At 56.0% G+C, this 56,182-nt stretch carries 54 protein-coding genes and 1 pseudogene (1 of these 55 cut by a window edge); 24 read left to right on the forward strand and 31 right to left on the reverse strand.

Features of this window, described 5'->3' with window-relative positions:
- Positions 1-212 precede the first annotated feature (212 nt).
- The 7 genes and pseudogenes from HLUCCO03_RS07230 to cysQ all read right to left on the reverse strand — a co-directional run bounded on the left by HLUCCO03_RS07230 (position 213) and on the right by cysQ (position 6,066).
- Positions 213-1,499, reverse strand: coding sequence for a lipopolysaccharide biosynthesis protein (locus HLUCCO03_RS07230; protein ID WP_036197611.1), 1,287 nt, complete (start codon positions 1,497-1,499; stop codon positions 213-215).
- 114 nt (positions 1,500-1,613) lie between these two features.
- Positions 1,614-2,433: pseudogene (locus HLUCCO03_RS07235) on the reverse strand (nucleotide sugar dehydrogenase); the annotation flags it as partial.
- Between the two features lie 386 nt (positions 2,434-2,819).
- Positions 2,820-3,587, reverse strand: a complete 768-nt coding sequence (locus HLUCCO03_RS07240) for a Wzz/FepE/Etk N-terminal domain-containing protein (RefSeq protein ID WP_027832639.1) — start codon at positions 3,585-3,587, stop codon at positions 2,820-2,822.
- Positions 3,588-3,899: 312 nt separating this feature from the next.
- A complete protein-coding gene (rfaH, locus tag HLUCCO03_RS07245) occupies positions 3,900-4,391 on the reverse strand; it encodes a transcription/translation regulatory transformer protein RfaH (protein WP_027832640.1) in 492 nt (163 codons plus the stop codon).
- Positions 4,392-4,468: 77 nt separating this feature from the next.
- Positions 4,469-4,900: a putative toxin-antitoxin system toxin component, PIN family gene (locus HLUCCO03_RS07250; protein WP_027832641.1), complete on the reverse strand. Its 432-nt coding sequence runs from the start codon at positions 4,898-4,900 to the stop codon at positions 4,469-4,471.
- A 14-nt stretch (positions 4,901-4,914) separates the two neighbouring features.
- Positions 4,915-5,190, reverse strand: coding sequence for a type II toxin-antitoxin system prevent-host-death family antitoxin (locus HLUCCO03_RS07255; protein WP_027832642.1), 276 nt, complete (start codon positions 5,188-5,190; stop codon positions 4,915-4,917).
- Positions 5,191-5,301: 111 nt separating this feature from the next.
- Positions 5,302-6,066 carry a 3'(2'),5'-bisphosphate nucleotidase CysQ gene (gene cysQ, locus HLUCCO03_RS07260; protein ID WP_027832643.1) on the reverse strand — a complete coding sequence of 255 codons (765 nt, stop codon included), beginning with the start codon at positions 6,064-6,066 and terminating at the stop codon, positions 5,302-5,304.
- Between the two features lie 297 nt (positions 6,067-6,363).
- On the opposite strand from cysQ, the gene HLUCCO03_RS07265 reads away from it, so the two are divergent.
- Positions 6,364-7,059, forward strand: a complete 696-nt coding sequence (locus HLUCCO03_RS07265) for a transposase (RefSeq protein ID WP_292016649.1) — start codon at positions 6,364-6,366, stop codon at positions 7,057-7,059.
- Between the two features lie 24 nt (positions 7,060-7,083).
- On the opposite strand, the gene HLUCCO03_RS07270 is transcribed toward HLUCCO03_RS07265, so the two are convergent.
- The 5 genes from HLUCCO03_RS07270 to HLUCCO03_RS07290 all read right to left on the reverse strand — a co-directional run bounded on the left by HLUCCO03_RS07270 (position 7,084) and on the right by HLUCCO03_RS07290 (position 11,722).
- Positions 7,084-7,368 (reverse strand): type II toxin-antitoxin system RelE/ParE family toxin, encoded by a 285-nt coding sequence (locus HLUCCO03_RS07270; RefSeq protein WP_027832644.1) that lies wholly within the window; start codon positions 7,366-7,368, stop codon positions 7,084-7,086.
- Positions 7,369-7,376: 8 nt separating this feature from the next.
- Positions 7,377-7,616, reverse strand: coding sequence for a type II toxin-antitoxin system ParD family antitoxin (locus HLUCCO03_RS07275; RefSeq protein ID WP_027832645.1), 240 nt, complete (start codon positions 7,614-7,616; stop codon positions 7,377-7,379).
- A 145-nt stretch (positions 7,617-7,761) separates the two neighbouring features.
- Positions 7,762-8,958, reverse strand: a complete 1,197-nt coding sequence (locus HLUCCO03_RS07280) for a WD40 repeat domain-containing protein (RefSeq protein WP_027832646.1) — start codon at positions 8,956-8,958, stop codon at positions 7,762-7,764.
- On the reverse strand, positions 8,927-10,861 hold the full coding sequence (locus HLUCCO03_RS07285; RefSeq protein WP_027832647.1) for an alpha/beta hydrolase: 1,935 nt from the start codon (positions 10,859-10,861) through the stop codon (positions 8,927-8,929). The genes HLUCCO03_RS07280 and HLUCCO03_RS07285 overlap by 32 nt, the downstream gene beginning before the upstream one ends.
- Positions 10,862-11,722, reverse strand: coding sequence for a DUF4123 domain-containing protein (locus tag HLUCCO03_RS07290; protein ID WP_081813576.1), 861 nt, complete (start codon positions 11,720-11,722; stop codon positions 10,862-10,864).
- 201 nt (positions 11,723-11,923) lie between these two features.
- Here HLUCCO03_RS07290 and HLUCCO03_RS07295 point away from each other — a divergent pair, with 201 nt between their 5' ends.
- Complete coding sequence (locus HLUCCO03_RS07295; protein WP_027832650.1) at positions 11,924-13,285, forward strand: MBL fold metallo-hydrolase; 1,362 nt, start codon at positions 11,924-11,926, stop codon at positions 13,283-13,285.
- Between the two features lie 12 nt (positions 13,286-13,297).
- Here the strand turns inward: HLUCCO03_RS07295 and HLUCCO03_RS07300 are convergent, their stop codons facing one another.
- From HLUCCO03_RS07300 to HLUCCO03_RS07310, 3 genes are all read right to left on the reverse strand, one after another.
- Positions 13,298-13,741 carry a pilin gene (locus HLUCCO03_RS07300; protein WP_027832651.1) on the reverse strand — a complete coding sequence of 148 codons (444 nt, stop codon included), beginning with the start codon at positions 13,739-13,741 and terminating at the stop codon, positions 13,298-13,300.
- 78 nt (positions 13,742-13,819) lie between these two features.
- A complete protein-coding gene (locus HLUCCO03_RS07305; protein WP_036197616.1) occupies positions 13,820-15,334 on the reverse strand; it encodes an O-antigen ligase family protein in 1,515 nt (504 codons plus the stop codon).
- A gap of 192 nt (positions 15,335-15,526) precedes the next feature.
- Positions 15,527-15,994, reverse strand: a complete 468-nt coding sequence (locus tag HLUCCO03_RS07310) for a pilin (RefSeq protein WP_027832653.1) — start codon at positions 15,992-15,994, stop codon at positions 15,527-15,529.
- 414 nt (positions 15,995-16,408) lie between these two features.
- Between HLUCCO03_RS07310 and pilB the strand changes: the two genes are divergently transcribed.
- From pilB to HLUCCO03_RS07370, 12 genes are all read left to right on the forward strand, one after another.
- Entirely contained in the window at positions 16,409-18,124 is a 1,716-nt protein-coding gene (gene pilB, locus HLUCCO03_RS07315; RefSeq protein ID WP_027832654.1) for a type IV-A pilus assembly ATPase PilB, read from the forward strand.
- A gap of 6 nt (positions 18,125-18,130) precedes the next feature.
- Entirely contained in the window at positions 18,131-19,351 is a 1,221-nt protein-coding gene (locus HLUCCO03_RS07320; RefSeq protein WP_027832655.1) for a type II secretion system F family protein, read from the forward strand.
- A 102-nt stretch (positions 19,352-19,453) separates the two neighbouring features.
- A complete protein-coding gene (locus tag HLUCCO03_RS07325; RefSeq protein ID WP_027832656.1) occupies positions 19,454-20,329 on the forward strand; it encodes an A24 family peptidase in 876 nt (291 codons plus the stop codon).
- Positions 20,330-20,458: 129 nt separating this feature from the next.
- The gene (coaE, locus tag HLUCCO03_RS07330) at positions 20,459-21,061 is read left to right on the forward strand and encodes a dephospho-CoA kinase (protein ID WP_027832657.1); all 603 of its coding nucleotides are present in this window, start codon (positions 20,459-20,461) and stop codon (positions 21,059-21,061) included.
- The gene (locus HLUCCO03_RS07335) at positions 21,051-22,145 is read left to right on the forward strand and encodes a hypothetical protein (protein WP_292016650.1); all 1,095 of its coding nucleotides are present in this window, start codon (positions 21,051-21,053) and stop codon (positions 22,143-22,145) included. Before coaE ends, HLUCCO03_RS07335 begins: the two co-directional genes overlap by 11 nt.
- A 180-nt stretch (positions 22,146-22,325) precedes the next feature.
- Positions 22,326-23,072 (forward strand): tRNA (N6-threonylcarbamoyladenosine(37)-N6)-methyltransferase TrmO, encoded by a 747-nt coding sequence (gene tsaA / locus HLUCCO03_RS07340; RefSeq protein ID WP_027832659.1) that lies wholly within the window; start codon positions 22,326-22,328, stop codon positions 23,070-23,072.
- A 41-nt stretch (positions 23,073-23,113) separates the two neighbouring features.
- Entirely contained in the window at positions 23,114-25,465 is a 2,352-nt protein-coding gene (locus HLUCCO03_RS07345; RefSeq protein ID WP_027832660.1) for a response regulator, read from the forward strand.
- Positions 25,466-25,524: 59 nt separating this feature from the next.
- Positions 25,525-25,713 (forward strand): DNA gyrase inhibitor YacG, encoded by a 189-nt coding sequence (gene yacG / locus HLUCCO03_RS07350; RefSeq protein WP_027832661.1) that lies wholly within the window; start codon positions 25,525-25,527, stop codon positions 25,711-25,713.
- A gap of 138 nt (positions 25,714-25,851) precedes the next feature.
- Positions 25,852-26,406 (forward strand): YfaZ family outer membrane protein, encoded by a 555-nt coding sequence (locus tag HLUCCO03_RS07355; protein ID WP_027832662.1) that lies wholly within the window; start codon positions 25,852-25,854, stop codon positions 26,404-26,406.
- A 144-nt stretch (positions 26,407-26,550) separates the two neighbouring features.
- Positions 26,551-28,755, forward strand: coding sequence for a hypothetical protein (locus HLUCCO03_RS07360; RefSeq protein ID WP_051603899.1), 2,205 nt, complete (start codon positions 26,551-26,553; stop codon positions 28,753-28,755).
- Between the two features lie 78 nt (positions 28,756-28,833).
- Positions 28,834-29,769, forward strand: a complete 936-nt coding sequence (locus HLUCCO03_RS07365) for a glucosaminidase domain-containing protein (protein WP_036197619.1) — start codon at positions 28,834-28,836, stop codon at positions 29,767-29,769.
- Between the two features lie 49 nt (positions 29,770-29,818).
- Positions 29,819-30,715 carry an acyltransferase gene (locus tag HLUCCO03_RS07370; RefSeq protein WP_027832664.1) on the forward strand — a complete coding sequence of 299 codons (897 nt, stop codon included), beginning with the start codon at positions 29,819-29,821 and terminating at the stop codon, positions 30,713-30,715.
- A 3-nt stretch (positions 30,716-30,718) separates the two neighbouring features.
- Here HLUCCO03_RS07370 and HLUCCO03_RS07375 read toward each other — a convergent pair whose 3' ends face one another.
- From HLUCCO03_RS07375 to zapE, 5 genes are all read right to left on the reverse strand, one after another.
- Positions 30,719-33,415, reverse strand: a complete 2,697-nt coding sequence (locus HLUCCO03_RS07375) for a LuxR C-terminal-related transcriptional regulator (RefSeq protein ID WP_027832665.1) — start codon at positions 33,413-33,415, stop codon at positions 30,719-30,721.
- 225 nt (positions 33,416-33,640) lie between these two features.
- On the reverse strand, positions 33,641-35,002 hold the full coding sequence (locus HLUCCO03_RS07380) for a DUF1329 domain-containing protein (protein WP_027832666.1): 1,362 nt from the start codon (positions 35,000-35,002) through the stop codon (positions 33,641-33,643).
- A 33-nt stretch (positions 35,003-35,035) separates the two neighbouring features.
- Entirely contained in the window at positions 35,036-36,937 is a 1,902-nt protein-coding gene (locus tag HLUCCO03_RS07385) for a DUF1302 domain-containing protein (RefSeq protein WP_292016651.1), read from the reverse strand.
- 428 nt (positions 36,938-37,365) lie between these two features.
- Positions 37,366-38,550 (reverse strand): thiolase family protein, encoded by a 1,185-nt coding sequence (locus tag HLUCCO03_RS07390; RefSeq protein WP_027832667.1) that lies wholly within the window; start codon positions 38,548-38,550, stop codon positions 37,366-37,368.
- Between the two features lie 140 nt (positions 38,551-38,690).
- Entirely contained in the window at positions 38,691-39,788 is a 1,098-nt protein-coding gene (gene zapE / locus HLUCCO03_RS07395; RefSeq protein WP_197025727.1) for a cell division protein ZapE, read from the reverse strand.
- Positions 39,789-40,112: 324 nt separating this feature from the next.
- Here zapE and HLUCCO03_RS07400 point away from each other — a divergent pair, with 324 nt between their 5' ends.
- Positions 40,113-40,553: a YhcB family protein gene (locus tag HLUCCO03_RS07400; protein ID WP_027832669.1), complete on the forward strand. Its 441-nt coding sequence runs from the start codon at positions 40,113-40,115 to the stop codon at positions 40,551-40,553.
- Positions 40,554-40,566: 13 nt separating this feature from the next.
- Here the strand turns inward: HLUCCO03_RS07400 and HLUCCO03_RS07405 are convergent, their stop codons facing one another.
- The 11 genes from HLUCCO03_RS07405 to HLUCCO03_RS07455 all read right to left on the reverse strand — a co-directional run bounded on the left by HLUCCO03_RS07405 (position 40,567) and on the right by HLUCCO03_RS07455 (position 49,551).
- On the reverse strand, positions 40,567-41,310 hold the full coding sequence (locus HLUCCO03_RS07405) for a Nif3-like dinuclear metal center hexameric protein (protein WP_027832670.1): 744 nt from the start codon (positions 41,308-41,310) through the stop codon (positions 40,567-40,569).
- 9 nt (positions 41,311-41,319) lie between these two features.
- Positions 41,320-42,375 carry a histidinol-phosphate transaminase gene (gene hisC, locus HLUCCO03_RS07410; protein WP_027832671.1) on the reverse strand — a complete coding sequence of 352 codons (1,056 nt, stop codon included), beginning with the start codon at positions 42,373-42,375 and terminating at the stop codon, positions 41,320-41,322.
- Between the two features lie 288 nt (positions 42,376-42,663).
- The gene (gene hisD / locus HLUCCO03_RS07415; protein WP_027832672.1) at positions 42,664-43,971 is read right to left on the reverse strand and encodes a histidinol dehydrogenase; all 1,308 of its coding nucleotides are present in this window, start codon (positions 43,969-43,971) and stop codon (positions 42,664-42,666) included.
- A 192-nt stretch (positions 43,972-44,163) separates the two neighbouring features.
- Positions 44,164-44,814: an ATP phosphoribosyltransferase gene (hisG, locus tag HLUCCO03_RS07420; protein ID WP_027832673.1), complete on the reverse strand. Its 651-nt coding sequence runs from the start codon at positions 44,812-44,814 to the stop codon at positions 44,164-44,166.
- Positions 44,815-44,836: 22 nt separating this feature from the next.
- Positions 44,837-46,099, reverse strand: coding sequence for a UDP-N-acetylglucosamine 1-carboxyvinyltransferase (gene murA / locus HLUCCO03_RS07425; protein WP_027832674.1), 1,263 nt, complete (start codon positions 46,097-46,099; stop codon positions 44,837-44,839).
- A gap of 29 nt (positions 46,100-46,128) precedes the next feature.
- Positions 46,129-46,371: a BolA/IbaG family iron-sulfur metabolism protein gene (locus HLUCCO03_RS07430; protein ID WP_027832675.1), complete on the reverse strand. Its 243-nt coding sequence runs from the start codon at positions 46,369-46,371 to the stop codon at positions 46,129-46,131.
- 60 nt (positions 46,372-46,431) lie between these two features.
- The gene (locus HLUCCO03_RS07435; RefSeq protein WP_051603900.1) at positions 46,432-46,785 is read right to left on the reverse strand and encodes an STAS domain-containing protein; all 354 of its coding nucleotides are present in this window, start codon (positions 46,783-46,785) and stop codon (positions 46,432-46,434) included.
- A complete protein-coding gene (locus HLUCCO03_RS07440; RefSeq protein WP_027832676.1) occupies positions 46,782-47,435 on the reverse strand; it encodes a phospholipid-binding protein MlaC in 654 nt (217 codons plus the stop codon). Before HLUCCO03_RS07440 ends, HLUCCO03_RS07435 begins: the two co-directional genes overlap by 4 nt.
- Positions 47,436-47,466: 31 nt before the next feature.
- Positions 47,467-47,916 carry an outer membrane lipid asymmetry maintenance protein MlaD gene (gene mlaD, locus HLUCCO03_RS07445; RefSeq protein WP_027832677.1) on the reverse strand — a complete coding sequence of 150 codons (450 nt, stop codon included), beginning with the start codon at positions 47,914-47,916 and terminating at the stop codon, positions 47,467-47,469.
- 38 nt (positions 47,917-47,954) lie between these two features.
- Positions 47,955-48,740 (reverse strand): lipid asymmetry maintenance ABC transporter permease subunit MlaE, encoded by a 786-nt coding sequence (gene mlaE / locus HLUCCO03_RS07450; protein ID WP_036197623.1) that lies wholly within the window; start codon positions 48,738-48,740, stop codon positions 47,955-47,957.
- Positions 48,727-49,551: an ABC transporter ATP-binding protein gene (locus tag HLUCCO03_RS07455; protein WP_027832679.1), complete on the reverse strand. Its 825-nt coding sequence runs from the start codon at positions 49,549-49,551 to the stop codon at positions 48,727-48,729. Before HLUCCO03_RS07455 ends, mlaE begins: the two co-directional genes overlap by 14 nt.
- Before the next feature lie 243 nt (positions 49,552-49,794).
- Here HLUCCO03_RS07455 and HLUCCO03_RS07460 point away from each other — a divergent pair, with 243 nt between their 5' ends.
- From HLUCCO03_RS07460 to rapZ, 9 genes are all read left to right on the forward strand, one after another.
- Positions 49,795-50,775 (forward strand): KpsF/GutQ family sugar-phosphate isomerase, encoded by a 981-nt coding sequence (locus tag HLUCCO03_RS07460; protein ID WP_027832680.1) that lies wholly within the window; start codon positions 49,795-49,797, stop codon positions 50,773-50,775.
- A gap of 23 nt (positions 50,776-50,798) precedes the next feature.
- Positions 50,799-51,356, forward strand: a complete 558-nt coding sequence (locus HLUCCO03_RS07465) for an HAD family hydrolase (protein ID WP_155940035.1) — start codon at positions 50,799-50,801, stop codon at positions 51,354-51,356.
- Positions 51,356-51,946 carry an LPS export ABC transporter periplasmic protein LptC gene (gene lptC, locus HLUCCO03_RS07470; protein WP_027832682.1) on the forward strand — a complete coding sequence of 197 codons (591 nt, stop codon included), beginning with the start codon at positions 51,356-51,358 and terminating at the stop codon, positions 51,944-51,946. The genes HLUCCO03_RS07465 and lptC overlap by 1 nt, the downstream gene beginning before the upstream one ends.
- Positions 51,947-51,989: 43 nt before the next feature.
- On the forward strand, positions 51,990-52,520 hold the full coding sequence (gene lptA, locus HLUCCO03_RS07475) for a lipopolysaccharide transport periplasmic protein LptA (protein ID WP_027832683.1): 531 nt from the start codon (positions 51,990-51,992) through the stop codon (positions 52,518-52,520).
- A complete protein-coding gene (gene lptB, locus HLUCCO03_RS07480; protein WP_027832684.1) occupies positions 52,498-53,223 on the forward strand; it encodes an LPS export ABC transporter ATP-binding protein in 726 nt (241 codons plus the stop codon). Before lptA ends, lptB begins: the two co-directional genes overlap by 23 nt.
- A 121-nt stretch (positions 53,224-53,344) precedes the next feature.
- Positions 53,345-54,874 (forward strand): RNA polymerase factor sigma-54, encoded by a 1,530-nt coding sequence (locus HLUCCO03_RS07485; protein ID WP_036198208.1) that lies wholly within the window; start codon positions 53,345-53,347, stop codon positions 54,872-54,874.
- Positions 54,875-54,900: 26 nt separating this feature from the next.
- Positions 54,901-55,209 carry a ribosome hibernation promoting factor gene (gene hpf, locus HLUCCO03_RS07490; protein WP_007155319.1) on the forward strand — a complete coding sequence of 103 codons (309 nt, stop codon included), beginning with the start codon at positions 54,901-54,903 and terminating at the stop codon, positions 55,207-55,209.
- Positions 55,210-55,293: 84 nt separating this feature from the next.
- On the forward strand, positions 55,294-55,764 hold the full coding sequence (ptsN, locus tag HLUCCO03_RS07495) for a PTS IIA-like nitrogen regulatory protein PtsN (RefSeq protein ID WP_027832686.1): 471 nt from the start codon (positions 55,294-55,296) through the stop codon (positions 55,762-55,764).
- Between the two features lie 28 nt (positions 55,765-55,792).
- Positions 55,793-56,182: the start of an RNase adapter RapZ gene (gene rapZ / locus HLUCCO03_RS07500; protein ID WP_027832687.1), read on the forward strand. 492 nt of this gene lie beyond the right edge of the window; only the first 390 of its 882 coding nucleotides appear in the window; its start codon is at positions 55,793-55,795; its stop codon lies beyond the right edge, outside the window.

The following is a 56,182-nucleotide window of genomic DNA, read 5'->3' on the forward strand; positions in this document are numbered from 1 at the left end:
AGAAACACACAAATAACGGGAAAATAGTGTCTGAATCTTCGATTTTTTGCCGGTTAAACCCAAGATCGGCAAATATCAGCAGTTATTCAGACCTTCCCTTACAGTAAGCACGCCACTTTTACCAAATTTTTATACTCTTTTTTACCATATAAATTTAAATAAAATTATCACAAAATTATATATTAAATGATAAATATTTAAATTTGCAGCCCCTAGATATTACATTTAATTACGCACTCTCTTCGCACTATATTTATAACAGTTACTGCTGTGAAGAAATAATGAACAGACAATGCAAAGGCATAGATTCCTAATGTTATTACTGGCGAAAAGTCCCAAAAACGTGCAAGACAAAACACAAACAAAATACCGATTGAACGAACGATATTAATTCGTAAAAATATCCACTGCCGACCAAAAACACTTAATATATTAACGAGTGGACTAGATACGAATTGCGCAAGTAAGTAAATAGCCAATATACTTGCGAATACTCCTGCCTGACGCCATTGTGCGCCAAAGGTAATTTCAAAGAGTATTGGGCCAAAAATCAGCAAAATCAAGAATGGCGGAAGACTTAAGAACAATAACTTTTTGGTCACGTTTCTGGTGATCTTGTAGATTTTCTCGGGGTTCTTTTTGCCAACTTTAGCTATTTCGGCATAGTAGGCTTGGCCAGTGGTCTGCCCAAACAAAGCTATCGGCAATGCCAGCGCCATTAGAGCTAAACCTAACTGGCCTGTCGTCTCCGCCCCAAATAGCCATGCACTAAAGAGTAGCGGTGTTTGAGAGGAAAAGACCAACAAAAACTGTGAAGGTAAACGGAATTTGGGGAAATCCGCATAGCGTTTAAAAAGAAAGATCATCCTATCGCGCGACACATGGGGCAAGTTGGCCCAAAAATTTTGATAAAAGCCAAGAGATAGAGAGAGGATGCCCCCCGCCTGTGTAACCACCTGCCCTATCAACAAACCCAACGGCTTAAGACCTGCCAGCCCCAGACTTATCTTTACTATCGCACCAATTGTTGACTGCCAGACTTTAGTTTTAGCTAGAGGCTTAAATGCTTTTTCTCTTGTAGCCCACTGAGTGAGAATCTCATAAAAACCCGCACCCACAATAGCAATGATTAACAACCACCAGTAGGGTAAAAGTGCCTGCATATTTAGCATCTGCAATACTGGGTCAGCAAGTAGCCACAAAATCAATGCACTAAAAAAGCTCATACCCACAAGAAGAGCTATGCACAATACAGCCAAGTTAACTGCCAGGCGATCATTTCGGGGTAAAGGCAATGCCACAGAGTATCGCAACGTCCCTATGGGCACGATCAAAGCGACTAAAGCCGTAAATACCGCCAGAACACCCATGTGTTCCGGTGTGTAGATGCGGGTAATGATGGGAATAGACAGCAAGCCGACCAGTTTGGCTATACCTGTCCCGCTTGCCAAAACAGCCATGTTTTTAAAGATACTGCTGGTATTTGACTGGCTCCTCATAACATCTTCATATATTGAAACATTAGGTTTTATCGCACATGGAGTGCGCTCCTTTCTCAACATTATTGTTTATAGCGTGAATTCAGATAATACCTCTAGCGCTTTGGCACCTTAAATATGCAGGGGTGAGTTCAACATGGCCTTCACTAGCCGAGAAACCACGTAAGCGTCCATACCATCGTTCAAACGACGGCCGAGCAGTATGATTTCCAATTATTAATCAATGGCTTGGGTTTTGTGGATGAGGTCGTGCGGATCTATACCGTTACAGTGTCCACCGACCAAGCCGGAGCGGAATGGTAGAAAATTCCACTTTGTGCCGGCGGCTTTCAGCACCGCTTCGGTGTCTATGCCCAACCGGTTGAAGATAACCGCCAGCTCGTGGATAAGCGCAATATTCAAATCCCGCTGGGTGTTTTCAATCACTTTGGCCGCTTCGGCCATTTTAATGCTGCTGGGTTTGTGGGTGCCTGCGGTAATGATTTCGTCGTAGAGGTTATCAACCAGCTCTACCGCTTCGGGTGTAGAACCGGAGGTCACTTTTTTGATGGTGGTTACACGGTGTTCTTTATCGTCCGGGTTTATGCGCTCCGGGCAATAGCCTACGAAGACGTCTTGGTTGAAGGTAAGGTCGGAAACCGTTTCCAGAACCGGCACGCAGTCTTCCTCAGTAGCACTTGGGTACACGGAGCGTTCGTAAACCACGATGTCGCATTTTTTGAGCGTTTTACCGATGGTTTCGCTGGCTTTAACGATCGGAGTTAAGTCCGGTGTTGTGTGCTCTTTAGTTTGCGTGCGTACTGTGACGATGCAGATCTTTGCGGCTTTGGTTTATGTCGAAACCAATTACGTTACGTTTTTTGACGAACTCTACGGCTAAGGGAAGGCCTACGTAGCCTAGACCTATGATAGCAAGGGTTAATTTTTTTTGCATAATGGTTAACATCTCGGACTGAAATTTTGCTAGCGCTCGGTAGGGAATGTCTTTGGTCTGGGAGGTTAGGATGGGGCAGGCCCGGCCCGGTCTATTGCGCCCGTCCGCTGGCCACTTACTGAATATTTTAAGTTTGAAGTATGAATTTACTAAGCTGAAAACACCTCTGGGACTAAAGTTGGCGAAACTCCGTGGAAATGGTTTTTACATTGCTGAAAATAGGCCACTGTAATTTCCAAGGCTGGAAATAGTTTCTAACCCAGAATGTGAGCGTAAATTTGAAAATAGTATTTCCGAAGGTGGAAATTAAAATAGCTAGGCCATTGATTTTAAATGAATCTTTAAAGCTGACAAGGTGCGCTTATCAGTTCGTGACAAATAATCACCTATTCTCCAGCATTTTCCCCCAACTGCTCCCTGACCAGCACAATAAATTCAGAGACAAAAGCAAAAAACACTCCCATCGTTCCACCCAGAACCGCCGCCATGATAACAATCAAGGTTTTGCTGGTACCCTTGCGCTCCGCACTTTCCCGGCTGACTACCAACGTCTCCCCCTGGCCCAGCCCTTCCAGCTTACCTTCCAGATCAACCCGTTTGTCATAGGCCTCTGCAATAGCAGAACCGGTATCTTCGCCCCCCTGCAGTGATTCTACTGCTCGGTCTATGGCTTCGATACGGTTCTCCAGGCTCTGCTTTTCCCTGGATAGCAGCGCGTGCTGGCGTTCTTTGATCTGGTCGATCAGCTTTTCGTGAGTTTCCTCGACCAGCGCAGCGTTGTCCGGCGATGCCTGAGAGACCATCCGTATCAGACCAGTGTCTTCCGGGTTGGAAAAACTGATCTCAAACGGTAGCTTTTCCTCTTCTGTCTGGCGGTGAGTGGCCTGGATTTCTGGGAACCACTGGTTTTCCAGCGTGGCGATGGTTGTGGCAGGCGCCTCTACCGTTTTTCCGGAATCCACTTCAGCCATCTGATAAAGGCTTACGTATTCGTACTTTTCCGGTACCAGCAACAATGCGTAGGCGAGCCCGGCCAGTGTTGTGGCCAAAAAGACCACGTAAAAAACGCGCCGGCGACGGATAAAGGTGGTCGCCAGGTCGACAAGGCTAATCTCGTCGTCGTAGGTCTGTCGCCTTTCGGGTGTGCTGTCCATTAACTAGAACCTGTTATTTGCTGTTTGGGTGATTCGTTCAGGCACGCTACCGCCCCACCTACCAGAACTCAGTGCGTTTGAGGCTCAATCCGCTTGGCTATGAAAACACGGAAAGCGTTCCCATTGGCATCCCTGCCAGGCAGCGTGTGGTTTGTTGCAGTAATGTGGCGCAATTCTACGGCATCGTAGCTTACAGGCAAGCCGGATTGTGCCTTACATTGTAAATTGGATCCGTGTGTTTGGTTAATTATTGTTAAATCGATGGAGAGGGGAACGGGAATACATAGTAGTTGTCGGATTACGGCCTTTGGCCTAATCCGACCTACGGGGGTGGAGGGTAGAGAGGGGAACTTTGACGGTTTGCTGCTTCTGCATGAAGCTGATCAGCACTATGGCGCGCTCTTCGCCGTCGTAGGCCTGGAAGATGGCGCTGATACCTTTGAAGGGGCCTTCATCCAGCTCTACCGTCTGGCCGGGCTTGATACCGCCCTGTTCTGCCACGGTATCCAGGCTGTCTTTGATGTGCTGGATGACGTCGTCCGGGATGGATGCGGGTTTGTTGGCAAAGCTCACAATGCGCACCACACCACGGGTAGACCGCAGCTTCGCCCACATGGGGTCGGTTTGTTCCAGGTTAACGAACAGGTAGCCGGGGAAAAGAGGCTCCAGCTTCTTGGTGCGCTTCCCTGCCCTGATCTTCTCCACCGTGATCTTGGGGTAGAAGCAGGCAATATCCTGATTCTGCAAATGCGCCAGGGCCCGGTCACCCTGGGCAGGCTTATGCTGTAACGCGTACCAGGTCATCTAAATCCTTGAAACCAGATTGGGGTCAGACCCCAGTGCATTTTAACCGATCAAATGTCTTGGGGTCTGACCCCAAATTACAAGCCGCCGTGGCGGCTCCAGAACTCCGAAGGCGTGATGACAGGATAGCTGTCAGTTAAAGCGAGCAGGTCTTTATCACCGGTGACCAAGTAATCTACAGAATGGTTTTGTATACCTGTCACCAGCGTTCCCAGCACCGGTGTATCTTTCAGATCTCTCACTGACTCTGCTGGCAGATCCGCAGGCTCGATAATCTCTGCCAGAAACGACAGAATATCCACAAGGTCATCAACTTCGGCGTCCGACATGCCGTGGCGGTGGCGTAGCCTGGGCAGAACTCTGCGAACCTCATCAAGGATAAAGTCAGAAAGAAAAACCTCGATTGCCCCGCTACGCCAAGCCTGCATGATCTTTCCGGGCACGCTGGTTGTATAAGCCATACCGGAAATAATAACGTTGGTATCGAGAACCACCTGAATGGATGCCATCCCTGGAATGCTCCCTACTTGTCTGCCGCGCGCTCGTTCCTGATCGCCTCTTCAATTTCCCGCATACCCTCTTCCTGAGGTACATCTGCAAACCCTTCCTCCAGGCGGGAGCTCAAGGCTTCAAAGCGCGCCTCCATCCTTCTGATCCGCCCGAACAGGCGAGCATCGACCAAAGCCGCCACTGGCTTACCATCTTTTTTGATCAAGACGCTATCGTGGCGATACTGGACCTGATTAATCATCTCACCAAGGTTTTGGCGAAACTTCACTGCACTGGTTTCCGTGATCATGTCCACCTCCAACCATATTGACCATACTGATCATACCACCTTTTGGGGGGGGGGGCAGACACCAGTGCATTTTAACCGATCAAATGTCTTGGGGTCTGACCCCAATTGAACTCAATACCAGTCGCCGGATGCCACAAAGTGCGGGTTCAATACGTCTTCCTTGCCGTATTGCAGGGGCTTGCCATCCAGCGTTTCCACCTTGCCACCAGCTGCTGACAGCACCGCGTGCGCCGCGCCGGTATCCCATTCGCAGGTGGGCCCCAGCCTTGGGTAGATATCCGCATGGCCTTCGGCGATTTTGCAGAATTTGAGGGAACTGCCAGCCTGGACCAGTTCGTGTTCGCCCAGTTTGTCGATGAAGGCGCGGGTTTCTTCGTTGAGGTGGTTTTTGCTGGCCACCACGCGCTTGGCGTCTTTTGGCTCTGCTACCCTGATCCGCCGCACCCGGCCGGTGCGATCGCGCTTATAGGCACCCTCGCCTTTCAGGCCCCAGTAGGCCTCTTTCAGTGCCGGAGCGGTGACCACGCCCAGAATCGGCTCGCCCCTTTCGATCAGCGCAATGTTGACGGTGAACTCTCCGGTGCGCTGGGTGAAGTCCTTGGTGCCATCGATCGGATCGATCAACCAGAACCGCTGCCAATGCTGACGCTCGCTCCAGGGAATGTCCGCGCCTTCTTCCGAGAGAATGGGAATATCATGGCTCAGATTACGCAGGCCCGCCGCGATGATCTTGTGGCTGGCGATGTCCGCAGCCGTAATCGGGGATTCATCGGCTTTGAAATCCACTTTGAAGTCCGTCATGTAGATGCTCATGACTTTCTCGCTGGCAGCGTCTGCAATCTTGAGGACATCCGGAAGGATGGAGCTGTAGTGCATGGGCATTAAATTCCTGAATTGAATTGGGGTCAGACCCCAGTGCATTTGGACGGGTGAAATGTCTTGGGGTCTGACCCCATGAAACACTGACTGCCGTTAACCTACTGTAGAGAAGGAAGATATTAACACAGGAGTGGAACGGGCGTTGAGCCAGAAATCGGGGTCAGAAATCGGGGTCTGACCCAAAGACATTTTATGGAACAAAATGCACTGGGGTCTGACCCCAACTTGAAATTATTGTCTGGATACGGCAGATTATTACTCTTACAAATCAGTTCAGTTCACAAGGAATGTGAAATGCCCCGCCGACAAAGGATTTGCCCGGCCGGGATGCCCCAGCATGTGATTCAGCGGGGGAATAACCGGCAGGTTTGTTTTGAGGATTTCCCCGACAGGGCCGCCTATATGGCGTTTCTCTCCCGCTACCAGGAAGAGCATGAGGTGGATATTCATGCCTGGGTTTTGATGAGCAATCACACCCACCTTCTGGTGACGCCGCAAACGGATCTGGCGCTGTCCCGGTTCATGAAAGCCCTCGGCCAGCGCTACGCACAGTACTTCAATCACAAGTACGACCGTTCCGGCACTCTCTGGGAGGGGCGATTCAAGTCCTGCCTTGTTGATACCGAGAGCTATTTCCTGCAGTGCCAGCGGTATATTGAACTGAATCCGGTGAAGGCAGGCATGGTGGAATATGCCGGAGATTACCAATGGTCCAGTTACCGGTGCCACGGCTACGGAATGAAGTTGAAGTGGCACACGCCCCACCCGTGTTACCTGAACTACCAGCCCGATCCTGACAAGCGCTTCGAGAGTTACCGGTCCTTTGTGGCCACCCCTTCACCGGAGGGTACGGACGACCTGATTCGGTACGCTGCAATCGCGGGTAAGCCGCTGGGTTCTCAGGACTTTCAGGAGAGGATGGAGGCCAGGTTCGGGAGGCTGGGGTCAGACCCCAGTGCATTTGGCCTAGCGAAATGTCTTGGGGTCTGACCCTATAAAACTCTCAACAGCTCATTATGCCAACCAATCCTCCCGACTATGTCTTACACGAATAATCAAGACTTTCTGGTTCGTTTCCAATCGGTAGATAACCAAATGAACACCTATTGGATGTATACGTACCGCTGGCCGAAATTCTTTACGCTCAACAGCCGCATAGGGGTTAGCCGCAAGAAACTCAAAACACTCCTCTAACTTCGAGTGATACTCGCCTGCTTGCGCCAAGCCAAACTTCTCAACCCCGTCCAAAAATATCCTAATTACGTCCTCTTCAGCCTTACGGCTGAGTACATATTCCATTGTCTTTGTTACCTTTTCGCCAGCTCCATGGCCCGGTCACGCAGCCCATCCATCGACTGGCCACCCTCGCCGCTCTCCAAACCTTCATCAATCAGCCGCTGCATATTCTCAATTTTCTTGGCCCGATCCTGATCCTTTCTGATCAAATCGCGGACGTAGTCGCTGGTGTTGGAATATCGGCCTGATCTGGCCTGCGTTTCCACCCACTCTTTCATTGGTTCCGGCAATGAAACGTTCATTGTAGCCATAGATGCCTCTCTGTTTTACGTGTATGACAATTATTGCCAAATTTTGCCAAACATGGAAGCCGAACCGAGGCATCGAGCCTGGGGTCAGACCCCAGTGCATTTGGCTTAGCGAAATGTCTTAGAGTCTGACCCCAACTCTCAATCCTTATTCCACCACCCAGGTGCGATTCAGAGTCAGGTTGTCTGCGTCAAAGTGATACACGCTGATACCGCCTCCAGTGCGGTGGCCCATGACCAGCACACCAGCTTCCGGGGATGTGGCTATGGCGGTGTTGCGGCTGTAGTTGGAGCCGTATGTGACCAGTTCGGGGGATTCGCCCAGGTCGAAGTACTTTACCGGCCAGGGGCTTCCGGCTTTGAACAGGGCGGCGATGTGGCTGTTGTTGCCGAAGCGGAGGTAGTATTCGCTGTTGTGGATGAAGGCCTGGGCGATGGTAAAATCATTTAGCCCCTGCGGCGCATCAATAAGCCCCTCTTTATCCCAATTCCGAGCGTCGCCCATATCAAAAGGGGTATCATCGATGTAAATACCGCTATAGTAGTTTGCGAGTCGATATCGCTCTTCAGGAGCAGAGGTATCCCAATAGAATCCGTTTCCGTTCTCATCTCCGCTAATAATCCACTTTCCGTCAGGGCTTATAACGGCGTGAGTCTTGGCAGTATTGCCCTGAAATTTTGCAATAGGCTTTCCTGTTTCAGCGTTCCAGAATGTAACTCCAGAGTATCGCGAGAATCTCCGCTCTTGATCCACAGGTGGATAATCTTCAATTGGCGCGATATCGTCTCCGAAACCTGACGTAACAAAAAAGTTCCCTTCTCTCGCCATGGAAAGGTTCAGAAGCTTCCCCGAGCCCTCAAAACTCGGGCTGATACCATCCTGCAATATCGGCTTCAAGTTAGCACCAGAGCCTTTAAAAACATTCCAATTTTCATCGGTCGACAGGTATGTGTTGAGGTCTTCCGAAATCGTATGCCCATATGTCGCGAAATGCGGGAATCGGAGCAAGCGTTCTCCGTCGATCGTTTGTACTGTCACCTGGTCGGTCAGATCTTGCCACACAAAAGCGTGTTTCCCGGGTACAAAAGAGGCACTGTAAAGGTTCGCCTTTGTGTGCACTGTCTTCCAATCTTTGCTTTCGATATCCCAAAGAATCAGTTCATTGTTACGGTGCGTAGTAATTACGTATCGTCCAGAATCAGAGACACCAGCAGACATTACGGGGCCCGCCCACACGGTGTGCTGGTAAAAGGTCCAAGTGATCACCAAAAGTGTGACAAGGGCGAGCCCCCCAACGAGCCAGTTCCACTTGTTAGTTGTAACGACCAAAGCCGACTCCTTCATTAAGCAAGGGTTTCATGATCGCATCAAGAAACGATTTTTCGAACAATTCCTCACTCGGAACCCTCATCCCAGAGTGGCTGAAGAGCCACCTGCTTTGATCTATAACAGACCACCTCCCCGATCTGAGGGCTTCTTCGATAAACTCATCACGAAAAGTGCCGGCTTTCTCCCCAGCCACCTCCTCAAACCCCAAATAACCCAACGCCGGCCTCGGCGGCTTCTCCGGCACCCACCGATTCATAGCCAGTTTCCTGAGATGCCGCACATAATCCCGGGCCAGATCCACACTGATGCTGGCGCGGTGATTCAGTGGCGCCAGCAGGGTATATCGTGGTGGCCTTTGACCGTTTCTCAGGCAGTCAACACAGGGCTGCCAGAGGGCCGCCGCTTCATCCAGGATGTCCTGCTCCAGGCTGGCCCAGTTGTCAGATATTTTTTGTTTCAGGCTTTGTGTTGAGTACGCTGAGCGTTGCGGGTGTGCGACCAGGCTATTATCAAAACTCAACGGCAGGTAGTCACTGTAGAGTTTTTCGATTGCAGGGCCGAAGCCGTTGTCCAGGAAGCTGGGAAAGGTCCACCATTTTTTCTCGTAGGCACCGTGCAGGTATCCCAGCAGGTCGTCCATGGGGTCCTCAGAGCCGGCGAGTTCCGCAGCTGCCACCCCGATCGGCGAGACACGCCGCATTGCTTTGCGCCACCAGGGCTGGTCTTCCGGGTTACCCGGGCCGAGTATGCCGTCACCCAGGGTGTGCAGCACCACAATACGACGCGCTGCCTGGTGGGCCGCCGGAAAAACGCCGAGGCCCAGCGGGTGCACATCACGGCTGGCGTTGTTGGTTAGCGCGTTATCCGCCACTGCCGGTTGCCAGAGGAACAGGTGGTCCACCCCGCCCTGCCCCAGCGTTCCCAGCATGTTGAGCGCCGTCAGTGCCACCCGGGCGCCCAGTGAATGGGTTATCAGGTTGATCTTGATGCCCGCGGCCCGGAGTTGCTGCAACAACGGCACCAGCCGACGCCCTGCCGCCATGGCGTTGAGTTCCGCCTGCATGAAATCAGTAGCGCCGGTATCCCCAGGCCAGGAGATGTTGATGATCCGGCTGTAGGGCGTCCAGTCCTCACCATCAAAGCCTGCCGCGCGATTAAGGTGATACTCCATGTTCACCGCCCAGTTGTGAAGGCCTGTGCCGTTCAGGTCGTCTTCATTGACAGCAGGGGCAGCCTCGTCGGCGAACGCTTCCGGGTTCTGCCAGACTGTGGCATCTACCGGTAGCCAGTTCAGCGTTCGGCGAAAGGAACGGGAATTGCCATGGTACTCCCCACTGCGTTCTACGCTTTCCAGAAACCGCCCCCACCTGCCATGGGGCACATTATAGCCGTGCACAAATACAAGAGCGTTGTTGCCGTTGGCTTGAAAGTAGCTCAGTTGGTCGTCGGTCAGCAGGTCAGCTTCGGGTGACGATTCTTCACGCAGATTGATGATAACCGGTGGCGGCAGATGAACTGCTGTCGCTCTGCGTTCGCTGGGGATCACATCCAGTTCTATACCCTTGCTCAAGGCCTCCACCGGAGCACACCTGAATTGCTGGCTGATAGTATCAAGGCCAATCAGATGTTCGCCCGCAGGATCATCTGGCCAGTGCCAGCGCGCCTCTCCCGTGGTTACCCGCTCAAAACGGGCCAGATGACTCTCCCGCCCTGCCCCCTCCCCATCAATGAGTTCAGCAGTTTTCGTCTGGCCGGCAGCGTCCATGATTTTGCCGGCATCGCGGAAGGGCAAGGGCCTTCCGAGGTTGTCTGAACGCCTCAACAGTACACCTGCCAATTCCTGCCTGCACACGGGCGCGCCGTGGGTTCCGAGGGGTGAGGAATCGGGTTTGAACGGGAGAATTGCTTTTGCTGTCATTCAGGGTCCTTCCTGTAACGATTGCAGTTTAACCAGGGCTTCCAGCGTATCGGCCCATGAGCCATCCTGGCGGCGCAGTGAGGCCAGCTCATCGTCATTCAGCAGGCCAGTGCGGGGAGCCTGGATCAACAGCTCCGCCCCTTCAACCAGCCCCTGCTCACTCGGTGCTCCCAACTGCGCCAGTTGCTCAAACCAGCCTGCGACAACCTCTTGGTGCAAGCCATGGGTTTCGGCCAGTGCGGCCGCCAGCAGCTTTTGACGGAGAACGGTAATAGCGGCCAGATTCTCGCGAGTCAGCTCGAAGGGCGCATGGGCCGGCTCATTGGGCAGGGTTGCCCCTTCTTCCGGATAGCCTTTGATCAAAGCCCAGTGACTTTCGGCATAAAACCCATGGATAGCCGACAAGGGGCCAAGGAGCCGCTGGCACTGTTGCCTGGAGAGCGAGTCGCCGAAACTGGCGAATGTCACCGGGTCCGCATAACGCAGAAAACCTTCACCATCCGGCGTATGTATCCAGTTCAGGCTGGCGAAATGATCCCGAACCTCCTCCATTAAGCAGGCCTGACCATACAGCGCCAACGCTTTGCCCTCGAGTAACCACCGACGGAGCCAGCGATGGCCGTCATCCATGGATGGCTCGATCAACAGCGGCCCATGATAGGCCTGCTCACGATGACCAGAGTGGAGGTAAGGCAACTCATAGCGGGGAACAGGCTCAGCCTCGAACAGCCTGCGAAGGGCGTCCGGGCATTTCGCCAGATCAATCAGATACCAGGGAGCATCCGTTTTGGGAGGTTCCCGATCGACAACAAACGAGGCGCAAGCTGGAGCTTCCAGCCCCTGAGCGACATGATCCTTCATGGCTGCCTTTATCTATCCTTAGATGGCCAATGCAGCCGCAAATAGTAGCGAATGCGAAAAGCCGTGTCATCTTTCGCCATGGGGTCAGACCCCAGTGCATTTGGCCAGGCAAAATGTCTTGGGGTCTGACCCCAACCATTCTTTTCAGCTATGATCAGCGGTAGTAAGGTAACACTTCAATATTATTACAGGGTTGATTCCATGAAGCTGAAATTCCTTGGCGGTGCGGGCACGGTGACCGGTTCACGTTATCTGCTGTCTGACGAGAAGCACCGGCTGCTGGTGGACTGCGGTATGTACCAGGGCGTGAAGAACCTGCGCAAGCGCAACTGGGCGCGGTTTCCGGTGGAGCCTTCCTCCATCAATGCGGTGGTTCTGACCCATGCCCACATCGACCATACCGGCTACCTGCCTGCACTGGTCAAGAATGGCTTCAATGGAAAAATCTATTGCACCAAGGCAACCCATGAGCTGTGCAAGGTGCTGCTGCCGGATGCCGGCTACCTGCAGGAAGAAGACGCAAAATACGCCTTCAGAAAGGGCTTTTCAAAGCACGACAGGCCAGAGCCGCTCTTTACCGTAAAAGACGCACACGAAGCCCTGAAGCACTTCGAATCCCTGCACTACCACGAAAAATTCGAACCGGTGAAAGGCATGGAGGTCACCTTCACTCCGGCCGGGCATATCCTGGGGTCTTCCTGCGTGCATGTGCACCATCGGAGCAGTGACCGTACCGTGGTATTCAGCGGTGACGTGGGCCGGCAGGACGACGTTATCATGCGGCCACCGGAACCTATCGACAAAGCGGATGTACTGGTGTGCGAATCCACCTATGGCGACCGGCTGCATGCAGAGTCAGACCCGGAGGCCGTGCTGGCCGAGATCATCACCAAAACCGCCGGGCGCGGAGGGATTGTGCTGATGCCCTCGTTTGCCGTTGGCCGGGCACAGATGCTGTTGTACCTGATTCACAAGATCATGGGTGAAGGCCGGATACCCAAGATGCCGGTGTACCTGAACAGCCCCATGGCCATAAAGGCCACCGAGATCTTTTCCCGCCATCACAAGGAACACCGGCTGACCGGCGCCCAGTGCGATATGATCGACGAGAACACCGAGTTCGTCCGCACCGTGGACGAATCCATCGAACTCAACAGCGTGCGCTACCCCTGCGTGATCATCTCCGCCAGCGGCATGGCCAGCGGCGGGCGGGTGCTGCACCACCTGAAAACACTGCTACCCAACCCGCGAAACAGTGTTGTGTTTGCCGGCTTCCAGGCGCCGGGAACGCGCGGGGATGCACTGGTGAACGGGGCTGAATCCGTGAAGATCCATGGGGAGTACTGGCCCGTCAAGGCAGAGGTACACAACCTGGATTCACTGTCGGCCCATGGGGACTATGAGGAGATTCTGCAGTGGCTTGAGGCAGGGACTCTAAAGCCGGAGAAGGTGTATATTACGCATGGTGAGATTGTGGCCAGTGATGTGATGCGGAAACGTGTGAGAGATCGGTTTGGGTGGGATGTTGAGGTGGCGGAGTTGTTTGAGGAGGTGGAGGTTTGAGCCTCCACCTCATCAAATCACCTCACAGGATCCGGGCCTGAACGAATCATTCCAACGCGAAGCAGCCGTCGGATCGATCACGCATTGCCAGGTACCATTAACCGAACGTTCCAATCTTATGATTACACCTGCCAAATTAGGGTGGGCATTGCCGCCCATGGTCACTTGGAGGTGACCGGAACCGTCAGCATCTAAAACACCTACATCCGCAGCAAGGTTGCCGGTGGTTATATGGGAGGGGGTGTACCCCAGCTCATCATTGGATACGGGATCGGAGTTTGATACCTGCGATTCAAAGGCCGATTTATAAGCTGACAGTTCACCAACTGCTCGTTTTACCTGTGAATTCAGTACATAGTTCTGATACGAGGGTATCGCGATAGCGGTCACAATGCCGATAATAGCAACAACGACCATGAGTTCTATTAATGTGAAGCCAGCGGAAAGATTTTTCATGGGAATTCCAGCATGCCCTGTAAGAAATGTTTATGTAAATATGATGAGCAAAAAACGGGCCAGCAGAAAAAGAATAGTTTATGATTCCGGAGACATTTGGCTCTGGTGCCGGGGGAAATTTCCATGCAACCAAAAACGCGGGAGCTTACCTTGTCGAACCTCCTCCTGATAATATGGAATATCATCAGCCATCGCTTGCCGATAATCTAGTACGTCCTGAAACCAAAGCATGCATGCCGCAGCGAACACTATTACGATGGCATACCCGGCAAAGGTAGACGTTACGAATTTTTGTCTGGCCGAGGATACAGGTACCGTCGATTGGTATGGACTGATAAGCGCCCAGAAAACACAAAGCACAGGTAGCCCAACCAGCATTGACCCAGGTGCCATAAAAACGGCAGACGCACCGGCATGAACGAGAGCAGCCGTTACCGAAGCGGTAAAGCCGACCAACAAGAAACCATTATGGTGATCTCCGTTTCGGAGGCCCTTGATCTTGTGCCATAATCTCCGTAGTGCAACCCCTACTAGAATTAAAAGACCACCTATTGCTATCCACCCATACTCCGCAGCCCACATCAAATACATGTTGTGAGGGTGACCAAACCTAGAGGACGATCGATATGTTTCCGTCAGGATATCGTGGGTTAGCCAAGACTGCGGCCCCATACCAAAAGGGAATTTTTCCAGACTCATGATCCAGGCTTCATGCCACAATGACAATCGCCCCGAACTGTTGGTTTTAATACCTCGGACGTGGATCTCATCGAATACAAAGCTTGGTATCAAAACTGAAAGAAGAAACCAAACTAACAACCCGTAGATTGCAAACCTTGCAAACAACTTCATCCAAGGAAAAGAAGATTTCCCAAAAACCCCCCATATCAATAAAAAACAGAAAACAAGGCCAAACATGGATCCTCGCGATGAGGATAGGAAAATAATCCACCACCAAATGGCCGCTGTAGAAGCGACCCCCCACCGCCAAGTGCGATTACTATTCCATGGAATGCAAAGAAGAGCTAGTGGAAATAACGGCACTAGCCAAGTCGCGATGTGGCTCCAATATCGAATGCTGAAGAAACCCCAAGGAATAAGCTGATCCAAACGTGAGGAATCATCAGTGATTGCAAATAGATAAACAGTAACCGACATCGCCGCATAAAAAAAACAGGCTACAATAGCTACTGTTACAACTGCTAGTGCGTATTTTCGCGCGCAGTCAAATCTGCCTATGGCATCACCAATAAGCCCAAAGGCAACAAAATAGAGGATAAAAAAAACCGGCTCAACCAAACTGTAAGGCCCCGAGCGGTTTTGGAAAGCGGCAATCAATAAACTAAACGAAAAAAAAAGAAATGGCCAAAGAGCTTTGACTGAGACTGTGAGTGCATTGTTGTGCACTGACCAAGTCAGCCCAATTACTGCGAGCAGGCTCAAGCTTAACACAAGCAAAACACGCTGGTCTGCGTAGGAGCCGAAAAGAGTAGAGGGGATAAAATCCGCGAAAAGAACTGAGCAGAAAAGCAACGATATCAGGCAATAACTCAGGGTGAGAGATGCCCTCAAATTTATCTCCTTCTTATCCATTGAGCAAAACTTACAATAATTTGGCGGTCTCCCACTAAACGATCGCTACCTATTCTTAATACCTAAACAAATTCCTTATAGTCGCCGCACTTTAAACAACGATGACAACAAAACATACAGAGAACTAACAAGAAACGAAGAACAACGCCCGAACTATGGGGCGTTGTTCTTCGTCGACTTCTTCAACTCATTTTAAGTATTCGAGCAACCAGTCGGAATATATGATTCTTTAAATGCGTCTGGCTCATCATCAATCGTACACTCCCACGCACCATCATCGGTACGTTCGAGATTGATCGTAGCGCCACGAACAGAGGCACCTGAGTTACCATCCAGTGTAGCCGTGATAGTTCCCGTGCCATCAGCATCAATATCACCTGACGCAGTGGAAAGGTTAGAAGCAGTAAATCCGATAGCATCCAGATCCCCATCTTCTGAATCGTCTGTCATATCGGTGCCTTCCCCGCGCGTCAAACGCTCTTCGATTGCCGTGCGGTAATTGTTGAGTTCACTGTATGCGCGATTTACCTGAGTCCGGGCCGTGTAGTCCTGATATTGCGGAATAGCAATTGCAGCCAAGATACCAATGATCGCCACAACGATCATAAGCTCGATCAGGGTAAAACCCTTTTGAGCGTGATTCATTTGAATATTTTTCATAGTTAACCTCATTGTGTCGTTGAACAACCTGTTTCAGCCCGGACCCGGAGGAGCTGCGCCCCGCGGCCTTTTTCTTGAGCCTGCAATAACGATAGCATCAGGTGTGCCAACATTGCCGTTTACAGAAAATTCGACAAAAAAACAGTACATTCAATCACATAAAAAATCAGGCACGATTAGTCCCTCAGGTCGGCCCACCGCTTTAAACTGCCCAGCGACGTCACTCGGTGACAAATTTTGTCATTGTGGCCGCGCGCAAGAGGCTTGACACAACACTGGGCGCGTAAGTGTGTGTGACTCATATGCCCACTTCTTGCCCACACACCTTTCCAAACCCCTGCCAGCCATCTAAACTCAGTGCATCCGACAAAACATCCGTTTCAGTAACTTAGGCTCAGTTTTTTTACACACTTTATGTCTACCAATAAAAGCAACGTAACTCTTACAGGCTTGGCGAGACGCTTCGTAGATGATGGCCTTCTTGATGAAGCCACCGCGAAAGACGCTTTCCTGCAGGCATCCCACAATCGCATTCCGCTAATCACCTATCTTGTACAGAACGATCTGGCTAACAGTAGTGGGCTAGCGTTTTCTGCCGCGATGGAATTTGGCGTGTCCGTTCTGGACCTCAGCGCATTCCTGCCGGAAATGATGCCGGAGAAAGTGGTCGATGAAAAACTGATTCGTAAACATAGCGCCCTACCTCTCTACAAGCGTGGCAATCGGCTGTTCATTGCGGTATCAGACCCCACAAACATCCAGGCACTGGATGAAATCAAGTTCAATACCGGCCTGAGTACTGATGCCATTCTGGTGGATGACGCCAAACTCCGGGAAGCAATCGATAAGTATCTGGAATCCCAGGACACCTCAATGGGTGACCTGGACGATGCTGACCTGGAAGGTGTTGAAACCGAGGGTGGCGACCAGGAAGACGAGAATGCCGTTGCTGTCAGTGATGTCGATGATGCACCTATCGTCAAATACGTGAACAAGATGCTGCTGGACGCCATCCGAGGTGGCGCCTCGGATATTCACTTCGAACCCTATGAAAAGAATTACCGGGTTCGTTATCGCACAGATGGCATTCTCAAAGAGATGTCCCGCCCGTCCATTAAGCTCGCCCCGAAGATTTCTGCCCGCATCAAGATCATGGCACAACTGGACATATCAGAGCGCCGGGTGCCCCAGGATGGCCGTATCAAAATGAAGCTGTCCAAAACCAAGGCTATCGACTTCCGGGTGAACACGCTGCCGACTCTTTGGGGTGAAAAAATCGTTTTGCGTATTCTGGACCCGAGCCAGGCCCAGATGGGGATCGATGCGCTTGGCTATGAGGATGACCAGAAGAAATTATACATGGATGCCCTCAAACAGCCCCAGGGTATGATTCTGGTCACCGGGCCAACTGGCTCTGGCAAAACGGTATCGCTCTATACCGGCCTCAACATCCTGAACACGCCGGAATTGAACATCTCGACTGCCGAAGACCCGGCAGAGATAAATCTGGAAGGCGTCAACCAGGTTAACGTAAACACCAAGGTGGGCTTGGGTTTTGCAGAAGCACTCCGCGCCTTTCTGCGACAGGACCCGGACATTATCATGGTTGGCGAGATCCGGGATCTGGAAACCGCCAACATTGCCATCAAGGCCGCCCAGACCGGCCACCTGGTTCTGTCCACGCTACACACCAATAGTGCAGCGGAAACTCTGACGCGAATGATGAACATGGGGGTTCCCGCTTTCAACATTGCAACGTCGGTAAGCCTGATCATTGCCCAGCGTCTGGGGCGCCGGCTTTGTAAATCCTGCAAACAGCCTGCAACTGTTCCCAAGGAGATCCTTTTAGAGGAAGGGTTCACACAGGAACAAATTGATACAGGGTTCACGTTGTACCGCCCAAAGGGCTGTGATAAATGCACTAATGGATATAAAGGCCGCGTTGGTATTTACGAGGTGGTCAAGATTACAGACGAGCTGGCGAACATGATTATGGAAGAGGCCAGTTCCATTAAAATTGCAAAGCAGGCACAGGCCGAAGGCTTCCCGAACTTACGGCAGTCTGCCCTCAAAAAAGTGGTTGAGGGTGTGACTAGCCTTGAGGAAGCCAATCGCGTGACGAAGGATTAATTTAGCATGGCAGAAAAAGCGCAGAAGCTGGAATCGTATGTTTGGGAAGGTAAGGACCGAAAAGGGAACAAATCCCAGGGGGAGCTGACCGGCGCCAATCTTGCACTGGTGAAAGCACAGCTTCGCAAACAGGGCATTATTCCAAACAAGGTCAAGAAAAAACCCAAGCCTTTGTTTGGTGGCAGCAAAAAAATTACGCCTTTTGATATTGCCATGCTGACGCGACAACTGGCTACCATGATGAAAGCCGGTGTGCCACTGGTGCAGAGCTTCGACATTGTTGCCGATGGTTTGGAGAACAAAGGTCTCCAGCAACTGGTTATGAATATCCGGAATGATATTTCTTCCGGTACGAGTTTTGCCGGGGCACTAAGAAAACACCCAAAATATTTCGACGACTTGTATTGCAACCTGGTTGACTCTGGCGAAAAAGCAGGCGCACTTGAACAGATGCTCGATCGGATTGCCACCTACCTTGAAAAAACAGAGCTGCTCAAGAAAAAAGTTAAGAAAGCAATGACATACCCGATAGCGGTTATTGTCGTTGCCATCGTTGTTACTGCAATCTTGTTGGTTAAGGTAGTGCCGCAGTTCGAGAGCCTCTTCCAGGGATTTGGCGCTGAACTGCCTGTCTTTACCCAAATGGTTGTCAGGCTTTCCGAATGGATGCAAACCTGGTGGTTTGTTGTATTACTCGCCATCGTGGGCACGATCTTCCTCTTTAAAGAGGCCGTTCGACGATCACAAAAATTTTCTGACCTTGTTGACAAGCTCGTACTGAAGCTACCCGTTGTCGGTGAGATCCTGGATAAATCAGCTGTTGCAAAATTCGGGCGAGTGCTCTCAACCACCTTTGCCGCAGGCGTACCCCTCGTAGATGCACTTGATTCCGTGGCTGGCGCCACGGGCAATGCCGTGTATCGGGATGCCATTCAACGCATCAAGAATGATGTATCAAGCGGTACTCAGCTACAGGCTTCAATGCGACAACAAGATGTCTTTCCCATTATGGCTGTACAGCTTACTGCTATCGGTGAAGAATCCGGTAACCTGGACGAGATGCTTGCGAAGGTAGCTGAGCATTACGAAGCGGTGGTTGACGACATGGTCGACAACCTCACCGCCCTGATGGAGCCGATGATTATGGCGGTTCTTGGTGTCCTGGTTGGTGGCCTGATCATTGCCATGTACCTGCCGATCTTCCAGATGGGCCAAGTTGTTGGTTAATAGCTATCCAAATACGTCGGATTACGGCCCTTTCAGGGCCTAATCCGACCTACATTATTACAATTCGATACTCGCCCAAACGCTCCCCAACCCGGACAAGCAATGCCAAACCTAGCCCCACTCCTCGACACCCCCTGGCTCCTCTACACCGCTGTAACTCTCTTCTCCCTCTGCATCGGCAGCTTCCTGAACGTGGTCATCCTGCGTCTGCCCAAAATGATGCAGCAGGACTGGCGCTGCCAGTGTGAGGAGTTCCTGGAGCTGCCGGAGGGGCAGCGCAAGGAAGAGCAGCCAGTTACGCTTTCGAAGCCTGCCTCCACCTGCCCTTCCTGTGGCCACAGGATTCGTGCCTGGGAGAACATTCCGGTGATCAGTTATCTGGTGCTGGGCGGCAAGTGTTCCTCCTGCAAATCCGGCATTTCACCGCGATATCCGGTTATTGAAGCGGTTACAGCGCTGTTTTCGGTAGTAACGGTATATGTCCTGGGGCCAACTGAATCGGCGTTGTGGGCGTTGTTGCTGGTCTGGGCGCTGATTGCGCTGACGGTCATTGATTTTGATACCCAGTTGTTGCCGGACAGCATCACCCTGCCGTTGATGTGGCTGGGGCTGATTCTGAATTACTTTGGTGTGCTGACGGACTTCACCAGCGCCTTCTGGGGGGCTGTGGCGGGTTATCTGTCGTTGTGGTCGGTGTACTGGCTGTTCAAACTGGTCACGGGCAAGGAAGGCATGGGGCATGGGGATTTCAAGCTTCTCGCAGCGCTTGGGGCCTGGCTCGGATGGCAGTTGTTACCGGCGGTGATTCTGTTGTCGTCGGTGGTGGGTGCCGTTGTGGGGATCAGTCTGATGGTGTTCCGCAAGCATGGGCGTGAGGTGCCGATTCCGTTCGGGCCGTATCTGGCGGCGGCTGGGGTGCTTTGTCTTTGGTTTGGGGGGGAGATTTTGGCCGCGTGGTATTCGTATCTTGGGGTTTGAGTTGGGCTTGGGTTTGTCGGATTACGGTCCTTCGGGCCTAATCCGACCTACGGATTTAAACTTTGCCCGCCTCACGTAGGTCGGATTAGCGAAGCGTAATCCGACAATATGGTTCCTTCTGGAGGTTTAATGGCTGTCGTTGGGCTCACTGGCGGTATTGGTTCAGGAAAATCCACTGTGGCGCGGATGTTTGGGGCTTTGGGCGTACACTGGGTGGACGCGGATGATGTTGCCCGTGAGGTGGTTGAGCCTGGTACGCCGGCGCTGAAGGATATTGCTGAGCATTTCGGGCAGGACATCCTGCTGCCGGATGGCGGCTTGGACCGGGCAGCGTTGCGGCAGCTTGTGTTCGAGTCGCCGGAAGAGCGCGCCTGGCTTGAAGGGTTGCTGCACCCGGTGATTCGCGAGGAGCTGGTGCGGCAGCTGCATCCGGCTAGTTACCCCCTGCCCTACGTCATGCTGGTGTCGCCGTTACTGCTGGAGACGGACCAGCACGAGCTGGTGGATAAAGTTGTTGTGGTGGACGTTCCCGTGGATATTCAGATTGAACGTACCATGGCCAGGGACGATAATGCCCGGGACCAGGTCCAGCGAATCATTGATGCCCAGATTCCCCGTGAGCAGCGGCTGCGGAAGGCCGATGAGGTAGTGGACAACAACCGGCCCCTTTCAGAGGTTGAACATCGCGTTGAGGCGTTACACAAACAGTTTATGGTGGCGTTTGGCCGTTAAGGTTCGTTTCTCCGGCACTCTTTCCCGTGTTTGTACTGCCCTGCTCGCAGCAATACCCGGTATCTCCACGGCACAGGAACCACTGTTCAGCGTTGCAGAACCTGCATTGCAAGATGTACTGGCACCTGAAAACCTGCCTCCCTCGTTTTTTACCTTCGCCCCGGAGGAATTCTGGGCCAAGCCCAGGGACTCCTATTGGCTTCAGTTCAGTAACTGGGTTCTGACCCAGGAGCGCACCCAGGGTGACCGGATTCAGGCGCTGGGCGAATGGGCAGACCGCACGCTGTCGGGCAGCAACCAGGCCATGCCGGATAACGAGAGTTATCTGCGGCTGGGGTTTGCCACGGAGTCAGAATACGGTGACCCGGCGCAGTTTGAGCCGGAGGCGCGGTTCCGGCTGGAAGTACCCACCGTGGAGGAAAAGCTGAAACTGGTTATCGAGAGTGAAAGCGACGAGCTTATTCCACTGTCGGAGCGGCGGCGAAGCCGGCAGCTTACCGAGGATGAGCGCAGTGACACCGAAGCCACCGGTGCGTTTCGTTTTCTTTCCACTGTCGGAGATGCCATCAACCTGAGCAACGATGTGGGTGTCCGGCTGCGTTTGCCGGCGGATGCGTTCTGGCGGATCAAGGCAGAGAAGAGCTGGCAACCGGGCGAGGACTGGAGACTGGCAGTAGAGCAGCGGGCTTATTATTTCCATCAGGATGGCTGGGGTACGCGGTCTTGGTTTGGTGCAGGGCGGGATCTTGGCAATGGTTGGACTACGCTGGTTTCGTCGGAGGTGGAGTGGGTTCATGATGAGCGGAAGTTTGAGCTGTCGCAGACAGCGAATTTTTACAAACGGCTGAATAATCGCTCTACGCTGAATCCCAGGCTTGGTGTTCTTGTTGAGAGTCAGCCAAACTGGCGGCCGACGTCGGTGTTTACGGATGTGACGTATCGGTATCGGTTGCACAGTGACTGGCTGTATGGGGAAATCATTCCGGCGCTGGAGTTTCCGCGGGATGAGAGCTTCAAGGATCGGGCTTCGTTGGTGTTGAGGATAGAGTTGTTTTTTTCTGGCAGTATTGAGCGGCCCTATTAGTTAGTAGTTCATTTAATAGTTCATTGATTTTCCTGGCCGAGCTTCACGGGTGGGGGCCCTTGCCGGGACACGCTACGAGCACATCCATGTGCGCTTGACTTCGGCCATCCCTGGCCGAAGACATTCCCGGCAAGGGCCCCCACCCGCGAAGCTCTACATCGGAGTTACCTGCATTTTCTTATGAGCCGTCATCCTTCTCGTCCTGCCGCTGAGGCGTTAACGCTTACCCCGGTTGCCATTACCCGCTCCTGTTTCCGCGACAAGTTCGGGGTGCCCCGCCAGCCGGGGTTAACCCGGTTTGCCCATGCCGATCTGGTGATTCAGCCGCCGTTTGACCGGGAGGACGCGTTCCGGGGACTGGAGTCTGCGAGTCATTTATGGCTGACGTTTCAGTTTCATGAGGCGGTGCGGGCGGAGTGGCGGCCGGTGGTTCGGCCGCCGCGGTTGGGGGGGAACAGGAAGATCGGGGTGTTTGCCAGTCGGTCGCCGTTCCGGCCTAACAGTCTGGGGCTGTCGGTGGTTCGGAATGAGGGCCTGGTGCGGGATGACAGGGGGCGGCTGGTGTTGCGGATCAGTGATCATGATCTGATTGATGGCACGCCGGTTCTCGATATCAAGCCGTATCTGCCGTTTGCCGATTCAGTGCCGGAGGCGTCTCTGGGGTGGGCGGATTCGGCGCCGACGGAGCGGTTGCCGGTGGTGTTTCTGGAGGAAGCGGAACGTCAGGTTGCGGATCTGCCGGCTGAGCGCTATCCGGATTTGCGGGGGCTGATTGAGGATGTGGTGAGTTATGATCCGCGGCCTTCGTTCCGGCGGGGGCGGGATGAGGAGCGTATCTACGGGGCGCACCTGTACGATCTGAATGTGCGTTTCCGCTTTGTGTATGACGCTTCACAGGTACGTGTCGAAGTGCTGACGGTCTGTTAAACTGCAAATCGGTTGATTTTTCGACACAGGGAATGCGTGCCTTGCCTCCGATCCGGTTATTCAAACGAATAGGTGTACGGCCACTGGCTGCCAGGCTGCTGGTTTATGTGCTGTTGTTCAGCCTGATTCTGTCTCTGGCGGCAACAGGCGTGCAGATGATCGGTGAGCTGGAGCGCCGCACGGAGGAGCTTCGCAGCACTCAGGAACGTGCCGCAGAGCTGGTGTCCGGCGCGATGAGCAACAATCTGTGGCTGATGAATTACAGCGAGGTGGCCAACAGTCTGGACGACATGCGGGCCATTCCGGTGATTCAGCATGCCAGGGTCATTACCGCCGGAGGAGAGGAGTTCAGCACCGGCACCTACCCCGATGGCCGTGTGATCACCCAGTCTTTCCCGCTGGTGTTTAACCGCGAATCCTTTGATAACCCTGAAGCCATGGGTACGCTGACGGTCACCTCGTCCGTGGATACGGTGTATAACGAGCTCATGGATCGGGCGCTGCTCACTCTGCTGTTCCAGTCGATAATTGTGATGCTGGGCACTCTGGGGTTGCTGCTTATTGTCCGGTTTACCCTGGCACGGCACCTGGAAGCGATTTCCGACTATGCCGCCCGCCTGAATCTGGATGCGTTGATTGAGCCACTGAAGCTTCGCCGCAAACCGCCCAAACACGGCGATGAGCTCAGTGAGCTGGAGCAGGCCCTGAATACCATGCGTCTGCAGCTGCTGGAAGATACCCGCTCACTGCGGCAGACATCGATTCAGTCCCGGGATGAACGGGACGAGGCGGTGCGGGCCAATCATGCCAAGAACCAGTTCCTCGCCAATGTCAGCCATGAATTGCGGATTCCGCTGCAATCGGTTCTGGGCTACGCCAACCTGCTTTCCGATACACCTCTGGATCAGGAGCAGCGGGAGTACGTGCATACCCTGCTGAATGCCTCCGAGAGCCTCTCATCCATTATCAATGACCTGCTGGACATCTCCAGCATGGAAGCCGGCAAGCTGGTGCTGGAGGATATTCCCTTTGACCTGCGGGACACCCTCAACGATCTGGTCCACATGCTCGGTGCGCGGGCCCGGGAGAAAGGCCTGGCGCTGGAACTGAGGATTGACGAGAACCTGCCCTGGGCCCTGAGGGGCGACCCGGTGCGGCTGCGCCAGATTCTGCTGAACCTGACCTCCAACGCCATCAAGTTTACCGACTCCGGCCACGTACTGATCAGCATCGAGGTGCTGGGCCGCCGGGACGACAATGTGCGGCTGCGGGTGGCGGTTGAGGATACCGGCGTGGGGATCAACCCGGAGGACATTCCGCTGGTGTACGAACCTTATGTACAGCTGGGCCAGCGGTTCCAGCGCCAGTTGCCGGGGGCCGGCCTGGGGCTGACCATCTGCCGCCAACTGGTCAAGCTGATGAATGGTTCCCTGGACCTGGAAAGCAGGCCCGGTGAGGGCTCCACATTCTGGATGGAGCTGACTTTGCCGGTGGCAGCCGAGAGTGCCACCCGCACCCGGCCGGATACCAGCATGATCCGTGGCAAACGTATTCTGGTGGTTGACTCCTATGAGCTGTCCCGGAAAATTACCCTGGAAATGCTGTCCCGCCATGAGCTGGATATTGAAGCGGTGAAGTCCGCCGGCGAGGCCCTGACGTCCCTGCGCCTTGCCTCTGACAACCATGAACCCTTCGATGCCATTGTACTGGACGGCTTTGTACCGGATATGGACAGTGATTTGCTGTGCCGGCAGATTCGCAGCAATCCGGAGTGGAGCCACACCCGGTTGCTGATCCTGTCTTCCAATCCCCAGCGGGGCGACGCGGAGCATTTCCGCCAGGCCGGGGCGGATGCGTTTTTGAGTAAGTCCCTGCGGGAGTCCTGCCTGACACCTATTCTGCACCAGCTGTTTGCGGATGCCGCCAAGGACGAACGCCGCTTCCTCACCCGTTTTTCCCTGCAGGCCGTCAGCGACAACACCCGCCGCCAGGAACTGCCCTGCAGCCGGATGAAGGTTCTGCTGGTGGAGGACAACCCGGTAAACCGCACACTTACCCGGCGGCTGCTTGAGAAGCTTGGCTGCGATGTGATGACCGCCAATGATGGCGAGGCGGCTTCCAGTCTCTGGCAGTGGCACCCGTTTGACCTGATTTTCATGGATTGTCTCATGCCCCGGGTGGACGGCTTCGAGGCCACGCGGCGCCTGCGCCAGTGGGAGAAAGACCATGATCGCAGCCGGGTTCCGGTGGTGGCCTTGACAGCCAGTGCCATGGAAAAGGATGAAGAACGCTGCCGCGAGGCCGGTATGGATTCCTTCGTCGCCAAGCCTGTCAATATTGAAATGCTGCGAGCGGTTCTGGAACAATACTGCAAGGCGTCCGCATCCACCTGAGAAAGCTTCAGGCTCCTGTCACTTCAAATTCCTGTCAATATCCTGAATACAAGGTCACCATGAACGTAGAATGCCCCACCTGTAAAAAGTCCGTGGAATGGAGCGAGAGCAATCCTTTTCGCCCTTTCTGTTCTGAACGCTGTAAGCTGATCGACCTGGGCGCCTGGGCCAACGAGGAATACCGGGTGCCGGCTGAAAATGTCTCCCCAGACGATCTCGACCAGGGCGACGACACCCCCACCCACTGAAAGCCCTTATTAACCGGCCCTTAACCCGTTTTAAGTTGAGCCACCCGGGGCTGCCCGTTACTATTCAGGCAGTTAACCCGATGATCAGGCGGGTAAGCACCCGAACCGGATACAATCAATCAAAGAGAAGGTAGAAGAATGAAAGCGTACCGTATTCCTTTTATCGTTCTGTCCCTTGCTGCAGCGCCTGTATACGCAGCCGATGCGGACCTGAGCCTGACCAACGACTCCGTAAAGGGCCAGGTAAATTTTTTCGACACCAACTCTGATATTCAGGTGGGTACCGGTTACACCTACCACGAAGGCAGCCGCCATATCGGCAACGTGGATTTCCACGCCCAGGGCCGCACAGCGCTCGGTAACCTGCCTACTACCGCAGGCATTGGTCTGCGTGCCATCGGCTGGGATGACGATCGTCTGGATGGTGGTGCTGTTGCCCTTGGCGGGTTTGCCACGGTGAATGTGCCCGACGTGCCGGGGCTGTCGTTTACCGGCGGGCTCCACTATGCACCCAGCATTCTGTCCTTCGGCGACTCCGACGAGATGACCAGTCTCGAACTGCGGGGCAGCTACCGCGTAATCCGCAATGCCGAGCTGTTTGCCGGGTACCGGTACCTGAATACCGATTTCGATGGCCGCGGCGACCTCAACCTTGATGAAGGTGTGATGGCCGGCATGAAGATTTTCTTCTGACCCGCCCCTGAGCATTGCAAGACCAGCCCCGCCGGTAAGCCGACCGGCGGGGTTATCACACCCCAAATCGTGCCCTGCCTCACTCTTTGCCCGGTACCAACTTGGTAAACTGCCCGATCATATTCCCGGAATGGTTAATCAGGCATGGACAACCTCATTCTGCAATCCGCCACACGGGCTTTTCTGGCCCTTTCAGTAGCAACTGCACTGGTTCTCACTGCCGGTTGCGGTGGTGGCGATGACGCCATTGACGACGCAAGAGACAGCGAAAACAGCTTCCCGCCCGCGAAGAATGCCAACGACGATTTCACCTCCGGCACCACCGGTGATTCCAGCGATTCGTCCGGCCTGGAGCGCAATCAGGTGCGGGTGACCATGGAAGTGCCGGAATCGGTGGCCCCGGATGGCGAGGCAACCCGTCGTAACCTCAGGATTGTGGAACCGGATACCATCAGCGTCTACCGCACCGACCAGTCCCTCCGCGAACTGGCGTCGGTGGACACCCGCTCCCGCAGGGAAGAGACCGGGCGCACGGTGATCACCTTTGAGGATGGCCTGCCCCAGGGCCCGGATGTCATTATTGAAGCAACCTACGGCAACATCCGCATGCGGGCCCTGGCCGCTGACGCGGACCGGGATGTGAAGGTCAACCCTTTCTCCGAATACCTGGTGGTCAATGCCCTGGGCAACTATACCGGCGATGAATTTTCCCGGATCATGGACTGTGTGAACGATGCCGACAGCACCCTGTGCCTGAACAAGTATGTGTGGTCTACCCTCGCCGACCAGGTTCATGATTTCGAGATTGATATCCCCGGCAATCTGGGGGCACAGGGCGCACTGACCTTACTCGAAGAGCGGGGAGACTTTGCCCGCTATGTCTCTTCCATGGCGAACCTGGCGCTGCTGGGCGAGGACTCGTCAGGCAGGATCGAAGCCAGTTCCGCCGATTATCATTCGGTGTTCTGGGCTGTGGAACTGGGCCAGACGTTCCGGGAATCCACGCTTGCCGGCTCTGGCCAGTGGGGTGTGCGTGTTGCCCGTGAGGAAACCGTCACCGACGAGAATGGCACCGGTTACATTTACCCGGGCCTGACGCTGACCTCCTTCGACGCCTTCAATATCCGCGTCACCTCCCTGGCCAGCGACATCCCCTATGACCGCAAAACCCTTGTCCACAGGAACGATAACGAGTTTTTTGAGCGCACGGACTGGGAGCGCAATACCCATTCTTCATCGCCCGGTGCGGCCACGCTGGAAGACGAGATTCGACTGCTGGCCGGGCGCGCCCTGTTCCAGAGTATTACCGGCCGGGGCAGCTCGGAAATCATCGGCTGGACCCGCAACCCCTACTACCTAGACGCCTACGCGGGCGGTGGCAGCAGCGAGCCTGACCGGGTGATCGGCGGATATTTCACCGCCGGAAAGGCCATAGAGTTGCGTTCCGAAAGCGGTGAACTGAAACGGGAACGCACCCTGGAAGACCATTACCTGTCGGTATTTGAACTGAATCTGCTGCGGGAAGAGGGTTTCGAGCGGCAGGCATTGGACGGCAGGGATTACAACGTGGTTTACCTGGCCACCCGCATGGGCGATGAAAACCGGCCCATGGTGGTGGAAAGCGGACTCGGAGAATGGCAGATCAACGGTCCGACTGTAACCCAGGCCATGACCACTACCATGATTCGCCGGGACGATACCGGTACTGTAACCGTCGCGCCCGGCGCACGGGATGCCACCTGGGAGATCAGCGAACGGCCTTCCCGGGTATGGGATCCCAACGAAGGCAACCGTATTGTCAGCAATGGTCGCCTGAACCTGGATACCAATCCAGACGACGATCCAGACGACACGCCGGATATTGCCATTGGCGCCTCCACACCCGATGGCGCCCTGCTCGGCTTCAACCTGGATACCAATGCCATCGGTGAAGGCCTGATGGTGGCCGCGGAACAAGCCAATGCATCACCGCCGGCCAGCGGCCAGTACCGCCTTCAGGGCGCGACCCTTGGTATGGCACAGTCCAGCAACCGGCTGGCCCATTTTGATAACGCCCGGCTGGTCATTGAATCATCGGGCAGTGCCCGCCTGGACGGCCAGCGGCTGGACATCGTGCACCAGGTGGACGACGAAACCGTATCCGTTCCACAGGCCCTGGTACCGGATGACGTGTCTCTCGACTACAGTGCGAATGTCGATGGGACTGCAACCTTCACCAACTCTGACGGAACCCTGACCATGGACGGTTTTTTCACGGCCGACCGGGATCAGTTCATCCTGCAACTGCGGGATACCGACGGCGATGAGGAGATTCTGGGCCTGGTGATAGCCACACGCCTGCCAGACTGACCAGTAGCAGACCACCCGGGCAACTCAGCCGTATAACCTGTTATAATCACTGTCATATCGATTGTAACGAGAGGTTTTATGTCTTCTGGTATCCGGGTGCTTCTGCTGGCGTTTCCTATGGTTATTTTTGGCTTATGGGGAGCCCTGCATACGCCAGACCCTGATCTGGACCGGAACGCAAACCGGGGTGGGGACGAAACCGACGACATTGTGCTAACCAAGCTACCGCCCCTGCCGCGCTGGGCCAGGACTGATCTGCCGGATTTTTCCGATTACAGCGATACTACTGAAAAGAAAGCGGCGTTTTTTGCCTTTCTGTATCCGCGGATCGTGCTGGCCAACTCACGCATCCTGATCGAACGCGAGTACCTGCAAAGCCTCGCCGACAAGGAGAATCTCACCAGATCAGAGCTGACCTGGCTGAGGCGCCAGGCGGAACGCCTGCGGGTAGACGAAGAGCCCGGAAGCCAGGATATGTTCCGCCGACTGGAGAACCGCCTGGATGTGATTCCGCCGTCACTGATCATGGCCCAGGCGGCCAACGAATCTGCCTGGGGTACTTCCCGCTTCGCCCTCAGGGGTAACAACCTGTTTGGTCAGTGGTGTTTCTCCAAGGGCTGTGGCCTGGTACCCCAGGGCCGCATCGAGGGTGCCAGCCACGAAGTGGCAACCTTCGACTCGCCCTACTTCTCCGTTCGCTCCTACATCCAGAACCTGAACCGGCACCCTACCTATCAGCCACTTCGGGACATCCGCCTCAAGGCTCACAGCAACGGCGATTACGCCAGTGGCTCAAGCCTGGCCGCCGGCCTGCTCGGCTACTCGGAACGAGGCGAGGATTACGTAAAAGAAATCAGAAGCATGATCCGCCACAACAACCTGACCTACTACGACGAGAAGTTCCGCAGTGTTCGGGAAGGCAGCCAGAAGTCATTGCTGAAGCTGGCATCAGCCAGCAAGGAAGAGGCACTGCTTCCCGACAACGTGGATGATGCCGCCGGCAGCGAAGGATAATCCTGCCACCAGATAACCGCCAAGACCTGTATTCCGGAGATGTCTGTCCATGCTCAGTTTCTTGCCTGCACCGGTCAAAGGTGTGCTTGCAATTCTGCTTATCCTGCTGAACACACTGTGGCTTTTTCCGATCCTGATGGTCTTTGCCATCATCAAACTGGTGATTCCGGCAACCTCCGTCCGTAAGGGATGCACCATTGTTCTCAACCGCATTGCCTGGCTGTGGATCGGTTTCAACAATGTACTGGCGGATGTGCTCCATGATATCGAGTGGGACGTTCGCGGCGCCGAGGGCCTGAGCCGTGAGCACTGGTATTTTGTCACCTGCAACCACCAGAGCTGGGCCGATATCCCGGCGATCCAGCACGCGCTGAACAGCCGCATCCCGCTGCTCAAATTTTTCCTGAAGCAACAGCTTATCTGGGTGCCTTTCCTGGGCATCGCCTGGTGGGCGCTGGATTTTCCGTTCATGAAACGGCACACCAAGGAGCAGATTGCCCGCCGCCCGGAACTGAAAGGGCAGGATGTGGCAACCACCCGGGCAGCCTGTGAGAAATTCCGCTACACGCCGGTAACTATCTTCAACTTCATGGAAGGCACCAGGCTGACGCCGGTCAAGCACAAGAGCCAGAACTCTCCCTACAGAAACCTGCTCAAGCCCCGCGCCGGTGGCACTGCCTTTGTACTGGAAGCCATGGGTGAGTCACTGCACACCATGCTGGATGTCACCATTGTGTACCCGGAAGGCCGGTGCGGCATCTGGGACTACCTGTGCGGTCGTGTGGGAAAAATCGTGATCGATATCCGGACCCGGGAAATCCCGAACCGCTTCCTCGGTATGGACTACCAGAACGACCGGGATATCCGGGTGGATTTCCAGCGCTGGGTCGGTCAGATCTGGGCAGAAAAGGACGCCCGCATTGAAGAGCTGAAACAGTCCGCCTGAGGCCTAAAGCAGGCCCAATTCCCGGGCGCGGACGATGGCCTGGGTGCGGGATTTCACTTCCAGTTTGGCGTTGATCCGGCGGGCATGGGTTTTGACCGTGTGCAGTGAGATGTGCAGGCGGTCGGCAATATCCTGGTTTGACAGGCCCTGGGCAATCAATTCCAGCACACCCTGCTCCCGGTCACTGATAGGCTCGGCCAGGGGCGCCTGCTCCTTCATGTCCGACAGGCCATATAACCGCCCTACCGACTCGGTAAACGGCGTGTCCGGCAGCTGCGGCCAGGTTTTTTCCAGCAGTTCCTGCAACTCCCCCTTCAGCTCGGCGAAGGGGCTGATGTAATGCTCGTCCCCGGCCATGTTGATCGCCGTGGCGAGAAGCTTCTGGCCAACCGCGGGGCCTTTCTGGCGCCAGTTGACAACACTCTCCAGCAATCTGGAATGGATATCGAGCCCGAACGGCAGTGGTTCACCATTATTGTGGCGGATACGCTTCACCGTTTCCGCCGCCTTGACGTCGTCGCCCCGTGCCAGTTCAATCCTGGCCTGAAGGCAGTCCAACATCCCCGGCATCATCGGGAACATTTCCGGCACGCAGTTCACTTTTCGCCAGGGATTCAGGCGTTCCATGGCCTGGGCCGCTGTATCCGGCTGTCCCATTGACAGCCAGCCACTGATTTTCAAGGCTTCCAGCACCGGAACATACACCGACTGATCCACCTGCCAGGACTGCATGGTACGTTCGGCACGACCTATCCAGGCAAAGGCATCATCCAGGCGGTTCTGGGTGCGACAGATCAGCACCCTCAGCGCCATGGCCAGCAACAGGCCAAGGTCACGGGTCTGCTCCGCATGGCGGATACAGGTTACCAGCAGGCGGTCTGCTTCCGCTTCCCGGCCCTGATGCCACAAAACCATCACCAGGTTGAGCTGGAGCCGCGTCTCGCCAACACGCGCCGGCCGTGACGACTCGTTCATGGCGGTATCCAGGCCGGTTCTCAGCAGTTGCTCAGCATGTTTCAGCGAGCCCTTACCCAGCTCGATCCTTGCGTGGGCATACACCGCAAGAATTTCCGAGCCGGCATCACCCGCTTCCCGGGCCAGCTTTGCTGCAATGCGGTTGGCTTCCCGGGCTGCCCCGAAGTCGCCCGCAGCGCAAAGAGCGCTGGAACGCACCAACTGAGTCACCAACTGGCCCTGGGTAGAGAGCTCTTCATCCCGGAGAGCACGGTCCGCCACGGCCAGGGCTTCATCAACGCTACCTTCGCCGCGAAGAATAAAAGCCCGCAGAGCGTCTATACGGCCAACCAGTTCGGGATGGTTTCCCTCATCCAGGTCGCTGATTAACATCTTTGCCTGCCTGAACTGGCCACCGATGGCATGAACCCAGCCATAAACAATTTTCAGCCGGGCACTCCTCTCCAGCAGGCCCGGCGGCAATGACCGCCGAAGCCGCAGCAGTGACGCGGTATCCTGGCCTATAAGCAACGCTTCCGAGCCTTCAGAGGCAATGCGGACGGACTCTTCCAGGTCACCGCTCAACAGCGCATAACGCAAGGCCTCCGGAAACTGGTTACGCTCACTGAACCAGCGGCTGGCCTTGAGGGCCCGTTCCCGGGAACCATCCAGCGCCGGCGTCTGCAGCCAGTCATGCAGCAACGGGTTGAGGCGGAACCAACGGCCCCGGCCCGGAAGCGGGCGCAGCGGCATGCCGGTTTCGGCGGCGGCGGATGGCCTGAAGGCATGATCACAACCGGCATCTGCCAGCGCCAGGAAGAGTTCGTCCGACACAATCTCCATCTCCGCCATAATCCGCAGCGAACGCTGCTGCCCGGGTGTGAGATGAATCAGCACCGCATCCCGGAGGAACCGCTCAACGCTGAAAGTCTCCTGGATCGGCAGTCGGGCCTCGGATGAGGAATCCAGCTCCCTCTGGTACAGACCAAGCGGTGTTATCCAGCCTTCCGTCAGCGAATACAGGTGCTCAACGGCAACGGTGGTGAGCTGGTTGCGGCTGACTGCAGTCTGGAAGAATTCGAAGGTTTCGGAACGGGTCAGCTCCAGGGGCTCGGTGCCAATCCGATTGAAGCGGCCTTCCAGTTCGTAGGTATGGGTTTCAAAAGGCAGTGGTTTTCTCGACACCAGAACCAGCGCGAGTCCAGCGGGTGTGTTGGCTGTAAGTTGTTGCAACAGGGCAATGGCTGCCGGGTTAACGACTGTCCCGATGTTGTCCACCACCAGGACATTGTCCGCTTGCGGATTGCACCAGTGAGGTTCGGACAACAGCAGTGCCAACGCATCGCTACAACTGGCAGCCTTCTGCTGGCCGGATGGTCGGGGCGTTACCCGGGGCGGCGCCAATGCAATATCCAGCAGCGCCATCATCCGGCTGGCGTCGTTCTCCTGGCCAGTGAGACTGAGCCAGCGCAGGGTTTCCGGACTGCGGCCGGTTTCACGGAAAGCGGCGCTCAGTGCATGGGATTTGCCGAACCCCGACGGTGCTTCGATAAACAGCACCTTGCCCGGCGCAATCACGGATGTGAGTTTTTCGGTGAGTGCCGGTCTCTTCAGGTAATTGGGTACCGGCTCCGGCATCCTTACCCGTTGACGCAGTAAATCCCTGATCAACTCGCCACGATATGCTCCACCCAGTGCCGACTGGAACTCATCGTTGGCCGCACAGCCATCATCAAATGGTTTCACTCTTTGCCCCGTTGAAAACCCGGAATCTGCAGGCCCACGGGCCCGATCTCCGGCAAATGTGATCTCTGCCTTGTCGTTATCATGGCGTCCTGCATCGGGTACGCCTTTAGTATTAGTAACGAGAGGTTAAACCAAATCAGGGGTAGGCTGCAAAAACAAAAAAAACGGCGGGCCTGAGCCCGCCGCTTTCATATCCCGGAACAGCTTCCGGGAAAACGCTGTCGTTTACCGGGTACCTGCCCTGCGCAGGGCAGCCGGCGTGTACTCACGGGAAGCCCGCTCGACACCGAATGAATACGGATTGGATTCCTCGTTGGTCAGACCCAGCACCAGGTAACGCCCGGAAAGCAGGTCATACAGGGTTTCGATGGCGTACCAGGGAACTTCCTGATCGTAGAACTGCATGCTGTGCGCTTCAGCTACACGCCAGAGTTCACCACGGCCGTCGTAATGGTCGATAACCGTCGCCTGCCAGGAATCTTCATCAATGTAGAAGTCACGCTGCCCGTAAATGTGACGCTCGCCATCTTTCAGAGTAGCGCGCACATGCCAGACACGGTGCAGTTCGTAACGGGTCAGATCCTGATTGATATGGCCTGCCTTGATGATGTCGTCGTAGCTCAGGTCACGGTCCACCAGCTGGTAGGAGTTGTACGGAATGTACATTTCCTTCTTGCCGATCAACTCCCAGTTGTAACGGTCAGGTGCACCGTTGAACATGTCGAAGTTGTCTGAGGTACGCATGCCATCGGCTGCGGTACCCGGGCCGTCGTAGGCAACTTGCGGGGCACGGCGAACACGGCGCTGACCGGCGTTGTATACCCAGGCACGACGAGGCTCTTCCACCTGGTCGATTGTCTCGTGAACCAGCAGTACGTTACCCGCCAGACGAGCCGGGGCTGTGATGGCCTGCTTGAAGTAGAACAGCACGTTCTCGTCTTCGTCCGGCTTGTAATCCTTCAGGTAGGTGCGCCAGGTCAGCTCGTCCTGGAACTTGACCACACTGTAGTTACCGTTCTCCTGCGGGGTTACCTGGCCGACATTACGCTGGACAGAACCACCACGATATCGGGTGATATGGTTCCAGATGGCCTCGAGGCCGTTCTGGGGGATGGGGAATGGTGTCGCTGTCTGGTAGTTACCCAGGCCGTTACCATCCTTGATCAGTTCAACGCTGGTGGCGTTCTTGACTGTATCTTCCATCACGTGGTCCGGATAAGCCGCGGTACGATGCGTCTTGTAGACCGGAATCTTGTAATTATCGTAGCGCTCGATCATGGCGATCTGGCCCGGGGAAAGGTTGTCCGCGTACTCGTCTACGTTACTCTGATCAATGGTGAACAGGGGTTTCTCGTCCGGGAACGGATGGACGTAGATTCCATCATTGTTGTAGCCAGCAGGCGCCTCGGTAAGGCCGCCATCCCAGTCCGGAATTTCGTCACCATTACCGGCCTTCTCCGCACCCATCCGCGTGAGCGAATCACCCAGCTTGGCCGCTTCCTCTGCGGAAACCGCGCCAAAGGCACTGCCCGCAAACAGGGATGCGGACAGTATGCCAGTGGCCAGTAGCTTCTTGTTCAGTTTCATTTATGTTACCTCGTTAAACGAATACAGGCCGAATCAGAATGAGTAGGAAACGCTCGCACTCACAAAGTCACGGTCGGTCAACTCGTTATACGGCTTGCCACCGAAAAAGTTTGTATAACCGATATTACCGGTTATGCGGTTCTGGTATTCACCTTCCAGCGACAGGCCAATAGCTTTGTTGCCTTCGTTGAAGGCACCACCGGGTTGCGGTGCGTAACCCTGAACATCGTGACTCCAGGCCAGCTGCGGTGACAGGTTGATGCCTGCAATCGCATTGGGATAATCCCAGACCAGACGGGTACGATAGCCCCAGGAGAAGGAGGTGGTAAAGCCTTCATTATTACAGTAATTGGCGTTGGTGTTGGCACCGGCCGCACAGAAATCCCCTGTAAAGGTGTCGCCGTCAAGCGGCAGCTCACCAATACCGAAGGTGCCGGAGCGTCCGTAGCGGGCTTCATCTTCATCAGGAAGATCGTGCACGTAGGTCGCACCAAATTCAGTGATCAGGGACATACGGCTGGCGCCCATCACCTGGTCGAAGAACTTGATCAGCGTGAACTGGGCCTGGGACACATTGAAGCGGTCATAACCATCAACTGGCTTACCTGCCAGGTTTGCACCATTGGCCTCTTCAAGACGCTGCGCCTCGAGTCTGCTCAGAACTTGTCCGTCGGGGCCACGCTGTTGCAGGCCACCGAAGATAAGCTCAAATGCGTTCCATTGCAACGGCACATTGTCCCGGAAGCTGTATTCTGCACCCAGAGACCAGCCACCACGCGTCGTGGTGTTGATGCTGATGCCATACAGGTTGATGTTCTCCGGGTACTCGATGAAGTAGCTGGGGAACTGGGAGTTCGGCAGATCAGGATCGCTTTGTTGTGTAGCGCTTGGCGATGAGGGGTTACTCACCAGACCACTGACATACGGCAGGCGGCTGTTGTACTTGATGTAGTAGAAGCCAAGTTCGGAGTCATTCAGCTCAGGCACGTACCAGCGCAGTGCAACACCGAATTGATCCTTGGAATCCGCTTCTTTGTCTGCCAGACGTGGCGCTACGAAGCCCTGGGCAAATGCCTGCGAATCCGGCAGTGTACCTGCCAGCAGTACCGGGCCACAGCCATCAGCGGTAAAGTCGTTAGTGGAGAAGAAAGTTCCACAGTCATCCGGGCGTACGGGCTCCCAGTCTGCCTGCACAAAGGTTTCCAGAGTAATGTTTTCGGTTACGCCGGCAGACATGTAAAACATTTCAACGGGCAACAGCGCGTCTTTCAGTTCTGACCCAGGGGCACGGAAGGCCTGGACGTCTACCGGGTTAATGGTATTGATGCCACCCTGGATAAAAGTGCTCTCACCCCAGCTCTGAACCTGCTTGCCGTAGCGCAGACTGACCGGGGTTTCACCGAAATACCAGTCGGAGAAGACGTAGGCGTCAAGAATTTCACCACCCGACGCATTACCCTTTGCCTGCTCGTTCAGCTCACGACGCTGGCCCACGTCATCCACAGCACGCTGCTCGTCTTTGAGCTCGAAATCGTACCAGTAACGGCCACGGACAAAACCACCAACGCGATCCAGGTAGTTGCCCATGACGTTGTAGTTCAGGAACAGGTCACTGCTGCCTTTGACGATTTTAGAAACGGTATCGCCTTTTTCAAAATTCAGGTTGCCGTCATCATAGTTATTGGTAGAGGCGCCAATGTTTTCCAAGGACCCACCGGGCGCATACTCCGGGCCAAGGTTGCCCTGGGCAATCAACCTTCTGTCGCGATCCTGGGTACGCCAGGTAGCGCCAGCTGACAGCGTGGTGTCAAAAGAGGCTTCCACATCCCCCACATAAAACGAATAGGCAGCCGCCTGGCCGGACATTCCGGCTGCAACTGCGACGGCCAGCGGCAATTTGGTCCACTGCTGCCATTGGTATGTTTTTCTTGTCATTGGAAGGCTACTCCATTGTTGTTCTGAGTCGCTGCTCTGATTATTGGTATTCACGATGTTTGGAGGCTTCATGCACAGTGCTCGTGATGTTCGCACTATAGCTAACGCCATCGGACGCTTTGATCAGTCAAAAGTATGATTTTACGATTACACCCCTCTCCACGGCAGGCTTCCCTCGCACAGAATCACTATAGTCAACATTTCTGGTTGCAACCAGCCTGCGCGCTATCGGATTGAGCTTCGGCGAAACGACGAGTGCGGGGCACCTTTTCGGGAAACGCTACAAGCACATCCATGTGCGCTTGACTTCGGCCATCCCTGGCCGAAGACATTCCCGAAAAGGTGCCCCGCACTCGCCGCGAAACCTGAGAGTTGCCTATAACAGAGACCCAGGTTGGACTCCGGGAACCTGCTATTGCCGACGTGAATCAGAGCATTTCGATCGCCATGGCGGTTGCTTCACCACCACCAATGCAAAGTGCCGCCACACCCTTTTTCTTGCCGTAATGTTTCAGGGAATGCATCAGCGTCACCAGCAGGCGGGAACCGGTGGAGCCGACCGGGTGGCCCTGGGCACAGGCGCCGCCGTGGATGTTGACCTTTTCCGGGTCCAGGCCCAGTTCGCGGATGGGCATCATGGCGACCATGGCGAAGGCTTCGTTGATTTCGAACAGGTCCACGTCGTCTTTGGTCCAGCCGGTTTTACCAAACAGCTTTTCGATGGCGCCGACCGGGGCGCAGGTGAATTCCGACGGATGCTGGGACTGGGTGCTGTGGGCAACAATCCGGGCCAGCGGTTTGAGGCCGCGTTTTTCGGCTTCGGACTCGCGCATCAGCACCAGGGCCGAGGCACCGTCGGAGATGGAAGACGCGTTGGCTGCGGTGACTGTGCCATCTTTGCTGAACGCTGGCCGCAGGCTCGGGATCTTCTCGATATTGGCGTTATGGGGCTGCTCATCGTCCTCGACAACCACTTCCCCTTTGCGGGTTTTTACGGTGACCGGAATAATCTCGTCCTTGAGCAATCCCTTCTCAATGGCTGTCTTGGCCCGGGTCAGAGAGGTGATGGCGTATTCGTCCATCTCCTCGCGGGTGTAGCCTTTCTTGTCGGCCATTTCCTGGGCAAATGCACCCATCAGGCGGCCGGTTTCCGCATCTTCCAGGCCATCGAGGAACATGTGGTCCTGGGGCGCCTGCCCCGGCCCCATGCGGTAGCCTCTGCGGACACCCTGAAGAATGTAGGGCGCATTGGACATGCTCTCCATGCCGCCGGCGACCATGATGTCGTTACTGCCGGCCTTGATCACGTCGTGGGCGAACATGGCCGCTTTCATGCCTGAGCCGCACAGTTTGTTGATGGTGGTGGCACCGGTACTGTCGGGCAGGCCTGCCTGACGCATGGCCTGGCGGGCCGGGCCCTGTTTGAGGCCGGCAGGCAGTACATTGCCCATGATAACTTCCTGTACGTCCGCGGGCTGCAGACCGGCACGGCGGATGGCTTCGGCAATGCTGATAGCGCCTAATTCAGGCGCGGACACTGCCGCCAGGCTGCCCTGGAAGCCGCCCATGGGAGTGCGTACACCGCTTACGATTACAACGTTGTCTGTGGTCATGGTTGGGTCTCTCTGGTTTGAAGTTGGTTGGTTGTCGGATTACGGCTTCGCCTAATCCGACCTACGGTTTGATGTCAGGTTTGGTGTCAGGCGCTGGCTGTTTTCGTAGGTCGGATTAGCGAAGCGTAATCCGACTTCCATCAGGCTTTGTGAGGCGCCTCGAGATACTCCCGGGACTGCATCTCCAGCAACCGCGATTCGGTACGCTCAAACTCGAATCCAAGCCGTCCACCGGCGTAAAGATCGGTGATGGCGGCTTCCGCGGAGATGATGACCTTCACGTTGCGGTCGTAAAATTCGTCAACCATGTTGATGAACCGACGGGCCTGGTCGTCCTTGTCCTTACCCAGTACGGGCACGTTACTGATGATGACGGCGTGGAATTCACGGGCCAGTTCGATGTAATCGTTCTGGCTCCTGGGGCCGTCACACAGGGTTTTGAAGTCGAACCACACCACGTCATCGGCGTGACTGATGGCGGTGAGTTTGCGGCCATTGATCTCCAGCTCGAGGCTGTGGCTGCCGGCTTCAAGCGCCAGGCTGTCGTAGCTTTGCTGAAGGCTCTTGTCGGCATCGTCATCCAGGGGGTAGTGGTAGAGTTCCGCCTGTTCCAGGGTTCTGAGGCGATAGTCCACACCGCCGTCCACATTCACCACATCGGTGTGCTTCTTGACCAGGTCAATGGCAGGCAGGAACCGAGCGCGCTGCAGTCCGTCCTTGTAAAGTCCGTCCGGAACAATATTGGATGTACATACCAGGGTGACACCACGGCTGAACAGACCGTCCATAAGGGTGGCCAGGATCATGGCATCGCCGATATCCGACACAAAAAACTCGTCGAAACAGATAACCCGGGTTTCGTCGGCAAACTGTTTTGCAACCAGTTCCAGTGGATTCTTCTCGCCTTTCAGGCTTTTCAGTTCTTTGTGCACCCGCTGCATGAAGCGGTGGAAATGCACCCGCATCTTTCGCTCAAACGGCAGGGACTCATAAAAGGTATCCATGAGGTACGTCTTGCCGCGGCCAACGCCGCCCCAGAAGAACAGCCCCTTTACCGGATCTTCCCGGCCCTTCTTCAGTTTGAGCCGGAGCTTGACCATCGGTTTCTCCCGCTCCCTTTCCGCCGCCACCAGTTTGTCGTACAGTGACTGCAAACGGCGCACGGCATCTTCCTGGGCCGGGTCATGCTGGAATTCCGGCCGCTCCAGGTCCTGCTGATATCGTTCCCATGGGGTCATATGGATGCACTTTTGGGGTGTCATTAAAGCGTTTCCCGAAGTATGGTCATTCATAACGGCGGCGTATTGTGGCCGATTTTGGCTTTTTTCGCCATGTCCCGGAACCGCCCGGCGAGCCGGGGACAGTGACGGGGGCCCAGAGATACGACGCAATACGACGATTGGCGCACGCGTCATTCGTGGGCGCAGACGCTTTCGGGCGTTATACTCTGTAAAGGGACCACTAACCATATCAATAACAGCCAGCGGATCTGGCGCATTCAGCACCGGCCGGCGTCACCACCGCACCGGCATGGCAGACTCATCAAAAGGACGACACAGCTTATGACAAACCTGATTCTGGCAGCTATCGCCGCATTGATTGTTGGCATTGTCATCGGGGTACTGGTTGGCCGCTCCGGTCAGGGCTCCACCTTGCGGCAGCGCCGGGCTGAACAGCAGATTGAAGAACTGAGAAACGAGTACACCCGCTATCAGGCACAGGTTAACGAGCACTTTATGGAATCTGCCCACCTGCTGCGCCGTTTCAACGACACCTACCGCGATGTGAACCAGCACATGGCCCGCGGCGCCAATCGCCTGTGCAATGACGAAGACTGGCTGCTTGAACTGGAAAAAGAAAACGCACGGGCGCGCCTGGAAGGCTCCGGAGAGAGTGGAGATGCAGAACCACCCCGGGACTATGCGCCCAAAAGCGACCCGAAGGAGAAAGGCACACTGGCCGAGGACTTCGGGCTGGCCGAGAAGAAAGAGCAAAAAGCCTGAAGGTTTCCGGCCATTAAACGGGGTTGTCGCAGTCAATAAACCTGTGGCTGACCCCGAACACTTTCTCAAGGGCCTGCCCCAGGGCCTGGACCCCGTAACGTTCCGTGGCGTGATGCCCGGCGGCGTAGTAGTGAATGCCGCACTCCCGGGCCGTGTGCGTGGTGGGCTCTGAAATCTCACCACTGATATAGGCATCGAGCCCCGCGTCCAGAGCCTTGCCGATAAAACCCTGGGCGGCACCGGTGCACCAGCCAACCTGTGATATCTGCGAGGGTCCTTCCCCCACCCGCAGTGGCGCCCGATCAAGACAACGACCAATCAACTGCGCGAAGGCCTCTGGCGACACGGGAGCCTGCAGCTCACCCTGCCATACCAGGCCACCCAATGGCCGGGGGTTCCGAATGCCCAGCACATCCGCCAACTGGCGATTGTTACCATAGTCCGGATGATCGTCCAGGGGCAGATGGTAAGCCACAAGGTTGATACCGTGGTCCAGCAGGCTTTTGATCCGCTCGCGTTTCATGCCGCGAATGGCCTGGTCCTCGCCTTTCCAGAAGTACCCGTGATGCACCAGAATCATGTCGGCACCGGCATCAATCGCCGCATCAATCAACGCCTTTGATGCCGTTACACCGCTGATAATGGTGCCCACGTCTTCAGTGCCCTCAACCTGAAGTCCGTTGGGACAATAGTCCTGGAAGTTCTCCGGGGCGAGCCATTCATTCAGAGTGCGAAGGATCTCGTTGCGCGAGGCCATGGGTTCTCCTTACACCAGTGATTGGAGGCATTCGACCAATCGTTTGTTTTGATCCGCCGTGCCGGTGGTGATACGCAGGAAATCGGAAATCCGGGGCTTGTTGAAATGGCGCACGATCACGCCCTGTTTCCGCAGTCCTTTTGCCAGGGTTTCACCGGCATGGTCAGGATGACGGGCAAAAACGAAGTTGGCCTTCGACGGCAGAACCTCGAAACCCAGGGCTTCGAGCTTTGCGGTGACCCAGTCCCGCTCACCAATGACCCCCTCGCAGGTGGCGCGGAACCAGTCGTCATCCTCAAATGCGGCAATGGCGCCTGCCAGGGCAAGGCGATCCAGGGGATAGGAGTTGAAGCTGTTCTTGACCCGGTTCAGGGCCTCGATCAGTTCGGCGCCGCCCACGGCAAAGCCGACCCGCAGACCGGCCAGGGAGCGTGCCTTGGAGAGGGTCTGGCTGACCAGCAGGTTGGGGTATTTTTCCACCAGTGTTATGGCGCTCTCACCACCGAAATCCACGTAGGCCTCATCCACCACTACAACACGGTCCGGGTTGGCGGCCACAATGGCTTCCACCTTGTCCAGGGCCAGGTAACAGCCGGTGGGGGCATTGGGATTGGGGAATATGATGCCGCCGTTGGGCTGTTTGTAGTCGTCCGGATCAATTTCGAAGCTGTCGTTCAGCGGTACGGTCTTGCCTTCGATGTTGTAGAGGCCGCAATACACCGGGTAGAAGCTATAGGTGATATCCGGATAGAGAACCGGCTCACCGTGCTGGAACAGGCCATAGAATATATGCGCCAGCACTTCGTCGGATCCGTTGCCGAGGAAAACCTGGTCACTCTTGACGCCATAGTACCCGGCAATGGTGCTCTTGAGCGCCTCCCCTTCAGGGTCCGGATAGAGACGCAGGTTGTCATTGAGCTCAGCGGTAATAGCCTCAACCACCTTCGGCGAGGGGCCGAACGGGTTCTCATTGGTATTCAGCTTCACCAGATTGGCCATTTTGGGCTGCTCCCCCGGTACATAGGGGGTCAGTTTCTTGACCAATGGGCTCCAGTATTTACTCATCTTGATGGCTACTCCGTGGAGACGGGCGGCGGGCCTACCCTCCCGGGAAACGCTACAAGCACATCCATGTGCGCTTGGAATTGGCCATCCATGGCCAATTACATTCCCGGGAGGGTAGGCCCGCCGCCCTGACAAACTTGCGTGCTGACTCTCACTGACAACGTAGGTCGGATTAGGCCCAACGGGCCGTAATCCGACAAACCAACCAGTGTACAAACCAGGTCCAGACCAGCGCTTTTGGGCGAAACCTGCCTGTCGGATTACGGCTTCGCCTAATCCGACCTACTCCTACTCTTTAATCCGGTACTCCGCTGATCGGGCATGGGCCGTAAGCCCCTCACCACGGGCCAGCACCGAAGCCACCCGGCCCATCCGGTCCGCGCCGGCCGCGGAAAACCCGATAATGGAGGACCGCTTCTGGAAGTCATAAACCCCCAGCGGCGAGGAAAAACGGGCAGTGCCGGACGTCGGCAACACGTGGTTAGGCCCGGCACAGTAGTCACCCAGCGCCTCGGCCGTGTACCGGCCCATGAAAATGGCACCTGCATGACGAATCTCTTCAACCAGACTCTCCGGATCTTCCACAGAAAGCTCCAGGTGCTCCGGCGCAATGCGGTTGGAAACCCTCACAGCCTCGGACAGATCCGCCACTTGAATCAGTGCAGCACGATCGGTCATGGAGGTGGCAATAATCTCCGCTCGCTCCATGGTCGGGAGCAGCCTGTTTATGCTCTCTTCAACAGCATCCAGGAACCCGGCATCGGGGCTGATCAGAATCGACTGGGCCTGCTCGTCATGCTCAGCCTGGGAAAACAGATCCATGGCAATCCAGTCCGGATCGGTCTTGCCGTCGCAGATCACCAGGATTTCCGAAGGCCCTGCGATCATGTCGATGCCAACGGTACCGAACACCTCGCGCTTGGCGGTGGCAACAAAAATATTGCCGGGGCCAACTATTTTATCAACGGCCGGAATGGTCTCCGTGCCATACGCCAGAGCTCCGACAGCCTGGGCACCACCCACACAGAACACCCGGTCCACACCCGCAATCGCGGCGGACGCCAGTACCATATCGTTCACCACACCGTCCGGCGTGGGAACCACCATAATCACCTCGCCCACCCCGGCGACTTTTGCCGGAATGGCGTTCATCAATACGGAGGATGGATAGGCCGCCTTGCCACCGGGCACATAAAGCCCGGCCCGGTCCAGCGGCGTCACCTTCTGCCCCAGCACCGTGCCGTCGTCGTCCTCGTACTGCCAGGATTTCTGGTTCTGGCGTTCATGATAATCGCGAACCCGCTCCGCAGCTTTCTCAAGCGCAATACGCTGGTCCTGAGGAATCGCCTCCAGTGCTTCTTGCAGTCGACCCTGCCCCATCTCCAGCTCGGCAACGGAACCGACCTTCAGGCGGTCAAACTTCTCGGTAAATTCCAGAACCGCTGCGTCGCCGCGGGTTTTCACCTGATGCAGGATATGGCGGACGGACTCATTCACCTGATGATCAACACTGTCGTCCCAGGCCAGCAGTTTGGCCAGCTCGCTATCAAAATTACTTTGGGAAGCGTTCAATCGTCTGATGCTGATATCAGTCATTTCATCTTTCCTGCTGTGCGGAGAATTTAATCCGCGGTTTAAAACGTTTTACTGACCTGAAGACACGGAAAATATTCGGGAACGGCTCGGGAAGGGCTTTCCAAAACTGTACGGAGCCATGGATGGCGGAGTCCAAGCGTCACATGGATGTGCCGAAGGAGCGTGTTTTGGAAAGCCCTTCCTGAGCCATTCTTACTCCGAAGCCCGCCGGCGTTTTTCAACGGCGGCTGCCATTTTCTCAATTATGGGATTAATACCGGCATGTTTCATCTTCATGGAGGCCCGATTGACCACAAGACGAGAACTAATATTCTCGATCAACTCGCGAGCCTCAAGACCATTCGCCTTCAGGGTATTACCCGTATCCACGATGTCGACAATCTCGTCGGCAAGACCCAGGATCGGCGCAAGCTCCATAGCACCGTACAACTTGATGATATCTGCCTGCCGCCCCTGGGCGGAGTAGTAACGACGCGCCAGATTCACAAACTTGGTGGCTACACGCAGGCGACCTTCCGGAGCCTGGGTGTCTTTCTTGCCGGCGGTCATCAACCGACACCGGGAAATATTCAGATCCAGCGGCTCATAAAGCCCCTCGCCACCATGCTCCATCAGCACATCCTTGCCAGTCACCCCCAGATCCGCGCCACCATACTGAACATAGGTGGGGACATCCGTTGCACGGAGAATCAGTACACGTACATTCGGATCCGTGGTGGGAAACACCAGCTTCCGGGACTTCTTTACATCGTCGACCAGCTCGATACCCGCTTCTTTCAGCAGCGGCAGAGTCTCGTCGAGGATACGTCCCTTCGACAGCGCGATGGTGATGGAGTCGGTCATGCGTCCTTCCGGTTCAATGGGTTCAGGCTGGCAGGCGGCGAATACTTGCGCCCAGCAACTGCAGTTTTTCTTCGATGCACTCGTAGCCGCGGTCGATATGGTAGATGCGATCCACGATGGTATCGCCATCAGCCACCAGCCCGGCGATGACAAGGCTTGCGGACGCCCGCAGATCTGTTGCCATAACCGGCGCTCCGGTCAGGTGATCGACACCCTTGATAATGGCCGCATTGCCTTCCAGGGTGATGTCCGCGCCCATCCGGATCAGTTCCTGCAGGTGCATGAAGCGGTTTTCGAAGACCGTCTCCACGATGGTACCCGTGCCCTCAGCCACTGCATTCATGGCCGCAAACTGGGCCTGCATGTCGGTCGGGAACGCCGGGTACGGCGCCGTGCGCAAACTGACCGCCCTGGGCTGGTTGCCTTTCATGTCCAGGGAAATCCAGTCCTTGCCGGTCTCAATATGAGCGCCTGCCTCTTCCAGTTTCAGCAGAACGGCCTCCAGCAGGTCCTCGCGGGTATCCTTGAGCTTGACCCGGCCGCGGGTTGCAGCGGCGGCGACCAGATAAGTACCGGTTTCCACACGATCCGGCAGCACGTCGTAGTGGCACCCGTGCAGCCGCTCAACACCATTGATTTCGATGGTGGCAGAACCGTGGCCCTTGATGTCGGCACCCATGGCAATCAGGCACTCCGCCAGGTCCACCACTTCCGGCTCCCGCGCCGCGTTTTCAAGGATGGTTTTCCCGTCCGCCAGCGCAGCTGCCATCATCAGGTTTTCGGTACCGGTGACCGTAACGGTATCCAGGAAAATATGGGCGCCCTTGAGGCGGCCATTGGTTTTCGCCTTGATATAGCCGTTCTCGACCTTGACCTCGGCCCCCATCATCTCCAGACCATGGATGTGCAGGTTCACCGGCCGGCTGCCAATGGCACAACCACCGGGCAATGACACTTCCGCCTCGCCGAAGTGGGCCACCAGGGGCCCCAGTACCAGAATTGAGGCACGCATGGTTTTTACCAGTTCATAGGGCGCGTGGAACTGCTTGATGGTGTTGGCGTGGACTTCAACGCTCATTTTCTCGTCGATCATCAGCTCCACGCCCATGCGGCCAAGCAGCTCGATCATGGTGGTGATATCGTTCAGGTGCGGCAGGTTGCCCACGGTAACCGGCTCATCCGCCAGCAGTGTCGCTGCCAGAATCGGGAGCGCGGCGTTCTTGGCGCCGGAAATCCGGATTTCGCCGTCAAGAGGCTTGCGGCCCCTGATCAGAAGTTTATCCACAATTAGTTCCTGTTGTTTGCGGGCATATATCAGCCCTGGCGCGCGGCCCATTCAGCCGGAGTAAAGGCTTTCGGGTGCAGGGCGTGAATGGTGCCGTCGAGAATGTGCTGGAAAAGCGCCTTGTTGATCAGCTGCTGCCGCTTGATGGTCGGCAACCCTTCAAAAATATCACCCACTACAACGACGAGGTAATGATTGCCATCCACCTGCACCTGAACTTCGCAGTCAGGCAGTGCCTCTTTTACCAGTTCGGCAACTTCAGTGGCTTCCATAAATAATCCTCGGGCGTTTTTGAATCAGGGGCGAGATTGTAACCAATTATGGCGTCCGGGTCAGCTCTGGCGCTGGTTTTCACCAGCCGGCTGCGAGGGCGCCGGCGACGGGAAGCCTGGCAACTGGTCATCCAGGCCGCTCAGCGCTGCCAGGGAGCCCAACCGATCACCGACACCGGTAAAATGAAGAGCCTGGCTGCGGCCCTGCGCCAGGCGCTGCCAGCAAAGCAGAAGGGAAAGCACAACGCTGTGGGCGGTTGTCATTGCGCTGAGATCCACCACCAGATCCGCCTTGCTGCCCAGAATAAGCGACTCACCCTGCCTTCTGAGCGCAACCACCGTCAGCGGATCAATCTCGCCGCTGACGGTCAACCTGTTGTCATCGAGGGTCAGGGTTGCCTGCTCCCGGGTCATGATTTGTCGACTTCATCTTCCAGGTTCAGGGACTCAACAGCGTCACCCCAGCCATCAATCACCGACTGGATTTCGCCGCCATTCTTCTCCATTTCCTGGCTAAAGCGATCGCGGAATGCCAGACCGATGTTAATGCCCTCAACAATCACGTTTTCCATCAACCAGCGACCGTCGTCCGTCTGATACATGGAGTAAGTGACCGGGTACCGGTTGCCCGACGCGCTGGCGACTTCCATGCGGACCGACGCACGCTTGTCGTTATTCGGATTGATGGTGGCGTCCTTCACTTCAATGGTGAAGTCGTCTGCACTGACCAGGGCCTGGGCGTAACTGTCAAACAGGCTGCGCTTGAACTTCTCCACAAATTCATCACGCTGCTCCACAGAGGTCTGCCGGGCATAGCGCCCCATCACCCTGGCGGCAATCCTGCGGAAATCCACGAAGTCTTTCAGCTCGTCGTCCATGCTCTTGTAAAACGCCTGCGGGTCTTCTTCATACAGGCCTTTCTCATCGTGGAGCTTGTCCACCAGCCGCTGTGTGTTCTCGTCCACGTACTGGCGCAGATCATCCTCCTGGCTGGCATGGGCCGGCAGTGTCAGTGCCGCCATCAACAAGGTAACGAGCAGCAGGCTGCGTGTTATCAGAACCATGGTTGTCTCCTGTAAACCACTTGCTTTCGTTTTACTGCCCGGAGGCAAAGTTGGATATCATTCGCTCAAGATTCATGGCGGATTGGGTGGAGTAAAAGGTGTCCCCGTCTGCCAGGGATTCCATATCGCCGCCCACCGAAATATCAATGTACTGTTCACCAAGCAGGCCGGATGTACGTATTACTGCGGAGCTGTCGGCGGGTATATTGTCCACGCTCCTGTTCACATCAATGACCACCCGTGCCTGGAAGGTTTCCTTGTCCAGGCTGATCTCCCTGATTTCACCTACGGTCACTCCGGCCATGGATACCTTGGCACGGGGCGTCAGCCCCCCGGCATCGTTGAAGTTGGCGTAAAGCGTATAGGAGCTCTCCGGTGCCTTGGGTGTCAGCCCGCTGACCTGCAGCGCCAGAAACATCAGCGCCGCGATACCGGCAATCATGAACAGCCCTACAATGACTTCTGTTGTTCTCTGTGCCATGACGGCCCCCTGTGTCCAGATGTTTCAGTATACCGCGATCAGAAGTCGCCAAACATGACGGCGGTGAGCACAAAATCCAGTCCCAGCACTGCCAGCGAGGAGTAGACCACGGTCTTGGTGGTGGCGGAGCTGATGCCCGCGGAGGTAGGCACGCAGTCATATCCCTGGTAGACCGCAATCCAGGTACAGACGAAGCCGAACACCACACTCTTGATAACGCCATTGAGCACATCGTTGGTAAAACTCACCGACGACTGCATGTTGCCCCAGAATGAGCCCTCGAAAACCCCGAGCCATTCCACACCCACCAGCATGCCACCCCAGATTCCGACCACCGAGAACACGGCGGCCAGCACCGGAACGGCGATGAAACCGGCCCAGAGCCTGGGTGCAATAACGCGGCGGAGCGGGTCCACCCCCATCATTTCCATGCTGGAGAGCTGTTCGGTGGTTTTCATCAGCCCGATTTCGGCGGTCAGGGCGGAGCCGGCCCGGCCGGCAAACAACAGGGCCGTCACTACGGGGCCCAGTTCACGCACAAGTGTCAGCGCAATCATCTGGCCAATGGCCGCTTCCGAGCCGTAATCGCTGAGGATGGTATAGCCCTGCAGCCCCAGCACCATACCGATGAACAGCCCTGAAACCACGATAATCGCCAGCGACAGCACACCGATGGAATACAGCTGCTTCAGCAGCAGGGGGAAAGCCACGGACGGCTTTGATACCCCGCCCAGAACGCCTGCCAGGAAGCGGCCCGAACGACCCAGCGAGGCAATAATATCGAGCCCGAGGCGGCCAAACGCCGCCAGCTTATCCGTTACCATCAGCGGCCCTCCCGGCAATCCCCCAGTCCCGCCCGGCATCGGCCGCGGGATAATGGAATGGCACGGGGCCATCGGGATGGCCGTGCAGAAACTGCTGGACACGCTCCGACGGGTGCGCCTTGAGTTCCTCCGGCTTGCCGTCACCGATCACCTGGCCGTCTGCGATAATGCAGGCATAGTGGCAGATGCTGAGGGATTCCTGGACATCGTGGGAAACCATCACACTGGTCAGGCCCATGGAACTGTTGAGGTCACGGATCAGCTTGATCAGCACCCCCATGGCGATCGGATCCTGGCCGGTGAAGGGCTCATCGTACATGATCAGTTCCGGGTCCAGGGCGATGGCACGGGCCAGGGCAACCCGGCGGGTCATCCCTCCGGACAACTCCGCGGGCATCAGCTCCCGGGCACCACGCAGGCCGACCGCTTCCAGCTTCATCAGCACAATATCCCGGATCATGTCTTCCGGCAGGGACGTGTGCACACGCAACGGGAAAGCCACATTCTCGAACACGCTGAGATCGGTAAACAGGGCGCCGCTCTGGAACAGCATGCCCATTTTCTCCCGCAGGCGGTAAAGGGCCTTGCGCTTGAGCCGTGGCACATTCTCACCGGCCACGGTAATGGTGCCGGAATCCGGCCGCAGCTGGCCGCCGATCAGTCTCAGCAGGGTTGTCTTGCCGGTGCCACTGGGGCCCATGATGGCGGTAATCTTGCCCCGGGGAATGTTCAGGCTGACACCATCGAAGATACGGCGATCCCCGCGGGTGAAAACCACGTCTCTGAGTTCAATGTAGGGGGATGTGTCCATACCGGTTTCCATCAACGGGCCGTCCGGCTGTCGCCGGGCCTGTTTTCAATAAGTGTCTGAAGCGGTCAAAACAGTGCGCTACATTATGCCAACCTGCCGCCAACCTCAATCCATCCTTCGCAAAATGAATTGATGTCAATGATCACTTTTGCTGAAGGTCTTGTCATGAAGACAGCAAAAGCCCTTGAAGTGATATACTCTCGCCACGATGAAAAGCATTAACATTTCCGAACCGGATGCCAGATGAACACCGAGATCAGCCACAAGTTCAGAGAATCCGCCCTGCGGGCCATCGAGATTGAGCGCGAGGCCATTCATGCGCTCACCGGGAGAATAGACGACCACTTCGTTCGCGCCTGCGAGGTCATTATGGCCTGCAAGGGCCGGGTGGTGGTCACCGGCATGGGCAAATCCGGCCACATCGGCAACAAGATCGCCGCTACCCTGGCCAGCACCGGCACACCGGCCTTTTTCGTGCACCCCGGCGAAGCCAGCCATGGTGACCTGGGAATGATTACCAGCCAGGACGTGGTACTGGGCATTTCCAACAGCGGCAACACCAGTGAGGTGCTGACGATCCTGCCGCTGATCAAACGCATGGGCGCCCCGTTGATCAGCATGACCGGCAACCACAACTCCACCCTGGCACGGGAGGCCGTGGCCAACCTGGATGTCAGTGTGGCCCTGGAAGCCTGCCCCCTGGGGCTGGCACCCACCTCCAGCACCACCGCGACCCTGGTCATGGGCGATGCACTGGCGGTCGCCCTGCTTGAGGCCCGGGGCTTCAGCGCCGAGGATTTTGCCCTCTCCCATCCGGGTGGCAGCCTCGGCCGCAGGCTGCTCCTGCGCGTCAGCGACATCATGCACACTGGTGAGCGCATCCCCCATGTGCAGGAAGATACGACGCTCAGCACCGCCCTGCTGGAGATTTCCCGCAAGGGGCTGGGCATGACCACGGTTATCAACGAAGCGGGGGATCTCGTCGGGGTCTTCACCGACGGCGACCTGCGCCGGACACTGGACCGCTCCGTGGATATACACAACACCCCCATCGCCGAGGTGATGACCCGCAACGGGCGCGTCATTCACGATCATCAGCTGGCAGCGGAAGCCCTTAACATGATGGAGGAGTTGAAAATCAACGCCCTGCCGGTGATCAACCGCGAAGGCAAGCTCACCGGCGCCATCAACATGCACGATCTGCTGCGGGCCGGTGTGATCTGATGAGCGATCTGATGAGTGATCCGATGGCCGACCATCAGCGCCCGCAGTGGCCGGCAGACATTCTGGAAAAAGCCGCCAACATTCGCCTGCTGGCTCTGGATGTCGACGGCATCATGACCGACGGCAAACTGTTTTTCAGTGCCGCCGGGGACGAAGTGAAAGGCTTCAATATCCTTGACGGCCTGGGCATCAAACAGGTGATGGCAGCCGGGATCGAGGTTGCAGTCATTACCGGCCGCAGCTCCCCCCTGACGGCGAAGCGCATGAATGACCTGGGCATCCCTCATCTTATGCAGGGCCGGGAAGACAAAAAGGTGGCTCTTGCGGAACTGGCCGGCCAGCTCGGCCTGGCTCCACGGCAGATCGCCTACATGGGAGATGATCTGCCGGACCTGCCGGCCATTCGCTATGCCGGGCTGGGGATTACCGTTCCCAACGGCTACTGGCTGGTACGCCAGCACGCGGATCTCTGCACCCGGGCCAAAGGCGGCAACGGCGCCGTCAGGGAGGCCTGTGAGCTGCTGCTGAACGCCTGCGGGCAGCTTGATGCCAGCCTGCAACCGTACCTGGAGCAGAACTGATGCGGGCCCTGCTCCTGCTTGATCGACCCTGGTTACGAACCCTGGGCCTGGCAGGCGCGATAGTGGCGCTGATCTTTCTGCTCTGGCAAAGTGACGAGCCATCGGAGCCAACAGACGCCGCTTCATTACGAGGCGAGTCAGAGCCCGACGGCTTTGTGGTTAACGGGCATTACCTGTCCTACGACGAAACCGGGCGGCTGACCACGCGTTTCCGAAGCCCGAGGATTGAACAGTTCGAGTCCAGCGATGAAACCGTTATGGACTCGCCCCGGGCGATATTGTATGGCGACGAGGGAGGCCCTCCGTGGCAGGTGCAGGCCTCCAGGGGACGCTTCCTTGAAGCCGACGACCTGGTCCACCTGACCGGGGATGTAAAGGTCGTCCGGGAAGCCGAAAGCGGGCGCCCGCTGACACTGACAACAACGGCACTGACCGTAAACAACCGTGATCGTACCGTCTATACGGACGAGCCGGTGGAACTGGAGGATGCCGTCAGCCTGACCACGGCTACAGGCATGAAGGCCTGGATTGATGACCGGATTCTTGAACTCGACTCTCAGGTGGAAGGACGCTATGAGCCTGGCCAATAACTTGTTTCCCCGCGTCAGGCCTTGCCGGCTTTCTGCGAAACCGATGGCACTGGCCGCCTTGTGCCTGGCCCTGGTGACGCCGGCGGCGCTGGCGTTTGACCCGGAATCGGATGACCCCATCCGGGTCAATGCCGACAGCGCACGGCTGGACGACGGCAAGGGCGTCGCCACCTACACCGGCTCCGTGGAAATGACCCAGGGCCAGACAAACCTGACCGCTGACAAGGTAGTACTCTACCGGGATGAGGAGGGCGTCAGCCGCATCGAAGCGACGGGGCAGCCCGCCCATTACCGACAGCCGGCCACAGAGGGACAGGGTGAAACCGATGCCCGCGCCCTCAATATCACCTGGTCCGCCTCGGAAAATCGCGTCACCTTTGAGCGCGAGGCGGTGATCGAGCAGGACGGCAACCTGTTCCGCGGTGACGTAATCCACTACGACAGTGTCGAACGCGTTGTCACTGCAGAAGGAGCCGCTGATCAGGATGAAGGCAGTGGCCGTGTCGAAATGGTCATACAGCCACGCAAAAAATCAGACAGACAGGATACCGATGGCAGTTCTCAGAGCCAGTAACCTGGCAAAAAGCTACAAGCAGAAGAAGGTCGTCATCGACGTTTCCCTGGAGATCCGCAGCGGCGAGATTGTCGGGCTTCTGGGCCCCAATGGCGCCGGCAAGACCACCTGCTTCTACATGATCGTTGGGCTGGTGCCTGCCGATAACGGCCGGATCACCATCGACAACCAGGACATTACACCGCTGCCGATGCATGGCCGTGCCCGCAAAGGCATCGGTTATCTGCCCCAGGAAGCCTCTGTTTTTCGCAAACTGACGGTTCGCGACAACATCATGGCCATCCTGGAAACCCGCCGCGAGCTCAACCGCAGCGACCGGAATGCCAAACTGGAAGAGCTGCTGACAGAATTCCACATCACCCACATCCGTGACAGCCTCGGCATGGCCTTGTCCGGCGGCGAACGCCGACGGGTGGAAATTGCCCGGGCCCTTGCCATGGAGCCGGCATTCATTCTTCTGGATGAGCCCTTTGCCGGGGTGGACCCGATCTCGGTGAGTGATATCAAGCAGATTATCCGCCACCTGCGGGACAAAGGTATTGGTGTACTGATCACCGATCACAATGTGCGTGAAACTCTCGACATCTGTGAGAACGCCTATATAGTCAGCGGAGGCCATATCATCGCTTCCGGCAGCTCGGACGAGATCCTTGCCAACCAGCAGGTCAAGGAAGTGTATCTAGGCAATGAATTTCGCCTGTAGTACACTCGGCAAAGAACTTGCTTGGCAAGGCAAGTAACCAGCATACAAAGAGTTTTTGTGCAACCCCAACTCCCGATAAAGAGCCCGAGAGAGACCGAGTGACGGATTCTGAGCCATGGTTATGAAAGCCTCATTACAGTTAAAGCTGGGTCAAAGCCTGACCATGACGCCCCAGCTGCAACAGGCTATCAGGCTTCTGCAGCTCTCTACCCTCGATCTCCAGCAGGAAATCCAGCAGGCACTGGAATCCAATCCCATGCTGGAAACCTCGGAAGACGACGATAACCAGAACCCGGAATCCGCAGACAGCGACAACAACGACGCAGCGGAAGCCTCACAGGCGGACGAGCCGGCTACCACCACGGAATCCTCCCCGGACTGGGATGAGTCTGAAAACGGGCCCGACTGGTCCTCGGAAATCGACAGCCCCGACACCATCCCCGATGATCTTCCGGTGGACACCGCCTGGGACGACATTTACCAGTCCGCACCCGCTTCGTCGGCCCGTAACGACGACGAAAACGACAACGATTTTGAAACCCGCAACTCCCCCACGGAAACGCTGCACGATCATCTGGAGTGGCAACTGAACCTGACGCCCCTGAGCGAGCGCGACCAGGCCATCGCCCACGCGCTGATGGATGCGGTGGACAATCACGGGTATCTGACCTCTCCCCTCGACGAAATCCATTCCGGAATGATGGATGAGTCGGATGAAGACCCGCTGGAGCTGGATGAAGTGGAAGCGGTTCTGCACCGCCTGCAGCATTTTGATCCGCCCGGTGTTTTTGCCCGGGACCTGCAGGAATGCCTGCTGATCCAGCTCAACCAGTTGCCACCGGACACTCCCTGGCTGGCCCAGGCACGGCTGGTGATTACCCACTACATCAACCTGCTGGGCAATCGCGATTACGCACAACTGCTGCGGCGCAGTCGCCTCAAGGAAGACCAGTTGCGGGATGTTCTGGCCCTGATCACCGGCCTGAACCCGCGCCCGGGCGACACCCTTGACCAGGCCGAGCCTGACTATGTGATCCCGGATGTGATCGTGCGCAAGCATAATGAACGCTGGCGGGTGGAGCTGAATCCGGAAATTGCACCGCGCATTCGCGTGAATGCCAGCTATGCTTCACTTATCAAACGCGCCGACAGCAGTGCCGATAACACTTACCTCAGAGACCAGCTGCAGGAAGCCAAGTGGTTTATCAAAAGCCTGCAAAGCCGTAACGAGACCCTGCTCAAGGTGGCCACGCGCATTGTCGAGCACCAGCAGGGGTTTCTGGATCATGGCGAGGAACACATGAAGCCGCTGATCCTGTCGGACATTGCCCAGGCGGTGGAAATGCATGAATCGACCATTTCCCGGGTGACCACCCAGAAATACATGCACACGCCGCGCGGCATTTTTGAGCTGAAGTATTTCTTCTCGAGCCACGTCAGCACGGACGAAGGCGGAGAATGCTCCTCGACGGCAATCCGGGCCATGATCAAAAAGCTGATCGCAGCGGAAACACCGAAAAAGCCATTGAGCGATAGTAAAATTGCAGCCATGCTAGGAGAACAGGGTATCAAGGTGGCGAGAAGAACCGTGGCCAAGTACCGTGAGGCAATGCACATTCCCCCGTCCAACGAGCGAAAGCGATTGGTGTAGTACACATCCGATAACAGGAGCAGCCTATGCAACTCAATATTTCAGGCCATCACGTAGAACTGACCCCCGCGCTGAAAGATTACGTATCCGGCAAGTTCGAAAAGCTCGAGCGCCATTTTGACCACATCAGCAACTGCCAGGTCACCCTGGAGGTGGAAAAAGTTCGCCAGATGGCGGAAGCTACGCTACACGTGATAGGTGGTGAGATTCACGCAAAGGCCGAAAACAGCGATATGTATGCCGCCATTGACGCTCTGGTGGACAAGCTGGACAGGCAGATCCTGAAGCACAAGGAAAAGAACGTTGACCGGATGCATGGAAACGGTGCCCGCTAGGACAACCCGCTCCCTGCGTATAAGTTAATCGTGCTGCGGCCCATTACGTGCCGCAGCCTTTTTTTACGGAACTGCAGTCGATTCATGACCGACACATCCCTGACTATCGAGAACATTCTCGCGCCGGAGCTGACCCTATGCAGGGTGCCGGCTTCCAGCAAGAAGCGGGTTATGGAAACCATCGCCGAGCAGATCCATGAACACGATCCGTCGCTCAGCGATACCGACATTTTCAATAATCTGGTTGCCCGGGAGCGCCTGGGGAGCACGGGCATTGGCCAGGGCATCGCCATTCCGCACTGCCGCCTGGAAGGGCTGGACCATGTTGTGGGGGTATTGCTGACCCTGGAAGAAGGCGTGGCCTTCGATGCCATCGACAACCAGCCGGTTGACCTGGTCTTTGCCCTGATTGTTCCAAAAGAGGCGACCAGTGAACACCTTGAACTGCTGAGCCAGCTGGCCGAAAAGTTCAACGAAAGGGCATTCTGCGACCAGCTCCGCCAATGTACCGACGCGGACTCTCTCTATCGCCGGATGACGACCGAGGGAAGCTGAATTACTCCGGATTCGAGGTGAAAGGGCTATGAAACTGATTATCGTCAGCGGCCGGTCAGGTTCCGGCAAAAGTACGGCCCTGCACGTGCTGGAAGATCTGGGTTTCTATTGCATTGACAATCTGCCCATCGGGCTGCTGTTTCCACTGACCCGGGAAGCCACCACCCAGAATTCACCGGGCCGGCTGGGCAAAATGGCGGTGAGTATCGACGCCCGCAATCTTTCCGGTGAGCTCAGCAATTTTGAGGATATCTACCGCAGCCTCCAGGACACCGGCGTCACCGTCGAGATCATTTACCTGGATGCTGATGAACAGTCCCTGCTGCAGCGGTTCCACGCCACACGGCGCAAGCACCCCCTGAGTGACGACAAGACCTCACTGCGCGAGGCCATCGGCAACGAGAAAAAACTGCTGGAG

The sequence above is a fragment of the Marinobacter sp. HL-58 genome, assembly GCF_001314605.1.
Taxonomy (GTDB): Bacteria; Pseudomonadota; Gammaproteobacteria; order Pseudomonadales; family Oleiphilaceae; genus Marinobacter.

What these genes read in the sequence shown, in the direction of transcription:
- HLUCCO03_RS07295 (WP_027832650.1), top strand. Translation starts at nt 11,924, where the DNA reads ATGAAGCTGAAATTCCTTGGCGGTGCGGGCACGGTGACCGGTTCACGT.
- mlaE (WP_036197623.1), bottom strand. Translation starts at nt 48,740, where the DNA reads ATGGTAACGGATAAGCTGGCGGCGTTTGGCCGCCTCGGGCTCGATATT.
- HLUCCO03_RS07390 (WP_027832667.1), bottom strand. Translation starts at nt 38,550, where the DNA reads ATGACCACAGACAACGTTGTAATCGTAAGCGGTGTACGCACTCCCATG.
- HLUCCO03_RS07460 (WP_027832680.1), top strand. Translation starts at nt 49,795, where the DNA reads ATGAACACCGAGATCAGCCACAAGTTCAGAGAATCCGCCCTGCGGGCC.
- HLUCCO03_RS07355 (WP_027832662.1), top strand. Translation starts at nt 25,852, where the DNA reads ATGAAAGCGTACCGTATTCCTTTTATCGTTCTGTCCCTTGCTGCAGCG.
- HLUCCO03_RS07370 (WP_027832664.1), top strand. Translation starts at nt 29,819, where the DNA reads ATGCTCAGTTTCTTGCCTGCACCGGTCAAAGGTGTGCTTGCAATTCTG.
- HLUCCO03_RS07430 (WP_027832675.1), bottom strand. Translation starts at nt 46,371, where the DNA reads ATGGAAGCCACTGAAGTTGCCGAACTGGTAAAAGAGGCACTGCCTGAC.
- lptB (WP_027832684.1), top strand. Translation starts at nt 52,498, where the DNA reads ATGGCAGTTCTCAGAGCCAGTAACCTGGCAAAAAGCTACAAGCAGAAG.
- mlaD (WP_027832677.1), bottom strand. Translation starts at nt 47,916, where the DNA reads ATGGCACAGAGAACAACAGAAGTCATTGTAGGGCTGTTCATGATTGCC.
- hpf (WP_007155319.1), top strand. Translation starts at nt 54,901, where the DNA reads ATGCAACTCAATATTTCAGGCCATCACGTAGAACTGACCCCCGCGCTG.
- HLUCCO03_RS07290 (WP_081813576.1), bottom strand. Translation starts at nt 11,722, where the DNA reads ATGAAGGATCATGTCGCTCAGGGGCTGGAAGCTCCAGCTTGCGCCTCG.
- HLUCCO03_RS07385 (WP_292016651.1), bottom strand. Translation starts at nt 36,937, where the DNA reads ATGACAAGAAAAACATACCAATGGCAGCAGTGGACCAAATTGCCGCTG.
- HLUCCO03_RS07265 (WP_292016649.1), top strand. Translation starts at nt 6,364, where the DNA reads ATGCCCCGCCGACAAAGGATTTGCCCGGCCGGGATGCCCCAGCATGTG.
- ptsN (WP_027832686.1), top strand. Translation starts at nt 55,294, where the DNA reads ATGACCGACACATCCCTGACTATCGAGAACATTCTCGCGCCGGAGCTG.
- HLUCCO03_RS07435 (WP_051603900.1), bottom strand. Translation starts at nt 46,785, where the DNA reads ATGACCCGGGAGCAGGCAACCCTGACCCTCGATGACAACAGGTTGACC.
- HLUCCO03_RS07365 (WP_036197619.1), top strand. Translation starts at nt 28,834, where the DNA reads ATGTCTTCTGGTATCCGGGTGCTTCTGCTGGCGTTTCCTATGGTTATT.
- hisD (WP_027832672.1), bottom strand. Translation starts at nt 43,971, where the DNA reads ATGACTGATATCAGCATCAGACGATTGAACGCTTCCCAAAGTAATTTT.
- HLUCCO03_RS07275 (WP_027832645.1), bottom strand. Translation starts at nt 7,616, where the DNA reads ATGGCTACAATGAACGTTTCATTGCCGGAACCAATGAAAGAGTGGGTG.
- tsaA (WP_027832659.1), top strand. Translation starts at nt 22,326, where the DNA reads ATGAGCCGTCATCCTTCTCGTCCTGCCGCTGAGGCGTTAACGCTTACC.
- cysQ (WP_027832643.1), bottom strand. Translation starts at nt 6,066, where the DNA reads ATGCACTACAGCTCCATCCTTCCGGATGTCCTCAAGATTGCAGACGCT.
- HLUCCO03_RS07325 (WP_027832656.1), top strand. Translation starts at nt 19,454, where the DNA reads ATGCCAAACCTAGCCCCACTCCTCGACACCCCCTGGCTCCTCTACACC.
- HLUCCO03_RS07255 (WP_027832642.1), bottom strand. Translation starts at nt 5,190, where the DNA reads ATGATCACGGAAACCAGTGCAGTGAAGTTTCGCCAAAACCTTGGTGAG.
- lptA (WP_027832683.1), top strand. Translation starts at nt 51,990, where the DNA reads ATGGCACTGGCCGCCTTGTGCCTGGCCCTGGTGACGCCGGCGGCGCTG.
- HLUCCO03_RS07230 (WP_036197611.1), bottom strand. Translation starts at nt 1,499, where the DNA reads ATGAGGAGCCAGTCAAATACCAGCAGTATCTTTAAAAACATGGCTGTT.
- pilB (WP_027832654.1), top strand. Translation starts at nt 16,409, where the DNA reads ATGTCTACCAATAAAAGCAACGTAACTCTTACAGGCTTGGCGAGACGC.
- HLUCCO03_RS07465 (WP_155940035.1), top strand. Translation starts at nt 50,799, where the DNA reads ATGGCCGACCATCAGCGCCCGCAGTGGCCGGCAGACATTCTGGAAAAA.
- hisG (WP_027832673.1), bottom strand. Translation starts at nt 44,814, where the DNA reads ATGACCGACTCCATCACCATCGCGCTGTCGAAGGGACGTATCCTCGAC.
- hisC (WP_027832671.1), bottom strand. Translation starts at nt 42,375, where the DNA reads ATGAGTAAATACTGGAGCCCATTGGTCAAGAAACTGACCCCCTATGTA.
- zapE (WP_197025727.1), bottom strand. Translation starts at nt 39,788, where the DNA reads ATGACCCCATGGGAACGATATCAGCAGGACCTGGAGCGGCCGGAATTC.
- yacG (WP_027832661.1), top strand. Translation starts at nt 25,525, where the DNA reads ATGAACGTAGAATGCCCCACCTGTAAAAAGTCCGTGGAATGGAGCGAG.
- HLUCCO03_RS07280 (WP_027832646.1), bottom strand. Translation starts at nt 8,958, where the DNA reads ATGAAGGAGTCGGCTTTGGTCGTTACAACTAACAAGTGGAACTGGCTC.
- HLUCCO03_RS07320 (WP_027832655.1), top strand. Translation starts at nt 18,131, where the DNA reads ATGGCAGAAAAAGCGCAGAAGCTGGAATCGTATGTTTGGGAAGGTAAG.
- HLUCCO03_RS07300 (WP_027832651.1), bottom strand. Translation starts at nt 13,741, where the DNA reads ATGAAAAATCTTTCCGCTGGCTTCACATTAATAGAACTCATGGTCGTT.
- HLUCCO03_RS07285 (WP_027832647.1), bottom strand. Translation starts at nt 10,861, where the DNA reads ATGACAGCAAAAGCAATTCTCCCGTTCAAACCCGATTCCTCACCCCTC.
- HLUCCO03_RS07240 (WP_027832639.1), bottom strand. Translation starts at nt 3,587, where the DNA reads ATGGACAGCACACCCGAAAGGCGACAGACCTACGACGACGAGATTAGC.
- coaE (WP_027832657.1), top strand. Translation starts at nt 20,459, where the DNA reads ATGGCTGTCGTTGGGCTCACTGGCGGTATTGGTTCAGGAAAATCCACT.
- HLUCCO03_RS07485 (WP_036198208.1), top strand. Translation starts at nt 53,345, where the DNA reads ATGAAAGCCTCATTACAGTTAAAGCTGGGTCAAAGCCTGACCATGACG.
- HLUCCO03_RS07455 (WP_027832679.1), bottom strand. Translation starts at nt 49,551, where the DNA reads ATGGACACATCCCCCTACATTGAACTCAGAGACGTGGTTTTCACCCGC.
- HLUCCO03_RS07250 (WP_027832641.1), bottom strand. Translation starts at nt 4,900, where the DNA reads ATGGCATCCATTCAGGTGGTTCTCGATACCAACGTTATTATTTCCGGT.
- rfaH (WP_027832640.1), bottom strand. Translation starts at nt 4,391, where the DNA reads ATGACCTGGTACGCGTTACAGCATAAGCCTGCCCAGGGTGACCGGGCC.
- HLUCCO03_RS07380 (WP_027832666.1), bottom strand. Translation starts at nt 35,002, where the DNA reads ATGAAACTGAACAAGAAGCTACTGGCCACTGGCATACTGTCCGCATCC.
- HLUCCO03_RS07440 (WP_027832676.1), bottom strand. Translation starts at nt 47,435, where the DNA reads ATGGTTCTGATAACACGCAGCCTGCTGCTCGTTACCTTGTTGATGGCG.
- HLUCCO03_RS07405 (WP_027832670.1), bottom strand. Translation starts at nt 41,310, where the DNA reads ATGGCCTCGCGCAACGAGATCCTTCGCACTCTGAATGAATGGCTCGCC.
- HLUCCO03_RS07400 (WP_027832669.1), top strand. Translation starts at nt 40,113, where the DNA reads ATGACAAACCTGATTCTGGCAGCTATCGCCGCATTGATTGTTGGCATT.
- HLUCCO03_RS07360 (WP_051603899.1), top strand. Translation starts at nt 26,551, where the DNA reads ATGGACAACCTCATTCTGCAATCCGCCACACGGGCTTTTCTGGCCCTT.
- HLUCCO03_RS07305 (WP_036197616.1), bottom strand. Translation starts at nt 15,334, where the DNA reads ATGGATAAGAAGGAGATAAATTTGAGGGCATCTCTCACCCTGAGTTAT.
- lptC (WP_027832682.1), top strand. Translation starts at nt 51,356, where the DNA reads ATGCGGGCCCTGCTCCTGCTTGATCGACCCTGGTTACGAACCCTGGGC.
- HLUCCO03_RS07270 (WP_027832644.1), bottom strand. Translation starts at nt 7,368, where the DNA reads ATGGAATATGTACTCAGCCGTAAGGCTGAAGAGGACGTAATTAGGATA.
- HLUCCO03_RS07310 (WP_027832653.1), bottom strand. Translation starts at nt 15,994, where the DNA reads ATGAAAAATATTCAAATGAATCACGCTCAAAAGGGTTTTACCCTGATC.